This window comes from Pseudomonas sp. NY15354, from assembly GCF_048068075.1.
In the GTDB taxonomy this organism is placed as follows: Bacteria; Pseudomonadota; Gammaproteobacteria; order Pseudomonadales; family Pseudomonadaceae; genus Aquipseudomonas; species Aquipseudomonas guariconensis_C.
On record NZ_JBLUPV010000009.1, the window covers coordinates 115,344 to 173,014 of the forward strand.

The window sequence follows — 57,671 nt, forward strand, 5'->3', positions numbered from 1 at the left end:
CCAGGCGCTGGTCGATCATCGGCGCCAACGGCGCAATGAGGGCGAAGACCTGGGCGTCATCGAGCAAACGTTCCAGAGCCTGTTCGGCGCTGGTGGGGGTCTGCCCTGGGTCGAGCACCACCAGCTCCAGGCGCCGGCCATGCAACCCGCCTTGCTGGTTGAGTTGCGCCAGGCCGTCCTCCAGCACCGCGCGCACCACCCTGCCCGCCTCGGCCAGTGGCCCGCTGGCCGGCAGCAAGGTCCCCAGGCGCAGCACGTGTTCTTCCACGCCCGGGTCGCGCTCCTGGCCCAGGCGCTTGAGGTAAGCGGTGAGGTTGCGCTGGTCGGCCAGGGTCAGTTCGAAACGGGGCATGGCGGGGTCCAGCCGGTTGCCTGCCGGGTCGACGCCCTGTCCGATGGCGCGGGCCAGGCTGGCCTCGGCATAGGCCGGGTAGCGCCGGCCATTGGCCTCACGCTCGCCCTGTCCCAGGGCCAGGCGCTGCCAATCCAGGCTCGGCGGGCGCACGCCACCTTCGGCGCGGCCACGGCCGTCGTTGCCATGACAGCTGGCGCACGGCAGCACACTGGCCGGCACGCTCATGTCACTGGCACCCACCCGGGCCATCAACTGCGCGTCGCTGCTCGACACCCCCTCGCGGTACAGGCGCTTGCCGGCCTGCTCCTGCGCAGTCAGGTCCAGCGCCTGCACCGCGTGGCACGCGCACAGCCCCAGCCACAACGCCAGCCACCTCCCTGTGGGAGCGGCCCCCGGATTGAAGAGGCGCATGGCACTCACCGTCCCGCCAGGGGCTGGGCCAGCAGTTGCATGCGCTGGGCAATGGCAACGGGCGGAGCGTCGGGGCGAATCTTGCTCCAGCGTTTGCCGGCGACGTCGCCGGCGATCAACTGGGTGGAATGCTGCTCGGGGCTGGGCAGGAACTGCCCGAGACGGCCCAGCACCAGATCGACATTGGCCTTGTCCCCGGTCAAGAACAGCCAGTTCGGCCCGTCCACGCCCTGCTTCTGGGCAAAGGTTTTGAGCGCCTCGGGGGTGTCGTTGAGCGGGTCGCTGCTGATGGACACGAAGGTGACCTGCCCGGCCAGCTCAGGGCCCATGGCGTCGCGCACCTCGCGCAGCTTGCGGGTGATCAGCGGGCAGGCGTCATTGCAATGGGTGAAGATGACGTTGAGCATCACCACCTTGTCCTTGAGCACATCGCTGTAGAAGCGCAGCTCGCGGCCGTTCTGGTCCTTGAGCACGGTGTCGGTGAACCAGGTCTGCGCATCGCGGGTGCCACCACCGCTGTTCATGGCCTGGGGCGCAGGCTGCGGCTGCGGCGCGCTCGGCCCATGACCGTCATGGGCCAGGGCCACCGAGGCGAGGATCCACAGACAGCCGACCAGGGTCAGCCAATCCAGGCCGCGCATGCCGGCGCGGCGAATCGTCGAGCTGCTCATGGCTGCACCTCCTGGCTGTCCGGGCCGCCGGCGATGGCGGTGCTCTTGGCGTGCACCCGACGGGCGCTGAGGCGGTTGATTTCGCTGATCAGCACGGCCGGATCGGTAAAGCCGTAGTACCGGGTCCAATGCCCGCTGCGCCCGTCACCGACCAGGATCAACGGCGGGTGCTGGCTGAGGTCGGCGCTGAAGCTGCCCAGGCCTTTGAGCGTCTCGGTGATGGCGTAGGGCGAGCCGGTCAACCAGCTCCAGCCCGGGCCATGCTGGAACGCCTTGGCATAGCCGAGCAGGCGCTTGGAGTCGTCGCGCTGGGGGTCGACGCTGATCGACACCAACTGGATCTCTTCGCCCACCCGCCCGCCCAGTTGCTGCTGGACCTTGGACATGATCGACGAGACCACCGGGCAAACCGTGGTGCAACTGGTATAGATGAAGCCCATGACCACCAGGCGGTCGCCCACCAGGTCCTTCTCAAGGCGCACCGGCATGCCGTTCTGGTCGAGCAACGACACATCGGCAAACTGCACGCTGGCCTTTTCCTGACGGGCTGCCGGCGGTTGCTCGGCATGGCCGCTGTGATCATGTCCGGCGTGGGCCAGGACGTGCTCGCCACCGAGCAGCAGGCTCAGGGCAAGCAGGTTGCAAGCGAGCTTGGCGTTCATCTGACACTCCTGGGTTCCCCTTGGGAAGCGGTAGGTGCGGCGGCCGGCAGGACGCGCAGGCTGGTGTAGTTCTCTTCGGCGAACTTGCGGCCCAGGGTCGGCGACTGCACATGCAGGTACCAGGCGCCCGCCTCGGCCAGGTGCAGCGCCCCCTGGTACACCCCGTCCCCCATCTCCTGCAGCGGCAGGTTGCGCGGCATCGAAGAAGGCGCCAGGAAGTAGCGCAGGCTCAGGTCGCGCAGGCCCAGGCGGGGCTCGCCGTCGTCACCGAGGATGCGCACGCGGGCGATGTAGGGGCTGTTCTGCAGCGCTGGTTGCTCGTCACCCAGGAACTCGGCATGCACCCCCTTGCGCTTGGCCGCGTCCGGCGCCGCCGAGATCTGGGTGCTGAAGCAGTGGATGATCTGCGGCTGGTTGAGCAGGAACGCCACGTCGAAGGTGCCTGCCGCCGGCAGTTTCACCGTCGAGCCGTACACCCCCGGGGCGATTTCGCGCAGGCTGCGGTCGACCACGATCGCCGCACGGGCCTGGTGCCCACGGTTGTTGTAGCCCGACATGGGGGCGTTCATGCCTTCGGCGTAGAAGTACGTGGTGTTGTCCACCGGGTTGACCACGAATACCGAATTGTCATCGCGGGCCACCGTAAGCCCCTGGGCCAACGGCAGGTCCCCGGCCTGACGCGGCGCGGCGGGACCGGCCTCGAAGCCCTGGACGATCGGCTCACGCCCCGCCCCCAGGCTGGCCAGGTTGATCATGCTAACCTTCGGCGAGGCCAGGCCGCGCACGTAGGCATAGCCCTTGGTAAAGGTCAGTTGGTACGGCTCGGCCGCGACCGGGATGCGATGGATCAGTTGATCGTTGCTGGCGTCGATCACCAGCGCCTGGTTTTCCAGGGTATTGAGCACGATGCCGTAGCGCCCGTCTTCGCTGAACCGCATCGGCCCCAGGCCCTGCTCGGCCTTGACCGTGTTGCGCACCTGGTGGCTGCGGGCATCGATCACCCGCACCGTGCCTTCCTTGCCATCGGCCACGTACACCGCCTGGGACAGCGCCGAATAGGCCACCGACAGCGGATGCGGGCCCACCTGCAGGGTCTTGGCCAGGCGCATGTCGGCGATGTCGATGATGCTCAGGGTGCCGGCGTCGCGGTTACTGATGAAGGCGTAGCGTGAATCGCTGCTGAAGGCGATCTCGTGATGCCCGGAGCCGGTGACGAAGGTCTTGAGCGTGGTACGGCTAGGCACATCGATCACCGTCACCCCACCTTTGGCCGGATCGTCACTGTTGTTGCCGACCCACAGCCGGCGCTGGTCCGGCTGCAGGGCCACCCGCAGCGGCTGCTCGCCCGCCTCCAGGTTGGCCACGCGGGTGAAGGTCTCGGTGTCGATCACCGCCACCTGGTTGCGCTCGGGCATGGACACGAACACTTGCCGGTCATCGCCGGTGGCCACCCAGTCCATTGGCCGGCCCGGCAGGTCGATGCGCGCCAGGGTGCTGGTGACCCCGCCGACCGAGACAGTGGGGTCGATCACCGTGAGGCTGGCGTCCTTGTTCAGCACCAACAGGAAGTAGCTGTTGAGGTCCAGCAACGGGCGCGCGCCAATGCTGCTCTTGAGAAACAGCGCCACCCGCGCCTTGCAGCTGCTCTCGCGATCGCCGGGTGGCGCCGACTGGGCCGGATCCAGCCAGGCGCCGGGTGCCATCCCCGAAAGCGGCTGGCCGCTGGTCTGGTCGCTGACCTTGAAGCGGATGTTGGCGAAGTTGCCCTCACGCAGCTCTCCACCATCGAGGGGCCGAGCCTCGAACTCCACGGTCACGCCGTCGCGGCTGAGCCGGTGCAGGCCCAAGGGGTCGGCCTGCTCCTGCAGCAGTTCGCGCGGGTCGCACCAGAGCTTGTCGTAGGCAAGGCCCAGGCCGATCAGCGTCACTCCCAGCATGACCCCCAGGTAGGCGGGGCGAGTCTTCTTGTTCATGCGCGCTCCCTCTTTTCTTATTGTGCCGGGGCGGTGGCCGGCGGGGTTTCATTGGTGACCCGCAGAATCCCCCACAGCCCTGAAAGGTTGCCGTAGGCCCCGTAGTCGCGGAACAGGTAGTCGCCTGGCACACCGTTGGCACCCCCTGCGCTGGGCAGCATGAAGCTGAAGTGCGCGGCTGGCAGCACGCTCTCCTGGGCGCCGATGTACATCGCCATCGGGTTGTAGCCGAAGCGCACCGAGCCGATGCCAGGCAGGCCCATGGGGTAGCCATCGACATCGTTTTTTTCCGCCTGGTAGGCGTGCAATGGCCACAGGTGCCCGTCGAGCTGGTAGATCATGCCGCGGCTGCCACCGCTGGGCATGAGGATGTGGTTGCGCAGCGGCTGACCGGGCTTGGCCCAGAGCACCGGGGTCTGCGGATCACCGCCGACCAGCGCATTGGCGTAGGCCATGTGGGCGTTGGGCACGTCCGCAAAGCCCAGGCCGGCGGCATGGCCGAATGGCGAATCAGGCGCCATGCCAAAGCGCAGCCACAGCGGCTCGGTCTTGTAGTTGACGGCCATGTTGCCGTTGTCCTGCGGATCGCCCGCAGCGCCGTTGCCCTCGGTGTTGATGCCCTCCACCGGCCGACCATCGGCCCAGCGCATGTTCAAGGCGCGCTGCCAGACCGTGACGAAGTCGCGGTAGTCCGGCTGGCCGGTGACCTTGACGGTGGCCTGGGCACGGCTGGCGGTGTCTTCGGTCCAGGTCGCGCCCTGAGGCAGGATGCTCATGGCACCGACCAGGCCCTTCTGCGGCTGCTTGATGACATCCGCCGGGGTCAGGTTGAGGCCGCCGAACTCGATGGCCGTGGTGTTGATGTTGTCCACCGTGCGGCCCAGTTGCAGCACCGGTTTGCCTTCACGCTCCAGGTGCCCGGCATAGAACTGGTACACCTTGCTTGGGTAGGCGCCGCTGGTGCCCGCCCGCGGCGGTACGGTCTGCACCGGGTTCAGGCCCACGTTGGTGCCATCGGACTTGGTGATGTCGTAGGCCAGCAGTTGCGCGTGCAGCCCCACATGGCTCGAAGGCCGCATCTGGTTGTTGTTGAACACGGTGGCGCCTTCGCTGTCATTGCGGTCGCGCTTGACCACGCCATGCATCACCGCGGTGCTGGCCAGGTCAGGCATGACCATCGGCAGGCGGTTTTCCAGGGTGATGCTGATGCAGTCGCCGGAGTTGGCCCGCAGCACCAATGGCTCCACCGGGACGCCAGCCTTGAGCTTGCCGGTGGTCGGATCCAGGTCGGCCTTGCGCACGTACAGGATCGCGGTCGGGTCATGCAGCGGTGCGGCATGGCCACCGATGGTGAAGGTCTCGCCATCTTCCGGATCGACCCCGGACACCAGTGGGATGCTGGTCCGGCGGCTGTTGAACACCAAGGTGCCGCCGTTGGCCTTGAGCGGGCCGCCGACATGCTGACCGAGGCCAGCCGGGTCGGCGATGCTGACCCCGTTGCGGTTCTCCAGGATGTCGTTGGCCAGGGCCGCGACCACTTCATAGTTGCGCTTGACCGTCGGCCGGCTGCCGATGCCATTGACGTTGGCCGTGGTTTTCGGGCAGATGCCGTCGAACGCCACGGTGTTGCGCATGGCCACCGGTTGCGGGTTGTTCGGCAGCGGGAACAGGTCCGCACGCTGGGCCGTGTAGTTGCGCATGATGCCCCAGATGCCGTTCCAGTAGCCCTCCAGCGCCGCATCGAGGGAGTACAGGTAGTCACCGTTGGTGGCCGCGGAGCTGGAGATCATCGACACCGGGGCCATGAAGCCCAGTTGCTCGGAGATCCCGATCATCTGCGACGACTTCCAGCCCGAGTTGGAGCTGTTGCCGAAGCCGGAGCCGTTCTGCAGCCACTTCACGCCGTGCAGGGTGATGTTGTGCTCTTCTTCGTGGCCACCGGCGTGCATGCGCAGCCGCACGTTGTCGCCCGAGTAGGTGCGCAGCATCGGGGTGAACGGGTCACCCGGCTCGGAACCTTGGTTGATGTGCGGCGGGAACAGCGTGGTGCCGCCGGTCGGGCCGACCGCCGAGGTGATCGCCGAGGGCGCCTGGTTCATCGCCGGGATGGCGCGGTCGGTGCGGCTTTGCATGGCATAGGCCAGGTCGCCGGCCATGCCGTCGGCCTGCATGCCGCGCTTGCCGTCCGGGCCGACCTTGTTCGGGTCGAACACGCGCAGGGCCAGCGGTTCGTTGCGGTAATTGACGACGAACATGCCAGGGTCATCCACCGAGATCGCCTGTGGACATGGACGGCTTGGGCAGCCTGGGGCCAGCCCGCCGCGCGACTCGACGATCGCTTCGAGCAGGTTGGAGGCCTTCTGCCGCACAGGCGGGTTGATCGCGTAGCGGAAGCTGTCGGCGGTGGCCGGATAGGCCTGGCCGTCAGGCTTGCCGTCCGGGCCTGCGCCCACGTACACGCCCGCTTCATAGGCATGCTGGAAGTCGCTGTACTCCAGGAAGAACTCACGGTAGCTGTCGTTCTTGCCGTCGCCGTCGTGATCGCCGGTCTGGATCACCGCCTGCCACGAGGTCGGCCCGCCATCCTGGCGTGTGGCCGGGTTGTAGAGTTTTTCGCCGGTTTCCGCGTGGTACCAGGTCGAGCCAGCCGGCTCGGCCAGTACCGTCGCATACAGGCCCAGTTGCTGGTGGGTCGATGGGCCAAGGTGGTCGTGAGTGAAGATGGTGCCCAGGCCCCGGTCGACGTTGTGCACGTTGACCAGCGGGTCTGCGAACCAGCGCTGCATGGCGGTACGCGCGCCCAGCCAGTCGGCCCGACCAAAGCGCCCGAAGTACGGGTGTTGCTTGGCTTTCGGGCAGGCGTCGGTGCCATCGCGTGGGTCGCCCTCGGTGCAGCCGTTGAAGCTGCGAATGGCCTGTATACGCTCGACCACACTGCCGGGCGAGAGGATGCCGTCTTCGTAGTTCCAGCCGTTGGCCGAGCCGTCGGCGGCGGTCAGGTCCCACTTGGGCAGGTGGATGTGCTGGCCGATCACGTCGGTCGGGGTGCGCACCTGGTAGTCGTCCATTTCATAGAACGACGGGATCAGGTTGGTGTGCTGGTACATGGTGCAGTCGAAAGTGTTCATGCGCATCACCAGCGGCTCCGGTGGGCGCTGCTTGGTGATCACCGGCCAGGCGTCCTCCCACAGGGCGATGATGCGCGCCTGCGGGAAGTGGTAGCCGACCTTGTTGTACACCGCGTCGAACTGGATGTTGGCGCCCTTGTAGATGCGCGGGCGGTCGGCGGTGAAGGTCGAACTGCCCCGGAAGTTCATGCCGCCCAGGCTTTCGCCGCTGGCGAACTCGCCCACGCCCGAGGACTGGGTCAGGCGCTTGCCGCGATCGTCCATGCACGGCTCGTAGTACGGCGCACCGGCCGTGGGCAAGGCACCGTTGGTGCGGAAGTTGCGCGGCACCGGCGAGCTGTTGAGCATCAGGGCATAGCTGGGATGCTCGGCCTTGGCATGGAACTGCATGGCGGCCTGCTCGACATCGGTGCCCTCTTCCGGCAGGTAGATCGGCTTGGCCTTTTGCACCGATTTGGAGAAGTCCAGCTTGGTCGTGGTGATCTCGGCTTCGCCGCCGGCGGAGACGCCATCCAGCGCGTGACGGCCCAGGCCTCCGTTCCAGCCGTCGACCTGGTTGGGGTCGAGGTTGGCCCACAGAGCCTTGCCACTGTCCTTGAGCTGCCGGGCCAGGGCCGGGTCGAGCATGTCCAGCGGCGGGGTCGGCGGACGTTGGCCGACACTGCTCTCGATGCCACCGATCCAGAACGGGTAGCCGGGGTTCTTCAGGGTGCCATCGGCGTTGCGGTTGCTCTCGCTGCGATCGACCAGGGCCAGGGAGCCCACGGCGCGAGGCGCGGTGGTTTCCTGCGGATGATCGTCATCGCCTTCTTCGTGTTCGTCATCGTCGTCCTGCTCGGCCACCAGGGTCTCGGCCAGTTTCGGCACCACGGTGACCTTGCCGGGCATCGGTGCCATGGCCTTGCCAGGCAGCGGCACGATTGCCGGAATGGGCGTGCCGGCGATGATCTCGCCGTCCGGAAGCGCCCGCGCACCCACCGCTGGCTTGCCGCTGCGCAGGCCGAAGGGCGCTGTGTGGAAGCCGTTTTCGCCTTCACCGCTCACGGCCAGGCGAGTGCCCTCCTCGAACACGTCGTGCACCCGCCACATGGCCCACATGCCCTGGGCGAAGTGCGGGTAGAAGTGGCAGTGATAGATGGCATCGCCCGCCACCCGGTTACGGTTGCCGGAGCCCCCGTTGGCGATCTCGTAGGTATAGCCGCCACCGGCACCGATGCCTTGGGCATCGATATAGTCGGAGTTGTCGTCATTGGGGTTGAACAGCCATTGGTGGCCGTGCAGGTGGAATATGTGCTGCTCGTGGCCATTGTGGGTGTTGCGGAACTTGGTGAAGTCCCCGATGTAGCTGTGGTGTACGTTGGCCGGCTCCGAGGGGTACAGGGCCATGGTGGCCTTGACCCCGACCGCATTGGCCGGCGGCGTCTCGCCTGGGCGGATGTGCTCAAGGCCAACGTTGGCCGGGACGTCTACCAGGGTGCCGACGTCGCCCACAGTGTGCGCACTGAGGAAGAACTCCTCATAGGCGCAGGACAGGCAGTCATGCATCGGCCCCACGCCCAGACGGTTGGCCACCACTTCGGCACCCATGCCGCCCGAGCCGTAGTTGATCATGAACGAATCGCGGGTCGGCTCCAGCACATGCCCCATCACCGGATCGGCCCAGTAACCGGGGAAGGCCTGGGTGCCGGCCACTTCATCGGCGAACTGCGAGGCGAAGTCGCGGAAGGCTTCCAGGCGGTTGGGCAGTGCCGGGTTGCGCTTGCCGATGGACTCCAGCGGGTAGGTCGACGGCGGGAAGCTACCGTCCTGGTTGGGGCCCATGACGATGGCGTCGGTTTCGCTGCTGAGGATCTCGTTGCCATCGACCATGGCGATGATCGGCTTGCCCGCCTTGCCTTCGGCGATCCACGGTTCGACCTGCGGGTAGCGGGCGTTGTAGTCGATCACCGGCTGGCCGGTGGCGGTACGGCCGGTGGTGGCCAGGCGCATTTCCTCTTCGGTCAGGGTATTGCGGTAGGTCCGCCCATTCTTGGGGACCACCACCACCTGGCCGAACAGCCCATTGGAGACGTTGCCCGCCGTGCCTTCACCGCCAAAGGTCGCGCCCTTGCTGGTGGCCGCGAAGGCGCCTTCGCGCTCGGCGTAGAGGGTGTAGCTGCGGGTATTGCCCGGGGCCACCAGGAAGTTGCCGTTGCGGCCAGTGTTGGCGGCGATGTCGCTGATGCCGTTGACCGCCTGCATGCCGTTCACCTGGAACCCCACGAAGCGGTCGGTGACCTGCTCGTCGGCGACAAAGCCTTCGTTCTGGGCTTCGACTTCCAGTTCCGGCCCTTCCTCGCCCTCGACTTCATTCTCCTCGGGGTCGAAGCCATGCTTGTTGGGGTTGGCCTGGTAGGCCAGCAGGTTGGTGAGGTTGACCGTCAGGCAGTCACCGGCTGCGACCCGCAGCACGATCGGCCGTGGGCGCTTGTCCGGGCGCAGGGTGACCTTGCCGGGGACTGCCGCCCCGCCATTGCTCAGGGGCACCAGGTGCTCGTCCACCACGTCCTGGCGCAGGGCGAAGATCATGCCATTGGCATTCTGTGCCCCCAGGCGGTTGAACATCAGCGGCTGATCCAGTGCCACTACGTTGGCGACCAGCGTGCGCTGGCACTGCACCGCGGCCTCGCTCATCACTCCCCATCCCAGCAGGGTCAGGGCCAGTGAGGTCAGGACGGAGCCTTTCAACGGGGTCATCATGCTGCACCTCCGGGGAACACAGACGTTCTGCGCAAAGCCGGAGCAAGTGGCATGCCATAAATTTTCTAGTTGTTTTTCAATGCGTTAGGTTGGCATTCAAAACAGATTGGGGAGGATTCCCCAGCGGATTCCCCGATTCGGGGGTAATGCGTCGAGATCGCATTGGCGTTGTTCGAGATCGCTGTGGGCGTGGCGGTTGGCCAGCGCGTTCTATTCCCTGACTGCAGCGGCGCTCACACCGACGCTTTCGCGGGTAAACCCGCCCACAACGCCCGTGTCGATCCGCAAGGCATCGCTTAACTTCATCACTGCTGGAATGCGCTGCACTCAAGGGCAGCGCCGAATCCTGTGGGAGATTCTATGGTGCTGGACAATCTCGAATCGCCTTCGGTTGGTATTTCTTGACACGGCTCAGCCGTGCAAATACCCGCCCAGGCTTCGTCGGCTTCCACCGGAATTGCACTGCTCTCAAGACTTGCGCAATCCCTGTGGGAGCGGGTTTACCCGCGAAGAAGGCACCACAGAACAAGGCCAAGCGTCGACCTGACAATCGGCGCAAACACGTGTAGGCGCTGGCAAAGCCTGCGATGGGCTGCAACGCAGCCCCATGCCGCCACATCCTGGGGCCGTTGCACGGCCCTTTCGCGGCACAAGGCCGCTCCTACAGATACTGCGCAATCCGTGTAGGACATGGGTTGAGCTGTACGGGTGTAGGAGCGGCCTTGTGCCGCGATGGGCTGCGCAGCAGTCCCGTGGGATTTCAGGTCGGCAGCACGCCTCGGGCGCGGGAGAGGGTCAGGGCGAGGTCTTCGATCATGTCTTCCTGGCCGCCTACGGTGCCTCGGCGGCCTAGCTCGACCAACAGCTCGCGGGCAGAGATGCCGTACTTGAGCTCCGCACGTTTGGCGAACAACAGGAACGGCTTGCGCAGCGGGGGTGAGTTGGGCTTGGGCTTTCAGGTTGTGTGAATATCCGGTTTGGTGGTGGCGCCACTGGCGCTTTTCGCCTTTACGGCGACCTACTTTTGCTCTTGGGCAAAAGTAGGCAAAGCCGCTGGCTCCCACATCAGCCCCGCCCGTGGCGGGGTTCCCTCTTCATTGCCTTGCGGGGCTTCGCGGCCTCCGGCTGGCTGCGCCAGCCTCCATCTCGCGACTTCGGCTCTCGCCGAAGGGCGCTATGCGCCTGCCCCTCCAGACACCTCCACTCGGCCTCCTGAGGTCGCGATTGGTGGTGCCTGTTCCATCGCGCATCAACGGCAACGGCAAATAAGCTAATTATTTGTTGACAGTTCCGGCCTATTCGCGGGTAAACCCGCAGGTCAGCGCCGGGGCTCAGCCGTGCAAATACCAGCCCTGGCGCAGTTCCCACAGACACAGCGGTGTTGTTGAGAACACCGGAGAACCTGTGTGCGGGTTTACCCGCGAATGGGGCCGCGCAGGTGAACAGGCTAGCCTTTCATCCTCGGCATCTCGATGTGGTGCTCATGCACTCGCCGGTACAGGGTCGCTCGGGAGATGCCCAGCGCCTTGGCCGCGTCCGCCGGCTTCCAGCGATGCCGGATCAACGCGTCGAGCAGCAACTGGCGCGCTGGGTCGCAGACACTGTCGGCAGCTGTCGTCCCCTCGCCGCGCACCGCTTCGGGCAGGTCCTCGCACCTCACCTGCCCGCCATCGCACACCGCGCAGGCATAGCGCAGCACCTGGCGCAGCTGACGCAGGTTGCCCGGCCAGCGATAGGTCAGCAGCGCTTCGAGCGCCGCGTCCGTCAGCCTCACATCGACGCCACAGGCCTCGGCTTCCTCGGCCAGCAGTTGGTGGATCAACCCCAAGCGGTCGTGGCGCTCGCGCAGCGGTGGCAACTCGAAGCGGGCATTGGCCAGGCGAAAATACAGGTCCTCGCGAAAACGCCCTTCGGCCACCATCGCCGCCAGATCCCGGTGGGTGGCGCAGATCACCTGCATGTCCACACGCTGGCGGCGTGCCGCGCCCAACGGCGCCACCTCACCCTCGGCCAGCACGCGCAACAGGCGGGTCTGCAGGTTCAATGGCATGTCACCGATCTCATCGAGGAACAGCGTACCGCCATCAGCCTGCTGCAACAGGCCCTGCATGCCCTTGCCCGAAGCGCCGGTGAAGGCCCCGGCCACATAACCGAACAGTTCGCTCTCGATGAGGTTTTCCGGGATCGCCGCGCAGTTGAGGGTGATGAACGGGCCTTCGCGACGCAGGCTTTGCTGGTGCACCTGGCGGGCGAAGACTTCTTTGCCCACTCCGGTCTCGCCCTGCACCAACACCGCCAGGTTGCAGTCCTTCACCCGCGTGGCCAGACGCAGGTGCTGTTCGATGCGCGCATCCTGGGCCTGCCGGGGCGCCGCTGGCCGAGCCCGGCGCTGGGGCGCGCTGACACGGCCATAGAGCCCACCCCAGCCCGGCAGGCGCTGGGCGCTCGCGTCGCTGGCATGGCGCAGTTGGTCGAGGTCGAACAGCTCGCCAATGTGCATCGGCAGCCGCCCAAGCCCCGCCAACAGGCGCTGGCGGGCCAGGCTGTTGATCGCCTGCAGACGACCGTCGGCATCCCAAGCCAATAGGTAGTCCGGTTGGCTTTCCACGTAGCCGGGGGTGCCATGGGCGCGCATCACCCAGTGACCCTGGGCGCTGTGCATGAAGAACGCGTTCTCGATCTCGCGCGCGGTCTGCTCGACCAACTGACGGATCAGGTGCTGGCTGCGACGGTCGTCCGGTGACTGCAAGGCGGACACGTCCACCACGCCCAGCAATTCCCCCTGAGGATCGAACACCGGCGCAGCCGTGCAGGTCAGGCCAATGAAGGCGGCGCGAAAGTGGTCGCGCTTGTGCACCGTGATGGGCGCCTTGCTGGTCAACACCGCCGCCACCCCGCAGGTGCCCTCTTCGCCTTCCGACCAGCACGTGCCCAGGTACAGCCCGGCCTTGCGGCAGTCGTTGCGGATGGCCGACTCGACCCGATAGTCGATGGTTCGCCCCTGGGCGTCGGTGAGCAGCACGCAGTAGTCGGCGCCGCGCACCTGTGCGTGCAACCGGGCCACGGCGTCGCTGGCAATGCGCAGGAACAGCTCGGCGCGCTCGCGGCACTCGTTGAGCACCGCCTGGGACAGGATGCGCGGCCCCTGCAAGGAGCCGGGGTCCAGGCGGTACAGGTCCATGGAGCGGCGCCACGAGTCGAGGATCAGCGTCGGCACCGGGGCCTGGGGCAGGCGCTCGGCGTTTTTCAGCACCCGGCTGACGCAGTCGACATGGGCTCGGGAGTTCGCGGCAAGCATTGGGCCTCCGGTCTCGTGTTCTTGTCGTTGTGCGGCCATTAAGCGCCTCAAGGCACTGTCCGACAAGCGTCGCGTGATCATCGGCCGGCCTGAGACGCTGCGTCTCAGCGTCTCGCCTGCGCCCCGGCCTGGTTGGCACCCGGCGTCTCGCTCGGCAGTGCACAGACAGCGGCCCCTGGGAGTCAGAAACGCTCTGCCACGGGCGTTGCCGGTGGACCCGGCAAACCTGGCACCGCGCTTGCTCTAGCCCTGGCAAACAAGAAACCGAGGTGCGCCATGACGCAACCTGCCCCGACCATCGGCATCATCGCCAACCCGGCCTCCGGTCGCGACCTGCGCCGCCTGACCGCCAACGCCGGGCTGTACTCGAGCACCGACAAGGCCTCGACCATCCAGCGCCTGCTTGCCGCCTTCGGCGCCACCGGCATCGCCAAGGTGCTGCTGCCGACCGACATGACCGGCATCGCCGCCGCCGTGCTCAAGGCCAGTGTCGGCCCGGTCGCCCGCAGCCAACACTGGCCCGCGCTGCACCTGCTCGACCTGCCGCTCACCCAGACCGTGGCCGATACGCGCCTGGCCACCCGGCGCATGGTCGAGTGCGGCGTGACCATGATCGCCGTGCTCGGTGGCGATGGCACCCATAAGGCGGTCGCCGCCGAGGCCGGTGATGTGCCGCTGCTGACCTTGTCCACCGGCACCAACAATGCCTTCCCCGAGCTGCGCGAGGCCACCAGCGCCGGGCTGGCTGGTGGCTTGCAGGCCAGTGGTCGGGTCCCGGCCGGCATCGGCCTGCGTCGCAACAAGCGCCTGCTGGTGCGCGTGCCCGAGCAGAGCCTGTGCGAATGGGCATTGGTGGAAGTCGCGGTATCGCCCCAGCGCTTCATCGGCGCCCGCGCGCTGAGCCGCAGCGAGGACCTGGCCGAGGTGTTCGCCTGTTTCGCCGAACCCCACGCCATCGGCCTTTCCGCCCTGTGCGGGCTGTGGTGCCCGGTATCGCGCCAGGATCGGCATGGCGCCTGGGTGCACCTGGACGCGGACAGCCAGCAAGCCCTGCTCGCGCCTGTGGCCCCTGGCCTGCTGCAGGCCTGCGGCATCAGCGCATCCGGCCCGCTGGAACCCGACGTCGCCTACCCCCTGACCCTCGCCAGCGGCACCTTGGCCCTGGATGGGGAACGGGAGATCGAGTTCGCCGAGCACGACACCCCCACCGTCACCCTCGACGCCAATGGCCCGCTTACCGTGGACGTGGAGGCCGTGCTGGCCTACGCCGCCCGCCATCACTTGCTGGCGATCCCTCGCGATCATCGGCACTTCGCTGCAAACCTGTGTTGAGACAACCCTGGAGAACAACAAGATGTCCACTCACCTCAGTTCCGAACAATTGCTGCATGCCTATGAAGTGATGCGCACCATCCGCGCCTTCGAAGAACGCCTGCACGTGGAATTCGCCACCGGCGAAATCCCAGGTTTCGTGCACCTCTATGCCGGCGAGGAGGCCTCCGCCGCTGGGGTCATGGCCCACCTGCGCGACAGCGACTGCATCGCCTCGACCCACCGTGGCCATGGCCACTGCATCGCCAAGGGCGTGGACGTATACGGGATGATGGCCGAGATCTACGGCAAGAAGACCGGCGTCTGTGGCGGCAAGGGCGGCTCGATGCACATCGCCGACCTGGAAAAAGGCATGCTCGGGGCCAATGGCATCGTCGGTGCCGGTGCTCCCTTGGTGGCCGGCGCTGCGCTGGCTGCCAAGATCAAGGGGCGCGATGACGTGTCGGTGGCCTTCTTCGGCGATGGCGCCTCCAACGAAGGTGCGGTGTTCGAGGCGATGAACCTGGCCTCGATCATGAACCTGCCGTGTATCTTCGTCGCCGAAAACAACGGCTACGCCGAAGCCACCGCCTCGACCTGGTCGGTGGCCTGCGATCACATCGCCGACCGCGCCGCAGGCTTCGGCATGCCTGGGGTGACCATCGACGGCTTTGACTTCTTCGCCGTGCACGAGGCTGCGGGCGCCGCCATCGAACGCGCCCGCGCAGGGCAAGGCCCCTCGCTGATCGAGGTCAAGCTCAGCCGCTACTACGGCCACTTCGAGGGCGATGCCCAGACCTACCGCGCCCCGGACGAGGTGAAAAACCTGCGCGAGCAGCGCGATTGCCTGCTGCAGTTTCGCAACAAGACCACCCGCGCCGGCCTGCTCAGCCATGCGCAGCTCGATGCCATCGATGCCCGCGTCGAGGACCTGATCGAAGACGCCGTACGCCGCGCCAAGTCCGATCCCAAGCCGCAGCCCGCCGACCTGCTCACCGACGTCTACGTCGCCTACCCGTGAGCTGCGAATTACAAGAACAACAGGAGAACCACCATGGCAAGAAAGATCAGCTACCAGCAGGCCATCAACGAAGCCCTGGCCCAGGAAATGCGCCGCGACAGCACCGTGTTCATCATTGGCGAAGACGTGGCCGGCGGCGCGGGTGCGCCCGGTGAAGACGATGCCTGGGGCGGTGTGCTCGGCGTCACCAAGGGCCTTTACCACCAGTTCCCTGGCCGCGTGCTGGATGCGCCCTTGTCGGAAATCGGTTACGTGGGCGCCGCGGTGGGCGCCGCGACCCAAGGCCTGCGCCCAGTGTGCGAACTGATGTTCGTCGACTTCGCCGGTTGCTGCCTGGACCAGATCCTCAACCAGGCGGCGAAATTTCGCTACATGTTCGGCGGCAAAGCAGTCACCCCGTTGGTGATGCGCACCATGTACGGCGCTGGCCTGCGCGCTGCCGCACAGCATTCGCAGATGCTCACTTCGCTGTGGACGCACATCCCGGGCCTGAAGGTGGTCTGCCCCTCCTCGCCTTACGACGCCAAGGGTTTGTTGATCCAGGCGATCCGCGACAACGACCCGGTGATCTTCTGCGAGCACAAATTGCTCTATGGCATGCAGGGCGAGGTGCCCGAGGAGGTCTATAGCATCCCCTTCGGTGAAGCCAATTTCCTGCGTGACGGCGATGACGTGACCCTGGTGACCTATGGCCGCATGGTCCACGTGGCCATGGAGGCGGCCGCCCACCTGGCGCGCCAGGGCATTGACTGCGAAGTGCTGGACCTGCGCACCACCAGCCCGCTGGATGAGGACAGCATCCTAGAAAGCGTCGAGAAGACCGGACGCCTTGTGGTGATCGACGAAGCCAACCCGCGCTGCTCCATGGCCACCGACATCAGTGCGCTGGTCGCGCAGAAGGCCTTCGGCGCCCTCAAGGGCCCGATCGAGATGGTGACCGCACCGCACACGCCGGTGCCCTTCTCGGACGCGCTCGAAGACTTGTACATACCTGACGCGGCGAAGATCGAAACCGCCGTGCGCAAGGTGATCGAAGCCACGAGGAGCGCCGCATGAGCCAGATCCATACCCTGACCATGCCCAAATGGGGCCTGTCGATGACCGAAGGCCGGGTCGACACCTGGCTCAAGCAGGAAGGCGACCTCATCAACAAAGGCGATGAAGTGCTGGACGTGGAGACCGACAAGATCAGCAGCAGTGTCGAGGCGCCGTTCAGCGGCGTGCTGCGCCGGGTCGTGGCGCAGCCCGACGAAACCCTGCCGGTGGGCGCCCTGCTCGCGGTGGTGGTGGAGGGTGAAGCCGACGAGGCGCAGATCGACGCCGTGGTGCAGCGCTTTCAAGCCGAGTTCGTCGCCGAAGGTGGCGGTGAACAGGCCCAGGGGCCGGCACCGCAGAAGGCCGAAGTGGGCGGTCGTCTGCTGCGCTGGTTCGAGCTCGGCGAAGGCGGCACGCCGCTGGTGCTGGTGCATGGCTTTGGTGGCGACCTCAATAACTGGCTGTTCAATCACCCCGCCTTGGCCTGCGAGCGCCGTGTCATCGCCCTGGACCTGCCCGGCCACGGCGAATCGACCAAGGCCCTGCAAAGGGGTGATCTGGATGAGCTGAGCGAAGCGGTTTTGGCGTTGCTCGACCATCTGGACATCCCCCGCGCCCATTTCGTCGGCCATTCCATGGGCGGCGCAGTGAGCCTTAACCTGACCCGCCTGTCCCCGCAACGGGTGGCGAGCCTGGGGCTGATCGCCAGCGCCGGCCTGGGCGAGGCGATCAATGGCGGCTACCTGCGCGCCTTCGTCGAGGCAGGCAGCCGCAACGCCCTCAAGCCCGCGATGAGCCAGCTGTTCGCCGACCCGGGCCTGGTGACCCGGCAGATGCTCGAGGACATGCTCAAGTTCAAGCGCCTGGAAGGGGTCGACAGCGCCTTGCGCCAACTGGCCGCGGCCCTTGCCGAGAGTGACCGGCAGCGGCACGACCTGCGCGGCGTCCTGGGCCAGCATCCGGTGCTGGTGATCTGGGGCAGCGAGGACGCGATCATTCCGGCCAGCCATGCCCAAGGGCTGGAGGCCGAGGCAGTGGTGATCGCGGGCATGGGACACATGGTGCAGATGGAGGCGGCCGAGCAGGTCAACCAGCAGTTGCTGGCGTTTCTGCGTCAACATTGATCACAGGGGCCGCTTCGCGGCCCTTTCAACATGCGGGCGAGATGACGTTGGGAGCGGCGGTTCCGAGCTCCAGCTCGCCCGCGAATATGAAGGTGGATTCACCGGCGCATTCGCGGGTAAACCCGCTCCCACAGGTTTCTGTGTTGCTCTCAAACCTGGCGCCGTGCCTGCAGCGGCGGCGGGTGCGCATTCGCGGGCACGCCGCCGCCCTTGTGGGAGCGGGTTTACCCGCGAATGCAATAGTGGACTCACCCATATAGGGAGTGGTGAACGGGTCCAGAGCGTCTTTACTTGCAGGTAACTGCCCGCAGATCGGACGCACGCCTATGAAGATCGTGATCACCAGCATCCTGGTCGATGACCAGGCCAAGGCCCTTGCCTTCTACCACTATGTGCTGGGTTTCGAGCCCAAGCATGACATTCCCATGGGGCAACATCGCTGGCTGACTCTCACCTCGCCCAATGACCCCAACGGTGTGGAGCTGCTGCTCGAACCCGATGCCCATCCCGCCGCCAAGACCTACAAAACCGCCCTCAAGCAGGATGGCATCCCCGCGACGTCCTTCGGGGTGCGCGATATCCAGGCCGAATACACCCGCCTGTGCGCAGCCGGGGTGCGCTTCACCCAACCGCCGACCGCCATGGGCCCGGTGACCGTGGCTGTGTTCGACGACACCTGCGGCAACCTGATCCAGATCGCCCAACGTCACTGAGGCGTGCCGGCCTCCAAGCGCAAGGTCGCCCGCAACCCGTGCGGGGCGACGTTGCACAGCTGCACGCTGCCACCCAGGCGCTTGGCGATCATGCTGACGATCGACAGCCCCAGCCCCGCGCCATTGCTCGAATCCTTGCTGTAGAAGCGCTCGAACACCCGCTCGAGGTCTGCTTCGTCGATACCGGGCCCTTCATCCTCCACGCAGAGCAACACCTGTTCACCCACCCGCGCCAGCGATACGCGGACCCGCCCGCCAGGTGGTGAGTGATTCACTGCGTTGGTCACCAGGTTCTGCAGGGCAATGGTCAGGGCACCGGCGTCAGTCGCCAGGTGATAGTCGCCGGGGGCGATATCCAGCGAAGGTTCCTGGCCCTGTTCGAGTATCCAGGGCGCCAGTTGGGCGAGATGTTCGGTCACCAAGGCTTCCAGGTCGACCCGCTCCCGGGTGCGCTGCGCCAGGCGCGGTTCCAGGCGGGCCAAGGTCAGCAGTTGGTTGACCACCCGGCCAAGGCGGTCCACGCCTGCGATCAGAAAGCCCAGCGCCTTTTGCCGCTCCTCTTCGGTAGTGGCGCCCTGGGCGTTCTGCGCATGCAGGCGCAGAATCGCCAAGGGCGTGCGCATCTCGTGGGCGGCGTCGGCGATGAAGCGGTGCTCGCGGCGCAGCAACTGCTCGATCTGCGTCAACAAGCGGTTGATGGCGGCCTGCATCGGCTCGAGCTCCCGGGGCAACGGGACCAGTTGCAGCGGCGCCAGGGATTCGGCGTGCCGCGCGCGAATGACCTGGGCCATGTTCTGCAGCGGCATCAGGGCGCGACCGATGGCCAGCCAGACCAACAGCGCCAGGGCCAGGCTGCCCAACAGAAACGGCAAGAGGGTATGGCGCACGATGCGCCCGACCAGGTCGTCGCGCACATCGCTACGCTCGCCCACCCAGATCACCCAATGCTGCTCGGGAACGGGCAGGACAAAACTGCGCCACTTGCGCCCATCGACCACCAGATCGGAAAACCCCGGCGTGCTCGGGCGCGTGACGAATGTCGGCGCGCTCGGGGTATTGACCATCACCACGCCGTCATCGCTCCACACCTGGAACGCCAGCTTGCTCTCATACGGATGCCCGACACGACGTCGCCCCGCCTTGCCCAAGGCTGCATCGAAGGCCTGGTAAAGGTCCTCGCGGCGCTGCCCGTGCAGCGGCAGGCTCAGGACCCCTTGCAACAAACGGGCATTCTGCGCCAAGTGAGCGTCATAGACCTCGGCGATCTCGTGTCGGCTGTCATGGTAGTTGTACAAGGCCAGCAAGGCGCTGCCGAGCACCAGCACCAGCATCACCCGCCACAGGGTGCGTCGGCGCAGCGAGCTCATGGCTTGCCTTCCACCAGGTAGCCGATGCCACGCACGGTGCGGATCAGCCCGTTGAACAGTTTTTTGCGCAGGTGATAGATGTGCACTTCCAGGGTATTGCTCTCCGGCTCTTCGCCCCAGCCATACAGCAGTTGGGTCAGGCGCTCGCGGGTGAATACCTTGCCCGGCTGGGCCAGCAGCTCGTGCAGCAGCCGGTACTCATTGGGCGTGAGCACCACCGCCTGGCCGTTGTAGCTGACTTGCTGGGTGGCCGGGTCCAGCGCCACGCCGGCATGCTCGATCACCAGCCGGGCCCGGCCGGCACTGCGGCGCAGCAAGGCGCGCAGGCGGGCCTTGAGTTCGTTGAGATCGAACGGTTTGATCAGGTAGTCGTCGGCCCCGGCGTCCAGCCCTGCGATCCGGTCCTCGGTGGCGTCACGCGCCGTGAGGATCAGCACTGGCACCGCATTGCCATCGACGCGCACGCGCCGCAGCAGTTCGACGCCATCCAGGCGGGGCAGCCCCAAATCCAACACCACCAGGTCAAACGGCTCATGGCGAAGGGCATGCAGCGCATTGATGCCATCCTGCAACCAATCGAGGGTATAGCCCTCCTGGCGCAGTCCGTCGCAAATCCCCTCCCCCAGTGCCCTGTCATCCTCCACCAGCAGCAGCCGCATACTCAGTCCTGTTTGTCCTGGATGCTTTTGAGTAAAGCATCGATTTCCTGGCGTCGGCCTTTATCAGCCAGTTCCCGGCCGGGCCGCGCAGGTGCCTGCAATGCCTTGTGCAGGGCCTCGCGCGCTTGGGCATAGTGCCCTTCGCGCACCAGATGATCGGCCCAGAAGTAATTGCTGTCGATCCCCTCGGGGTTGAGCGTCAGGGCCTTGCGCAGCATCGCCTCGGCCTTGTCGCTGTCGCCAAAGCCGATGGGCCAGCCCGGTACCTGGTCGTACAACGCCCCCAGGCTGGTATAGGCCGAACCTTGCAGGGCAGTAGGGTCCATGGCGATCGCCTTCTCCAGGCTGGCGCGGGCAGCCTTGACCTTGCCCAGCGCCCCCAGCCCACCCGTGGCTCCGGCCCAACTGCTGTTGACGATGCCGTCCCAGATCAGCGCCTCGGGCGAGCTTGGGTACTGACGCACGAATGCACCGCTGTCGACGGCCAGTTTTTCCAGCGCATCGGCGCGCTGGGCCTTGGGCAGGGTGTACTGGATCTGTGCCCAGCGCTGCTGGACATCCGTCAGGCGCTGGGTGCCTGCCGGATCCAGTGCCCACGTGAACGGAGCGGCGACCAGCAGGCCGGCGAGGATCAGGTATCTCATTTGTTCGACTCCTTGCTGTTGGCATCGCTGTAGCGGCGGATCAGCGGCAATTGCTTGCGTAAAGCCCGGTCGACCAGGCCGGGCAGCATGCCGTTCAAGCGCACGAAGAGTTTTTCCGGCCAGCCCAGGTACAGCTCGCTGCGCTCGGCCTGCACCGCGTCGAGCACGGCCTTGGCGACATCGCCTGGATCATCCATCCCGACCTTCAGGGCTTGGTTCAGGGCGGTGGCGGCGCTGCTGTTCATGCTGGTACGGGTCGCCCGGGGCGCGGCGTACAGCACGTTCACCGAGGTGTCGGCAAGCTCCCGGCGCAGGGCTTCGGAGAACCCGCGCAAGGCAAACTTGCTGGCGCTGTACGTGGCATAGCCGGGATAGCCGATCGAGCCGTAGATGGAGCCAACGTTCACCACCAACGCCCGGGGCTGCTCGCGCAACAGCGGCAGCAGCCCGCAGGTCAGCTGCAGGGTGGCCTTGATGTTGAGGTCGATCAGGTCATCCAGCGCCGCTTCGTCGAGCTGCTCGAACAGCGCGAAGCGATTGACCCCAGCGGCGTTGATCAGCAGATTGGCCCCGCCGTAGGCCCGCGCCGCAGCGATCACGGCCTGGCGACCGGCAGGGCTGCGCAAGTCGGCTGATTGCCAGCGCAATTGCTGGGGGTAGCGGTTCATCAGGGCAGCCAGCGGCCCCATGTGTCGGCTGACCGCCAGCACCCGGGCACCGGCGGCGCACAACTGGCTCGCCAGCTCCAGGCCGATGCCTCCGCTGGCCCCGGTCAATACCGCCGTGCATTCAGGCAGACGCATGGCGCACCTCTTGCCCGGTGGCACGCGGCAGTCCCTGGAACATCTCGGTGTACAGGCGGTACACCACCTGGGCGGCATGGATCACCGCCTCCTGGTCCTCGGGTTGGTCCAGCCGATCCATCAGCCCGCGGTAGGTGGCCATGTGGTCCTGATCCAAGGCGCCATGGGAGCTTAGGTAGCTGAAGGCTTTGTCCGGCAAGGCCAGGCTGCTCTGGAGGGTCCCGGCGGCCTGGGTGGCCAAGGCGATGCTGGTGCCTTCGAGCACGTTGACCATGCCGAACAACCCCACCGGGTTGCCCCGGGCGATGGTGTCGTAGAGAAACGCCACCATCAGTTCGATCGGCAGCGCAGGGCGGCTGTCACGCACCCGGTCAGGGTCGCCACCGCAGGCCTCGATGTCATTGAGGATCCAGCGTTCGTGGCCGTACTCCTCGTCGATGTACTCGCACACCGCACCGCGCAGCCATTCCAGGCGCGCGGGCAGTCGTGCACCGCAGGCCATCATCAGCGGCACGGTATGGCGCACGTGGTGGTAGGCCTGGGTGAGGAAGGCCACATAGCCCTCCAGGCTGACGGCACCGGCGAGCGCCTCGCGAATGACCGGTACACCGAACAGGGCGTCGCGTTGCGGGGCGGTACGTGCTTGCAAGGTTTCGAAGAAAGACATGACAGACCTCATGGGACATCGATAGCGGATAACAGGCCGTGATAGCGCCGCAGGATCTCGTCCCGGCGCGGTCGGCCATTGGCGGTCAGGGTTGCATTGGCAACGCTCAAGGGTTCGGGCAGGCGTCGCCAGGTGTGGACACGGGCATAGTCCGGCAGGCCCGCGTTGCACTGCGCCACCGCCTGTTCGATCAGCGCGTCGTCGCAGCTTGGGTCCAGCGGCCAGAGCAGCGCCAGGTTGTGCGCCAAACCCTCGCCATGCACGAAGGCCTGGAGAATCACGCCACCCTGGGTCAGCTCGGCCTCGACCCACTCAGGGTTGACGTTGCGTCCGAAGCTGGTAATGAACTGGTTCTTCTTGCGTCCTGCCAGGTACAGGAAGCCATCGTCGTCGAAATGGCCGATATCACCCGTTGGCCACCATTGCCCGGTGAACGGCGGCTCGCCCAGGTAGCCCAGCAGGGTCGAGCCGGCCACCAGCACTTCGCCGTCCTCGCCAATGCGCACCTGCACGTGGGGCAAGGGTCGCCCGACACTGCCGGGGCGTCGGGCGCCGGGTCGGTTGAGGCACACCACCGAGGCGCACTCGGACAATCCATACCCTTCGAAGACCGGCAAGCCGACCGCTTCGGCCCGGGCCAACAGGCTCTGCGCCACGCGTGCGCCGCCCACGGCCACGAAGCGCAAAGGCCCGACCCGGGTCAGGCCGCGCTCGATGGCACTCACCAGGCCCAGCAGCAACTGCGGCACCAGGATCAGGCTTTCAGTGCCGCTCAAGGCGATGCTGCCCAGCAAACGCTTCCAGTCGACCTGCCCTGCGCCCTGCAAGCCCAGTTGCGCCTGCGGGTAGATCATCACGCAGGCGCCAGCCAGCAAGGCAGCGTAGACGCCGAGGTTCTCCAGCAGCACGCCCAGGGGCAGCACTGCCAGGTACTTCCCCGGTGCTGTCGGGCGGCTGGCCGCTTCCAACTCGCGGGCCACACGCAGCAGCGCATCGCTTCCCAGGCAGACGCCCTTGGGGGCGCCGGTGCTGCCGGAGGTGTAAGTGATCTTGGCGGTGCCTGCCGGCAAGGCATGGCCCCCGCCCACCTGGCGGGACCAGAAGCCCTCGGCTTCGCTGAAGCCCGCCGCCTGCAGCGCCGGCACAAACCCCGGCTCGGCCAGGACCAGGGTCACGCCGCTGTCGTCCAGGCAATGACGGACCTGCGCCGGGCTGAAGAACGGCGGCACGATCACGCAGGGCCGCTCGGCCAACAGCGCCGCCAGGTCCCAGAACAGCGCCTGGGGGCCGTTGTCCAGGGCCAGGGCGAACGTACCGGGCGCCTGGCTGCGCAACCACGCTGCACGCTGCTCGACCTCGCTCAACAGCTGGCCATAATCGAAGCGGCCCGTGGCACCCTGCACCGCGATTTGCCCACCGCGATCGCGGGCGTGCTGTTGCAGTATTTCGGCGAACGCCTGCGCCTCATGCTGCATGGCCGGCCTCCTGGAACGCGGCGGGCAACCCCAGACGCTGGAACACACCGGCCTGGGTCAGCGCCGCATGCCCCAGGCCGATGCTGCCGGCGAACACGTGCGGATGCTGGCTGTAATAGCTGCCCCAGTGGTCGCGCTCGCCATTGAGCCGGCCCGGATCGGCGTCAGCCAGCAAGGTGGGCACCAGCCCCAGGCGGTGAAAGCTGTTGACCAGCGTTGCAGCGCCGGTGAAGGCGACCCAGTCCAGCCCTCGGGCGGCCAGCAACCAGGTCACGGCGATGATCATGATGCGCGCACTGCCGGCGCTGAGCGCTGCCAGGTTGCCCACTTCCACCACCTGTTCCCGGCTCACCGGGCCACCGGCCAGGCGCGAGGCCGCGCGTTCCACCGGCTCGTCCAGATAGCGCTCCAGAAACAGCGCGCCCTCTCCCGCCAGGCGCATACCAGCAGCGGCGATCAAACGCCCGTGGCTGTCGGCCAGGCCCAGGAGTTCCGGCAGGTAGTGGTGGACATCGGCGTGGTGGACCGAGGCAAAACGCTGGTGGATGAAGTGTTCTAGTTGGCTACGGCCGGGCTCGTTGGCAAGGCTCAAGGTCAGATGCGCCAAGCCGCGGTCGGCATGGGTGCCGATCGCCAGGGGAAACAAGGCGCGCCAATGTTCGTCGATCATGGGGTTCCCCCAGGGGAAGATTCGATGGGGGGAGTATCGGCAGCGAACCTGAAGGCAGTCTGAAGACAGCCGCGAGGGCCTTGCGCTACAGTCAGCTGTCCCTCACAGCGCAGCCATAACAAGGAAAATCCGATGCGCTACGAATTCAGCGAAGTCCAGAACGACCTGATCGACTACTTCATCCTTGGCGATATCCAGTTGCTTCATCGCTTCAAGGAAGAACACGCCCTGCCCGACGACCTGGCCCGCGCCTTCACCCGTGGCGACAGCGGCGACCAGGCGGTGCTCGAGGGCGTTGTGCTGCCCCTGGCCGGGGTGGAGAACCTGCCCTACCGGATCATCTTCAGCCTGGGTGACGACACGCCTGCCCTGCTCGCCCCCGGTAGCCGCCTCAAGCACCGCCGACCGGGTTATGTGCTGCGGGTGGAGCACCGTTCATTGATGCTGTTCACCTGGCGCATCCTGCAGCACTTCACCCCCAAGACCCTGGGCGATCTGCTGGCGCGCTACCAGCAACCCGGGCGGCCGATCATCGAACTGGACAACGGCTGGTACCGGGTGGAGGTGCTGGCCGGCGCCGTACTGCGCGACGGGCTGTACGAACCGGCCTTCGAGTTCGTGCTGAAACAGACCCACGCCCGAGGCGATAGCTCAGGCGTGGACATCGGCTATCGCTACGCCTTGCGCGGGTGTTTCGATTGAGGCGTGGACAATCTACCTACGAAGGGGCGCTCTACGCCCCTTCGACTGCGCGCCCTTCAGGCGTGATGGATATCCCGGTCCTTGGTCTCCGGCAGGAAGAATGTGCCCAATACCGCCGTCATCACCGCAATGACGATCGGATACCACAGCCCGTAGTAGATGTCCCCGGTCGCAGCCACCATGGCGAACGCCACGGTCGGCAGGAACCCGCCGAACCAGCCATTGCCGATGTGGTACGGCAATGACATCGAGGTGTAGCGGATCCTCGCTGGGAACAGCTCCACCAGCCAGGCGGCGATCGGGCCATAGACCATGGTCACGTAGATCACCAGAAGGGTCAGCAGCAACAGCACCATCGGGTAATGGGTCTTGGCCGGGTCGGCTTTTTCAGGGTAGCCCGCCTCCTTAAGCGCGCTGCCCAGGGTGGCCGTGAAGCCCTCGCTCTGGGCCTTGAAGTCCGCCGCGGCCATCGCACCGCCCTCGAAACTTGGAATCACCCGCTCGCCGATGCGGATCTGCGCCACGCTGCCAGGCTCGGCGCGCTCGTTCTGGTAAGGGATGGCGCGCTTGGCCAGCAAGCTCTTGGCGATGTCGCAAGAACTGGTGAATTTGGCCTTGCCCACCGGGTCGAACTGGAACGCGCACTGGTCCGGGTCAGCGATCACCACCACCGGGTTCTGCTCCTGGGCGACGAACACGTCCGGGTTGCCGTACTCGGTCAAGGCTTTGAAGATCGGGAAGTACGTCAGCGCGGCGATGATGCAGCCGGCCATGACGATCTTCTTGCGGCCGATGCGGTCGGACAGGCTGCCGAACAGGATGAAGAACGGTGTGCCGATCAACAGCGAGCCTGCGATCAGCAGGTTGGCGGTCTGCGGGTCGATCTTGAGCATCTGCAGCAGGAAGAACAGCGCGTAGAACTGCCCGGTGTACCACACCACCGCCTGGCCGGCCGTGCCGCCGAGCAGTGACATGATCACCACCTTGAGGTTGTCCCAGCGGGCGAAGGACTCGGTCAGCGGCGCCTTGGAGGCCTTGCCTTCGGATTTCATCTTCATGAACACCGGCGACTCGTTGAGCTGCATGCGGATGTACACCGAGATCGCCAGCAACAGGATCGACAGCACGAACGGGATGCGCCAGCCCCAAGCCTCGAAGGCCTCCGAACCCAACAACGTGCGGCAAGCCAGGATCACCAGCAGCGAGAGAAACAGCCCCAGGGTCGCGGTGGTCTGGATCCATGAGGTGAAGAATCCACGCTTGCCCTTGGGCGCATGCTCGGCCACATAGGTAGCCGCACCGCCATATTCGCCACCCAGCGCCAGGCCCTGCAGCAGGCGCAGGGTGATGAGGATGATCGGCGCCGCCACGCCGATGCTGGCGTAGCCGGGCAGTACGCCCACCACTGCAGTGGACAGGCCCATGATGACGATGGTGATCAGGAAGGTGTACTTGCGCCCGATCATGTCGCCCAGGCGGCCGAACACGATGGCGCCGAACGGCCGCACGGCAAACCCGGCGGCAAAGGCCAGCAAGGCGAAGATGAAGGAGGTGGTCTCGTTGACCCCAGCGAAGAAGTGCTTGGCGATGATCGCCGCCAGGGAGCCGTAGAGGTAGAAGTCGTACCATTCGAACACGGTGCCGAGGGACGAGGCGAAGATGACCTTGCGCTCCTCCCGAGTGATGCCGCGTTGGGGCGCGCTACTGCCCGTGGATGTGCTGTCGATGACCGCCATGGGTTGCCTCCGTCTCGAGGTTGCAGGCCGCAGGTGCCTCCCATGCAATTCACCCGTACACCCAGGCCCTAGGACTTGCAGATTGTGCGAAGCACGACAGGCGAAGCGCCCAGGATCGCAGCAGGGTCAGTTGAAGCATAATCGCCTTTGCCAACATGGCCATGGAGCCCCGACCACAGGGCACCGGGCCGGGTCGTGCTTGCCGATGTTCCGGGGTTCGCTGCGCGCCCCTTTCGCGGCACAAGGCCGCTCCTACGCGGGTACAGCGCGATTTATGCAGGAGCTGGCCAAGCCTGCGGTGAGCTGCGCAGTAGCCCCAGCCTCTCGAAGCGATTTCAATGTCGCAGCCGGCCCGACAGGCAACTGACCAAGGCCCCGAGCAGCGCCAGGGCCATGTCCTTCTGTGCATCCCACGGGTCGCGCTGGGTAGCGACGAACGCCTGGGCAGTGTCCTTGCCCAAGTACTGGCCGCCCACCCATTCGATCAGCTCGTACAGCGCCGAGCTGGCCAACACCAGGTTCAGCGCCAGCACGGCCAGCCAGGCGCCGCGCAAGGGGGTCAGGCGCCACAGCGTTTCACGCAGGGGCCTGTAGAACAGCAGGCCGTAGCTCAGGTGCACCAAGCGGTCGTACTGGTTGCGCTGCCAACCCAGGGCCGCATCCAAAGACTGACCGCACAGCGCCTTCGCCCAACGGTCATAGGGCACCTCGGCGTAGGTGTAGTGCGCGCCGAGCTCATGGACCGCCAGCAAGAGCAGGATGGCGATAGAGGATGCGCTCGACAGTTGCAGCCAGCGCCAGCCCAGGGTCAGGGCCAACAGCAGCGCCAACGGGACGATGTTTTCCGTCCACCAGTCGGCGCGATGACTCGGCGCAAGGCCTGAGGCCACCACCAAGCCCACGGCCAATAGCAGCAGTGCCAAGGCCTGGGCTGGCGTAGCGGGTGGGGAAATCGGCGCTCGAACCACGGGCGATGCTCTTCGTTGGCCAGTTCCCTCTTAGAGCAGTGCGGCGCGGGAAAGATCGTTTGGTCGTCAGGCCAGGAACTGACCGATCGTCTCCAGCACGACCGCCGGCTGTTCACGGTGCGGAACATGCCCGCAACCTTGCAGCAGACGCAGGATGCTCGGCCCGGCGACAAGGTCGGTGATGCGCTGCGGATGCGCGGGCGAACCGAACTCATCCAGCTCGCCGTGCAGGCTCAGCACCGGGCAGCGCACGTTGGGCAGTTGCGCATCGAGGCTCCATGCGGCAAACGCCTCGGACAACCAATTGTCGACCCAGGCGCGTAACACCCAGTGGGCTTTGTCACCGTGATAGCGCGCCAGACGCTGCATCTGCCCAGGATCACGGAACTGCTGGTCCGCCGCGCGAATGCCCTCCAGGGTGAGCGCCTCGACGAATGCCTGGGCCGACTCGGTGATCAGCCCCTGGCACTGCGCAGCGTACGCCGCCGCGCAGTTCACGGCCATGCCGCCACCCACGCTGTGACCAAAGACCACGAAGTCCTCGACCCCAAGCTGGGCACATACAGCGGCGAAGCCTTCATGGGCCTCGGCCTGGACGAAGTCCGCGGTCAGTTGACCAGGGTGAGCGTCGGAGCGGCCGAAACCCAGGCGGTCATAGGCGATGACCCGACGCCCTGTCGCCTGTGCCAGTCGCTCGGGAAACTCCCGCCACAACGCCACGCAACCGAGGGAGTCGTGCAACAGAATGAACGGCGCGCCGTGGGCGGCCAGCGGTGTCCAATCCTCGGCGTACAGCTTGCCTTGCGGCGTCTGCACCCAATGCTGGCGCACCTGGGCCACGGTCACGACAGCGGTCCCTTGAGCTCCACCTGGTTGCCGTCCGGGTCGAAGCAGTACAGCGAGGGGCCTTCGCCCTCGGCGCCATAGCGCTTCTCGGCAGGCTCGACGGTCACGCCCGCCGCTTGCAGGTAGGTGGTCAGGGCCTGTTCGTCGAACGGCTCGATGCGCAGGCAGAAGTGATGAAGGTTGTTGCCCTGCCCGTTCGAGGCCGGCCCGCCTGGGCGTCCCAGAGGGCCGTCGAGGTTCACCAGGTCGATCATCGCGGTGCCCGCCGCCAGGTGGACCATTCCGAGGTCCTCACGCGTTCGGCTCAACTGACAGCCAAGCAGGTCACGGTAGAAGGCGATGCTGCGCTCCAGATCCTGGACGCGCAGGACGATGTGATCGATGTGCCGGATGACGAAAGGTGGCATGCCGCTGCTCCTTGTGGCGGACCAAAAATAGGTACGCAGGCAACATAGCCGATCCCAACGCCCGCCGACAGCCCCTCGTCTGCGGCCTACTCGTTGACCAGGCGCTGCAACTGGCCGGTATCGTGGCTGGCCAACACCCGCAGGATCTGGTCGACCAGCGCCCGGTCAGGCGCCTCCAGATGGAAATGATGGCCGCCCGGGTGCCAGCTGACCCGGGCATGCTCGGGCAAGGCGCCCTGGCGCTGCTCGAAGCCGTCACCGGCGAACGCGCCCTGGCGCCCCAGCATCAGGTACAGCGGGCAAGCGATCTGACGCAACAAATCACAGGCTTCACGCTCGGTCAGCGGCATCGGCTCGGGCAAGACCAGGCGCGGGTCGTGGCGCCAGCAGTAGCCATCGCCCACCTGCAGCAGGTCGCGCAGGGCCAGCAGGCGCGCAGCGTCCGAAGACAACGTACTGTCGAGGCGGTTGCGCCGCTGCAGCAGCGCCGACTCCAGGTCATCGAACTGACTACCTCCCGGCTCGGCGAAGCCCTGCAACCGGCTGCGACGAACCATGCGCTTGAGCCGGTAGGCCCGGGCCAAATGCTGAACACGGTCATCCGCGGCCACGGTAAAGGGCGCGCCCATGCCATCGAGAAAGACCATGCTGGCGATGCTGCTGGTGAGCGCCGCCAGCAACGAGGCGATGCCGGTGCCCATGCCATGGGCCACCACATGAAAATGCCCAAGGCCCAAGCTGTCGACAACGGCCAGCATGTCCTCGGCGTGTTCCCACAAGTAGTAGCCACTGTCATCGCGACGATGGTCCGAGCGGCCATGGCCGGCCAGGTCCGGCGCCACCACGAAGCACCCATCGAGCAGCGGCGCCAAGCGCTCGAACGAAGCGGCATTGTCCAACCAGCCGTGCAACGCCAACACAGGGATGCCGTCTTCCGGCCCCCAGCAACGCACGGCAATCTCGACGCCATCGAGGTCTAGCAGGTGATCCTTGGGACTGCACTGCGAACGCATGAACTCTCTCCCTTGGCTATGGCCTGGTACCCCCGCATCAGGCCGGTAGCCTACCTTGGCGCAGGCAGCCTACGCTCGCTGGCCCGCGACCGACGGTAACGTGTTCGACACCGACCCCTTGGGTGTTATCTCGTTATCACCCGCGCCAGGCACCGAAGCCGCTCAATGGCCGCTCTTTGCAATGGAGTTGACCATGACCACCGAGCCTTCCTTTCATCACGCGCAGATCGTTCGTTCCTTGCCGACCTGGTGCAAGGCCCTACCCGCCCGGCGCCTACCCGACGTGCTGAGCCGGCTGCGCAAGGACTACCTTCAAGCCGATGGCACAGTCCATGCTTGGTACGCCAAAGCCAGCGCCGAGGACCAACAGGCCCTGAACGCAGCTATCGATCTTCGCGACTCGAGCCGCAAGGCCCTGCAGGATGCGCTGAAGCCGCTCAAGGGCATCACTGAATTCTGCAAGCCACTGCTCGAACAACGCCTGGGCATCGATGATCCCGTCGATCAGGCGCAGTACCATTTCCAGCCGTTCAAGCAGGTCCTCGAGGTCCTGACCGAACCGACCGCCACCGTCGCCGCGCAGACAGGCCAGGCGCGCTATGAACGCGACCCCAATGGCAAGCCACGCACACTCAGCCTACTGGAGGCGGCGCTGCACAACTTCGAAAGCGCCGATGAAGCCGGCCCTTTCAGTACCTTGCAGCGCAGCAAGACCGATACAAGCCCTGTCACAGGGTCCGTGGCGGGGCTCACCGCCGCTGGGTTCGTCAAGATCTGCCGCGACCTGGACCTTGGCCAGCAGTACCAGACGCACGTTGAATCCCTCTACAAGGGGCCTGCCTCGGCCTGGATCCAGCGCCTGTCCATCCAGGCCAGTCGGGATGAATTATGCGTCCAGGCGTGGATCGCCCGCCTGCGTGATCGCGTGACCGTCGCAGGGCACGCTGCGCTGCTGCAGTTATGTGAGAGCGCCGCCAGCCCACGCTATGGAAGCCAGGCACTAAAATGCTGGCGGATCAGCCTGTTCACGACGCCACTGAACGAGGTGTTGCTGATCGGCCCGGACCAGGACGATGCGACCAATCCATGCATGGTCTACATCCCCGGCGCACCCGATGGCTCCTTGCATGAATATGCCTCGGCAAGCCAAGCCGCCAGCGACCTTGCCAAGCGCATGCAAGACACTGACCTGCTGCGCGTGATGATCGATTTGGCCCCCCACACCCTGCAGGCGGACCTGACCACCAAACTGCGTCAGGCGTTGTTCGTCGAAAAGCGTCTGTTCGGTCGCAAGGTCCGGCTGAACAAAAAGGTCCCCAGGCTCCTCTACGAGCGCGTGGCGCTGCCTGACAACCCCTGGATCACCCTGCACCACAACCACGTGCGCCGGCTCAAAAGCGATGCCGCCAGCATTGCCGTGCCCACCGCCGACGCTGAGGCCAAGTCGCGCCTGGAGCGTCTGGAACACTGGCTATCGGTGGGGCTGGACGTACTGAACGTCGCGGCGATGTTCGTTCCGCTGCTCAACCCGATCATGATGACCATCGGTGCGGCGCAAATCATGGGCAGCGTGTTCCATGGCATCGAAGCCTGGGAGGATGACGATACCGCCGAGGCCCTGGCCCAGGTGGAGTCCATCGTGGTCAACATCGCCAGCGCAGCGGCCATTGGTGCGGGGCTCAAGGCACTGAAGGCATCGGGCTTCGTCGATGCCCTGCAATCGATCCACCACGAAGGGGGCGAACGCCTGTGGCGCCCTGATCTGGCGGCCTACCAGAACCCTGTCGAGCTGCCTGGCGATTTGTCTGCAGATGCGCAAGGCCTGTATACGCTGGATGGCCAGCATTACGTCCGCATCGAAGGCCAGACCTACGCACTCGAGCAGGACGAGCACGGCGATTGGCAATTGCTGCACCCCAGCACCACCGGCGCCTATCGCCCGCGTCTGACCCATAACGGCCACGGCGCCTGGCGCCTGGCCCTGGAGCAACCACTGGACTGGAGCGACCTTCAACTGATGCGCCGCCTCGGGCATGTGACCGACGGGCTGGAAGACGCCGACCTGATCATGGCCATGGCTGCCACCGGCACCGATGCCAATGTGCTGCGCCGGGTGCACATCGATGGACAGCGGCCGCCGGCGTTGCTCATCGATGCGCTCAAGCGCCTGCGCATCGACCAGGAGACCGACGATGTGATCGCCCGCGTGCGCCATGCTCAGCCGCTTGAAGCCTACAAGCACTACGCACTGCCAGCCCTGCCCACACTGCCTGGCTGGCCCCAGGATCACGTCATCCTGGCGTTCGAAGGGCCGGAGCCGGTGGGCAAGGTCAACCGCTACGGTGCAGCGCAAGCGCCTGGAGAAGTGCAAATCAAGATCACGCGCACCGAACTGGAACAGGGTCAACTGAGCCAAACCGTCTTCTCGCAGATGACCCCGCAAGCGATCACCACGCTGCTGTCGGCCAATGGCGCCGCCACACAAGACGCCACGGCCCTCAACGATATCCTGGCCGATCATTTGGCGAACCAGCGCGCGTCGGTGTTCGACAGTCTCTACAAGGGCCGTCCAGCAGACTTGAGCCCTGCGGCCAAGGCTTTGCAAAGGCAGTTTGGCGGATTGCCCGTCGATGCTCTGGAGGCCATCCTCGACAACGCCAGCGCTGCCGAAGGAAAGCGCCTGGCAGCGGGCCATGTGCCGTTACGCATCGCCGAGGAAGCGCGGCGCCTACAGGCCCGTGCCCGGCTGGATCAGGCATTGCTGGGTCTGAATCGGACAAACCTGGCCAATGCCGATAGCCAGAAGCTGGCCAATGCCCTAGCGGTGGAACAGCCGAAAGCCAGCCCGACGCAGCGTCTTGCAGCAGCGCAAGCAGACCGGGACCTGGCGGCCCGATTGATCGGCCAGCAACCGATCAAACCCCGTTGGCGCTCTCCGATGCGCCTGAGTGATGGGCGGATGGGCTATCCGCTCAGTGGCAGGTTCCGTTTTTCTGACCTGCTCAGAAGCCGTCAAGACGCTACCCACACTCATCTGCAAAGCTTGTATCCGGGGCTCAACCGTGAGCAGATCCGCGCACTGGCCCGAGACATGGCCCGTCATGGCGATGTCGCGGGGCAGATCAGAGCGCTTCGCGTGCAACGCACGACCCTGGTTGAATCGCTGCAAAACTGGACCGATACCGGCACGGAGGATGAATACGACAACCGCCGAAGGCTCAGCCGCCTGCTCATTCATACGTGGGGCCGCGACGGTGGCAATCGCCTGCACCTGGATTACCTCGTGCTCGATACCCTGCCCTCGTTGCCCGCCACGTTCCCTCACATCACAGAGCTTTCAATGGATAGCCTGCATTTGCAGACGATTCCCGAAGACTTCCTGCAGAGTTTCCCCAACTTGCAGCGATTGGAACTGGCCAACAATCCGCAATTGGACATGCGTGCGCTGTTCCAGGCACTGCGCAGCGCGCCTGGGCTACGAGCGCTGGCGATTACCCGCACACCCATTGCCCAGCTCGACGCCGCCGCCCGTGAGGCACTGGGCGCGATGCAACGCCTGCACACGTTGCACATCTCGCATGCAGGATTGACCCTGAGCGCCGCCGACATGCAGTTGCTGGCACAGCTGCCGCTACAGATCTTGCAGCTCGATGCCAATACCATCGACCTGACGCCGAACCTGGCGGCACATTTCAGCCAGATGAGAGCGCTACGTGAACTGAGCCTTTCGAACAACCCGCTGGGGAACGCCCCACAGCTGGGAGAGCTGCACAACCTTGAAGGCCTCTACCTGGACGGTTGCCTGCTCACCCAATGGCCCACCGGGCTCACCGAGTTGATGGAGCGACAAGACTGCCGCTTGCGCGTTCTGCAACTGAGCACCAACCACATCACCGAATTCCCGACGCTCGAGCGAATCCTGCAAAGCCCCTTCGTCAACGAGCTTCGCACTGGTCGGCGCTTGATCATCTGGACATTCTTTGACAATGGCATCCCCGAGCAGACGGCTGAACGCTTGCGTGGTGCAGGCGTCAGGATCCTGGAAACCCGCGAGCTGCAACCTCAGGTACCGCAGGCAGGCTTGCCGGACGTGCCCCCTGAAGTCGCGCCGGTGCGGTGGCTGGCTACCGCCACCGACACGCAACGCCAGCTGTGGAACGATCTGTTCGAAAACGGCGCCTACCCGGACCTGCGCCAAGTCTTGGAGCGCGCCGGGCTCTCGGCACAGGCGCGAAACAACCCACAAGCCATGGCCCGGCAAATTTGGGCCCTGTTGGATACCGCGAGCCGCGATGAATACCTGCGTGATCATCTGGAGCAGATCGCCGGTCAATTCCCGCCCACCTGCGGCGATGCGGGTACTGATGGTCTCAGCACCCTCGAGGTCGAGGTCCTGGCCTACAACGAAAGTGCCGATGGCAATATTACGGGGCCACATTTGTTTGGTTTTTACAGTCGCCTGTACCGCCGTGAGCAGGTTAACGAACTGGCAATGCGTATCTATGCAAGCCGGCTTCGACGTCAGGCGGGTTACCGGGCGTGGATCAACTTGCCTGCTGCCGAGAGGGGGGCTCTTCCCGATCTTCCCCCGCTCGACCCGCTGGATGACATCAGCCTGGAGCAGTTGGGGCGAGGCCTTGTCGATGACATCGAGATACGCTTGGCCTTGCGCCAGGCAACGGCCGCTCGGCTCGAGTTTCCGGAACCCAGCTACGAGATGCTCTACCGCGCGACCGCGATGATTTCCGAGCGCACCGTGGACGACGTCGTGCATGCCGTTGAGCGGCTCGATGAAGACGCTAGCAACGACCTGCTGCGACAAGCCTGGATCGCCCGGCAACCGGGCTGGCGGCTGTTTCTCGAAAGGCGCTTCGCTGCGGACTTCGCCGCCCTGAGAGAACGCTGGCAATCGGGCCTGGACTACTTGGAGTACTGCATGGACGCCGAGTCTGAGCCGGTCGAAGCCTTGGACGAAGTCGTGATCAACGTGCTCACCTCCGTGCTACCCAAGCCGCCGCAGGATGCAGCAGGCCAGCTGCGCCGGGTCGAGTTCAACGAAGGGGTGCACCTCAATGCAATCAGCGCGCTGCTCAAAGCTCGCCAGAACGAGGTGGAAACCCTGCTGCTCGACCTGACCAAGCAACAGGACCCAAACGCTCACTGACCGCGTAGGTCTTCGAAGAACGCGTGCCGGCCAGCCACCTGGCCGGACGCGCGAGGCGCACCCGCCGACTCGCCGTTGGCGGCCTCCACGTGCCAATAGCAGTGCCTGACCGCGCGGGTCACCGCGACATAGGCCAGGCGCTGCACCTCTTCCTTCTGCGACGTGTCGAACGGCTGGGCGTCACCGGCACGCCCCAGGCCCGCCATGCGGTATGCCTGGTTCTTGTACGGCGAGCTGGTCAGATACTGGCAATCGCCGAGCATGAACACCGCATCGGCCTGCAGCCCCTTGGCGCTGTGATAGGTCAGTTGACGCAGCCGGCGCTGGTCGGGCGGCAAACTCGAATCAGCCTCATATACTGGCGATAAATGCTGCTCTATCAATGACTTATCAGAGCTTTTTCGAAACAGCATCATCACCGTTTCGCCGCGCTGGTAATGCTCCATCAAGGTCTCGGCCAGGGCCGCCTCATCGCGATCGAAGACCTTGACCGGTGACAACGGCAGCTCAGCCGCCAGGCCACTGGCCTTGGCCTTCTTGCCGGTGATCGCCGGTGCGCCTTTGACCAGGTGCTCGGCGGCATCGATGATGTGCTGCTGGCTGCGGTAGTTCTCCACCAGCATCACCCGGGTGTTGGCCGGCGAAGGAAACGCCTTGGTGAACTCCATGAAGTACTTCGGCGAGCTGCCCCGCCAACCGTAGATCGACTGCCAGTCGTCGCCCACGCACATCAGCGAGCTGTGGGCGGCGTTGCGCCCGACGTGCATGGCCGGGCCGCGTCGGCGGATCTCGGCCAGGCTCGCCCGCAGCCAACTGACGATCTGCGGCGAGACATCCTGGAACTCATCGATCATCAGGTGCGCCAGCGGGCGCAGCAGCGAGTCGGGCAGCAGGCGCAGGTTCTCCGGGTTGTTCTCGCCGAACAGGGCGAACATCCGGTTGTAGGTCATCACCGGTGGCGACTGGGCCAGCAGGTGCGCCTCCAGGGCCTTCCAGAACAACGCCAGCGCCTCGAAGAACGCCGCGTCGCTGTCATCAGGCGGGAAGCTCATGCCGGCCACCGCCGTGTTCACCTCCAGCCCCAGGTTCTCGATGAAGCTCGCGGCGGCGACGAACGCATCCAGAAGCGGCGCCGGCGCCAGCTCGCCCTTGACCTTGTACTCAAAGCCCGGACCTGCCACCGCATCACCGGCCAAGGAGGCTGCCAGGCGCCTTGCTGAAGAGTAATTATCTAGCCATATCAATGGCTTATCACAGAAAGCTTGAAACAACGTGCGCTTTACCGCCCACTCCGCCCGTACGCCGAGCTTGGCGCCGGGGCGTTGGTATTGGGCACTTTCGGACGGGTCGAAACCGAGCACCACCCAGGCATCGAGCCCTTCCAGGCGGCCATGGACATGGAAACGACTGCCGCGGATCTGCACGGTGTCGCGGCACGGTTCGATGCCCTTGATCGGCCAGGCACCTGCGGCGAACCACAGGTCCTCGATCACGTCGCACAGTTCTTCGTCACGCTGAGCAGCTAGTTGGGTCACCTGCACGCGCTTTTGCACGTCGGGATGATCGGGGTCCAGGGGCTTGAGCTGCAACGCCTCGCGGCGCAGGGCACCGATCAACTCGACGAAACGGGGGCTGGCTTGCAGCAGGTCGCGGTAGCAAAGGTTGAGCTGCTGGCGCTGAGCATCGTTCAGGCGCAGGTCGAAGGGGTTGCCCTCGGCATTGGCCTCACCACCTGCGGGCAGCTCCTGGCCCAGGGTTTCGAACGCCCTGAGCTGGCCGAAACCGGGCAGGCTGCGCACCAACGGCAGGATGCGGGAGTGGAAGGTGCGCACCAGCTCTCGGGCTTGGGTTGGCTGCAGGTCGAGTTGCCACAGGGCGAAGACCTGTACCAGGCGCTTGATGAAGTCCTTGCGTGACTCGCGGGTGAAGGTCACCACGGTCATGGCGTCCAGCTCATAGCCCAAATAGTGGCGCAGCAGCAGGATCCGCAACACCAGGGAGGTGGACTTGCCGGCTCCGGCACCGGCTACCACACAGGTAGAGGGGGTGTCACTGAAGATCAACTTCCACTGGGCGGCGCTGGGCTGGGCCGAGGCCGGCAGGCGCTGGGCCACGTCAGCCTTGAAGCGCTTTTTCAGCTCGGCGGTCAAGGGCAGACGCCAGTCATCGAACAGGTTGGCATCCTGACCCGGGGTGGCCGCCGCATCGAGGCGCAGGTCACGGATCACCAATACCTGGCGCCCTGCCTCGTAGCCTTCCACCCGACCGCGTTCATAGCCTTCACGCAGGCCATCGGCGTGGCCGCTGCGCTGGCCAGTGGCATGGCCCAGGAACCAGGAGTCGCGGTGCTGTGCCTGCAAGCGGGTCAGGCCGCGCCCCAACAGGCGGGCGACCAGGCGGCGAAACCAAGGCAGTTGGGCGGGTGGCGTCAGCTCGGCCGGAGCCGGGGGATGCTCGTGGGACACAGTCACTCCGTTGAAGATCGAATCAGCGGGCCATGTTCACCCCATCTGTTAAAAATCGCCAGCGAATGCTTTCAGATCAGGGGATTAGGCGATGAATCGCATGTAGTTGCGCACTCAAACACATCGATTAATCAGATAACAACAAGCCGATATTTACGCTTATTTTCGATCTTTGTTTGGCGCATCATGGCCCCATTCCACCCCTTCAAGGAGCACGACCATGCTGCAACTGCGACCGTTCGAAAGCCTCGGCCACGCCAACCACGGCTGGCTCGATGCCCATCATCACTTCTCGTTCGCCGAGTACTACGACCCGGCACGCATGAGCTGGGGCAATCTGCGCGTGTGGAACGACGACCTGATCGCGGCGGGCAGTGGTTTCCCACCCCACCCGCACCGCGACATGGAAATCATCACCTATGTCCGCGAAGGTGCCATCACCCACCAAGACAGCCTGGGCAACAAAGGCCGTACCGAGGCTGGGGACGTACAGGTGATGAGCGCAGGCACCGGGATCGTGCACAGTGAGTACAACCTGGAGAAGGTCGATACCCGGATCTTCCAGATCTGGATCATGCCGGAGCGGGTTGGCGAAGCCCCCGCCTGGGGCACTCGGCCCTTCCCCAAAGGCGAGCGCGGCGAAGGTTTCGTGACCCTGGCCAGTGGCCGGGACGGCGATGAGGACAGCCTGCGCATTCGCACCGACGCACGCCTGGTGGCCGCGACCTTGCGTGCCGGCGAGACCGCCGAATACCGCTTCGACGCCGGACGCAGGGGCTACCTGGTGCCGGCCAAAGGGCTGGTCGAGGTCAATGGGCTCAAGGCCAAGGCGCGTGATGGCGTGGCCATCGAGCAGGAAGAGGTGCTGCGAGTCACTGCAATCGAGGACAGCGAAATCGTCCTGGTGGATGTCGCCTGACTACCCGCCCTCGCGCCCAAAATAGGCGGACGGTGAAACCCCAAGCGTTCGGCGGAACATCGCGCTGAACGCGCTGGGGCTTTCATAACCCAGGTCCAGCGCGACCTCCAGCACCGACTGCCCCGCCGCCAGCGCATCGAGACTGGCCAACAGGCGCATGCGCCGCAGCCACTGAATCACGCTCAACCCCGTTTCCCGCTGAAAACTGCGCGTCAAGGTGCGCGGGTTGAGCCCGCAGTAGCGCGCTGCCCGGGACAGGCTCCAGTCTTGCGCCGGGGCCTCGCGCAGGGCCTCGCACAACGCCTGCAGCCCCGGATCGCGGGGGCTGGGAACATGCAAGGCCATTACTGGCAACACGCGGATCTCATCCAGGATCAACTGCATGATGCGCTCGTCACGCCCGCCCTTTGGGTGGTCCGGCGGGATGTCCATCGCGCGGATGATCAACTCGCGCAGCAACGGCGAGATCTCGATCACCTGGCAGGACTTGGGCAGATCGGGGCGTGCGCCGGGGGCGACGAACAGGGTCCGCATGCGCACGACGCCTGCGATCTTCAAATCATGCTCCACCGCCGCCGGCACCCAGACGCCGCGCCCCGGCGGCACCACCCAACTCCCCTCGCGCGAATTGACCGTGACGACGCCGCTCAAGGCGTGGATCAACTGCGCGCGGTCGTGGCAGTGCGCAGCGATGCGTTCCCCGTGGCGATAGTTTTCGGCGAGCGGGAGGATGACAGGTCGATTCATGAGCAGTTCTGGCAGTGGACACAGGCAGATAGTGGCAGCCCACGGAAAGTGGGTCGAGCGGCAAGCGCACAGCCACCCACTATCGCCCGCGCAGCAGCAATGACGCCACCGCGCACCCGAGCAGGGCCACGCACGACAGGTAGAAGGCATCCGAATACGCCATCAGGTAGGCCTGCTCACGCACGCTGTGGTCGATCAATGCCAAGGTCTGCATCACCTGCGGCGACTGCGGGTCCACCAGCGCGTCGGGCAGCCGTTGCTGCAACGCCCCGTCGAAGAGGGTCAAGTGTTCGCCGAAGCGCACGGAATGAAAGCGCTCGCGCTGCGACACCAATTGCGTCAGCAAGGCCGTGCCCAGCGCGCCGCCGAGGTTGCGCAACATGGAAATCAGCGCCGAGGCAGAGCCCGCCTGGGCCTTATCCAGCCCTTTCACCGCCAGCACCGACAAGGCCACCATGATCAAGGGCTGGCCAATGCCGCGCACCACAGTGGAGGGGATGATCACATTGCTGCCCGCTTCCACCGTCAGGTGCGCGCCCAGCCAGCATCCCAGGGCCATGATGGCAAACCCGCTGGCCACCAGCAGCTTGGCATTGAGCCAACGCATCAGCCGCGGCAGTAACGGAGCCAGTAGCAACTGCACCAGGCCATAGGCGATCAGGCTCTTGCCGATCTCGCTGGCACTGTAGCCCTGCACCAGCGACAAATAATTGGGCACCAGAAACACCAAGCCAAAGGTCGCCGCGCCGAAGACCGCCATGGCCAGGCTGGACACGCCAAAGTTGTAGCTGCCCAGCAGTCGCAGGTTGATGAACGGCCTGGCCCCCCACAGCTGGCGCTGGATGAACAACGTCAGGGCGACAACAGCCAGCACGCTGAAACCGAGGATGAATCGCGAGTCGAACCAGTCCTTGCGCCCACCCTCCTCCAGCACGATCTGCAGGGCGCCCAGCCCCACGATCATGGCGGCGATGCCCAGCCAGTCGGCCTGGCGCAAAGCGCTGCGATCCCCCGGCTGGCCTTTGATCGACCAGGCCACTGCTGCCAGCAGGGCCGCCCCTGGTGGCAGTTGCAGCAGAAAGATCCAGCGCCAGGAGTACATGTCGGTCAGCCAACCGCCGATCGAAGGGCCAGCAGCCTGCGCCACGCTGTTGGCCAGGCTGAACAGCGCCATGCCCAAGGGAATGCGGCTGGCGGGCAGCTCGGTGATGATCAGTTGCATCGACAGCGGAATGAGCACCGCGCCGGACGCCCCTTGTATCACCCGCAAGGTGATCATCATCGACAGGCTCGGGGCCAGTGCACAGCTCACCGAACTGACCAGAAACACGAACGCGCCCACCAGCATCACCCGGCGCAATGAAAACACCTGCACCAGCCAGGCGGTGAGCGGGATCATGCTGATTTCCGCCACCAGGTAGGCGGTAGAAATCCATGAGCCTTCCTCGAAGCTCGCCCCGAGCGCGCCTTCGATCTCGGGCAAGGCGGCGCTGGTGACGTGTACGTTCATGCCGGCCATGAAGCAACCGAACAGGCCACCGATCACCGCCACCCAGGCCCGTGGCGAGACGTGCGGCTCAGCGCTCACGGCTCACCTCCCGGGTATCCACCGTGGCGATCACCGACATGCCCGGCAGCAGCCTGGGGACGCCTTGAGGCTCGGGGGCCAGGTGGATACGGACGGGGAAGCGCTGGACGATCTTGGTGAAGTTGCCGGTGGCGTTGTCCGGCGGCAACAAGGCGAACACCGCACCGGAGCCCGGCGAAACGCTGTCCACCGTGCCCTGCCAGTGCTGACCGAAGGTATCGACCTCCAGCCGCACCGGTTGCCCGGGGCGCAGGTGCGCCAGTTGGGTTTCCTTGAAATTGGCCACCACGTAGGCCTGCGCGATCGGCACCACGGCCAGCAGCGGCAGGCCGGGGGTCACGTATTGCTGCTGGCGGACCTTGCGCTGACCGACCACGCCATCGAATGGCGCGCGGATCTGCGTATCGGCCAAAGCACTGCGGGCCAGGGCCAACTCAGCACGGGCCTGGTCGCGGTCGGCCTGTCGCTGCAGCAGTTCGGCCTGCAGTTGGCGCCCCTGCTGCTGCAGCACCCGCTGCCGGGCCTGCTGGCGGGCGAGTTCGGCATCGGCGGCGCGTTGCCCGGCCTGGGCCTGGACGCGCGTGGCCCGCGCCCGCTCCATGCGCTGCACACTGGTCGCCTGCCATTGAGCCAGGCGTTGGTAACGTTGCCAATCCGCCTCGGCCCGCTGTACCTCGGCCTGGCTGGCGCTGCGCTCGGCGTCGGCCCGGGCAATGACCTGGACCTGCTCTTGCTGCTCGGCGGCGAAAGCCTGCAGACGTATCGACTGCACCTGCACCGCCGCCTCGCTCACGGCTAGGCGCGCCTGGGCCTTGTGGACATGCTCTTCAAAATCTCGGGTATCCAGGCGTACCAGCAAATCACCGGCCTTGACCTGGGCATTGTCCGCGACCACCACATCGGCGACGTAGCCACTGACCCGCGCACTGATCGGGGCCCAGTCGGCACGCACGTAGGCATCGTCGGTCTGCTCCAGGAAGCGTCCATCCAGCCACCAGTAGGCGCCATAGCCGGCCAGCGCCAGGCTTGCGCAGCCGACAAGACCCAGGCGTAGCCAACGTTGACGGCGCTGGGCCTGGGTAGCGTCGAGGGCATGCTGTGGGTCTGGGGTTACCGCCTGGTTCATGCTGGGGCTCCATCGCGTAGAAGGCGCCTCAGGGTATGCAAATACGGACTGTCTTTCGCACGCGATTAGGCAGAGGATCATCGCGAAATGGACAGACGCTCGCGCGTCGCGTCGAAGCGGATGTGCCCGCGAAGCGCTCAGCGCGCCTGCAGGAACCCCACTACCTGCTCGGCCGCCGCTGCGGGGTCCTCCTGCATGAAGCAATGACCACCCGGCACCTGCTGGGCAGTCACTTGGCGGTTCAATGCCGCCAGACGCTGCACCGAGTGAGGCACGAAGGGATAGGTATGTTCGCCATAAAGAATGCGGGTGGGGGTCTGGATGCGCGCCATTTGAGTCCACATCCGCTCAGGGAACGAACTGAAGATCTCCACCTCGCGGCTGGGCCGGCATTTGAGCACCACCCCCTCGCCGCACTCACCGATGGCATGTTCCACATAGGCGTGCAGCGAGGCATCGGCCCAGCCCTTGAAAATGCCCCGTCCTTTGAGCGAGGCCAGCGCCGCTTCCCGATCCGGCCAGTGGCTGCGGCGGGTCGCGGCCTTGCGTGCCAGAGCATGACGACGGTGCAGCCCGACCAGCGCGGCGGCGCCCATCACGCCGATCATGCGCCGACTGAACAGCACCGGATCGAGCAGCACGGCGCGCTGGAACAGGTGCGGCTCGCGGGCCAGGACCAGCCCGGTCAGCACCCCGCCAAAGCTGTGTCCCACCGCAAAGCGGGGCACGTCGCCGTACTCGCCACGGCCCGCTTCGAAGGCTTCCACCGCCAGCGCGGCGCTGCGATTCCATCCACGAAAGACCCCGCCATGGTCACTGTCGCCATGCCCCTGGACATCGCTCAGCCACAGGTCGAAGTGTTCGCCCAGGTGCATCAGCAAGGGCTGGTAGGCCAGGCTGCAGAAACCGTTGCCGTGCAAAAAATGCAGCACGGGCCGCCCGCTGGCGGGCGAGCGCCAGCCACGCAAGGTGAAACCTTCGGAGCTTTCGTGGGACCAGGGAATCAACTGCATCTGCTTTTTGTACTCATCGGTTCAGGAAAACGCCGATTCTACAAACAGCAGCGGGTACAGCGAAATCACCAGCAACAAGGCCATCAGGACATTGAACAGCATCAGCCAGCGCGGGTTCTGCAGGAAGTTGCGCAAGGCACTGCCGAACATCACCCAAATCCCGACGCTGGGCAGGTTGACCAACGCAAACAAGGCGGCGATGACGATCACGTTGAGCACATAGCCTTGGGCGGGCGTATAGGTGGTGATCGCCCCCACTGCCATCACCCAGGCCTTGGGATTGACCCATTGGAACGCTGCCGCCCCCCAGAAGCCCAAGGGCTTGCGCGTGTGGTCGGCATCGCCAGCGATCGGCCCGGAGGTGGCGATCTTCCAAGCCAGGTACAACAGATAGGCGGCGCCTGTATAACGCAAGATGCTGTACAGCGGCGGCCAGGCCTTGAACAACTGGCCCAGGCCAAAGCCCACGGCCAGTACCATAACCATGAAGCCGATGCTGATGCCCAGGGCGTGAGGGATCGAGCGGCGCACACCGAAGTTCACCCCCGACGCCAGCAACATGGTGTTGTTCGGCCCCGGCGTGATCGATGAAACGAAGGCAAAGAGCACGAAGGCGGTAAGCAGATCGACAGATCCGAGCATGGCAAGGCTTCCACATGGGGTTGTTGTGTTGTCACACTAGCCGAGCACTTTTCCAAGCAACCCATACAGTTAAGATAAATTGCACCGATACACATGACTGTATCGTTTCATTCGCCTACCCTGCCCCTCAAGGATGTCCCGCCCATGAGTCTGATCATTCGCCCCGCCGTGCGCGCTGATGCTGCGCAGATCCTGGCCTTCATCACCGAGCTTGCCGATTACGAACGCGCCCGACACGAAGTCGTGGCCAGCGTCGCCGACATCGAACACAGCCTGTTCGATGAAGGCAGCACCGTCCACAGCCTGATCTGCGAGCGCGACGGTGTGGCCATTGGCTTTGCGGTGTACTTCTACAGTTACTCCACCTGGCTTGGGCGCAATGGCATCTACCTGGAAGATCTGTACATCACCCCCGAACAACGCGGCGACGGCGCCGGGCGCCAGCTGCTGCGGCACATTGCCCGGGAAGCGGTCGCCAACGGCTGCGGGCGCCTGGAATGGAGCGTACTGGACTGGAACGAGCCGGCCATTGGTTTCTATAACTCTCTCGGTGCCGAGCCGCAGGATGAATGGATCCGCTACCGGCTCGATGGCGAGCGGTTGACGCAATTTGCTGCGCAGGCCTGAAGGCCCCGGGGCCGCAATGCGGCCCCTGTCCACACCGCCTGGCTTTCATGTGTCCTGATCGATGATGCCCGGCGACATATCATTCCGCTTGATAATAACCTTCGCGTCGTTCGATTCGTTCCCCGCGCGCAAGACTCGCAGAATCCGCCCACTATCCAATCATTGGCGGAGTTCTCCATGGAACAATCACTCAAACCCTTGCGCTTTCCCCTCGCTGCCCTGGCAGTGCTGGTGATCGCCGCGTGCGGTCGTACTCCGGAGGCTGTACAGGCTCCCGCCGCGCCCAAGGTGAGCGTGGCCAAGGTGATCGAACAGCCGATCAACGAATGGGACGAGTTCACCGGTCGCCTGGAAGCGCCGGAAACCGTCGAGGTGCGCCCACGGGTCTCCGGCCAGATCGACCTGGTGGCCTTCACCGAAGGCGCCCAGGTGCAAAAGGGCGACCTGTTGTTCCAGATCGACCCGCGCCCGTTCCAGGCCGAGGTGCGCCGTCTGGAGGCACAACTGCAACAGGCCCGCGCCACGGCCCTGCGCAGCGAGAACGAAGCCCGTCGTGGTGAACGCCTGCGTGACAGCAATGCGATCTCCGCAGAACTGGCCGAGTCGCGCAGCAGCGCCGCCGCCGAGGCCCGCGCCGGGGTCGCGGCGATCCAGGCGCAACTGGACCTGGCCCGCCTGAACCTGAGCTTCACCCGGGTGACCGCACCGATCAGCGGCCGCGTCAGCCGCGCCCAGTTCACTGCCGGCAACATCGTCACCGCCGACGTCACACCGCTCACCTCGGTGGTCTCCACCGACAAGGTGTACGCCTACTTCGACGCCGACGAGCGGGTCTACCTCAAGTACACCCAACTGGCCCGTGACGGCCAGCGCGGCCAGAGCACCCCGGTGTACCTGGGCCTGACCAACGAAACCGGCAACCCGCACCTGGGCCAGATGAACTTCGTCGACAACCAGGTCAACCCCCGCACCGGCACCATCCGTGGCCGCGCCGTGTTCGACAACCGCGACGGCCAGTTCACCCCCGGCCTGTATGCCCGCCTGAAGCTGGTCGGCAGCGCCAAGTATGACGCCGTGCTGATCAACGACGAAGCCGTTGGCACCGACCTGGGCAAGAAGTTCGTGCTGGTCATGGACAAGGACAACAAGGCCGCCTACCGCGCCGTGGAACTGGGGCCCAAGCTCGAAGGCCTGCGCATCGTGCGCAGTGGTCTGAGCAAGGAAGACCGCATCGTGGTCAGGGGCCTGCAGCGCGTGCGCCCTGGCTCGCCGGTCACGCCGGAGGAAACGCCGATGGCCAGCGAAGAGACCCTCGCCACCCTGGCCCGCCAGCGCCAGGCCTTGGAAGCCAGCAACAAGGCAGCACCGGCGGTGGTCGGTGCCCGTGAGAACGTCGCCAGTGCCCAGGCACCGCGCGGTTAAGGGACCCCTCCGATGAACTTCTCGAAATTCTTCATCACTCGCCCGATCTTTGCCGCCGTGCTCTCGCTGGTGCTGCTGATCGCAGGCTCCATCGCGCTGTTCAAGCTGCCGATCAGCGAATACCCGGAAGTGGTACCGCCCACCGTGGTGGTGCGCGCCAACTTCCCCGGCGCCAACCCCAAGGTGATCGGCGAAACCGTCGCTGCGCCGCTGGAACAGGCGATCACGGGGGTCGAGAACATGCTGTACATGTCCTCGCAGTCCACTGCCGATGGCAAGCTGACCCTGACCATCACCTTCGCCCTGGGCACCGACCTGGACAACGCCCAGGTGCAGGTGCAGAACCGCGTCACCCGGACCCAGCCGAAGCTGCCGGAAGAAGTGACGCGCATCGGTATCACCGTCGACAAGGCCTCGCCCGACCTGACCATGGTCGTGCACTTGACCTCGCCGGATAACCGCTACGACATGCTGTACCTGTCCAACTACGCCATTCTCAACATCAAGGATGAACTGGCGCGCCTGGGCGGCGTGGGCGATGTGCAATTGTTCGGCATGGGCGACTACTCCCTGCGGGTCTGGCTCGATCCGAACAAGACCGCCTCGCGCAACCTGACCGCCAGCGACGTGGTAGCCGCCATCCGCGAACAGAACCGCCAGGTCGCTGCCGGCCAGCTGGGCGCCCCGCCCGCGCCGGGCTCGACCAGCTTCCAGTTGTCGATCAACACCCAAGGCCGCCTGGTCAACGAGGAAGAGTTCGAGAACATCATCATCCGCGCCGGCGAGAACGGCGAGATCACGCGCCTGAAGGACATCGCCCGGGTCGAGCTGGGCTCCAGCCAGTACGCCCTGCGCTCGCTGCTGAACAACCAGCCGGCGGTGGCGATCCCGATCTTCCAGCGTCCAGGCTCCAATGCCATCGAAATCTCGGACGAAGTCCGCGCGAAAATGGCCGAGTTGAAGAAAGACTTCCCCGAAGGCATGGACTACAGCATCGTCTATGACCCGACCGTGTTCGTCCGCGGCTCCATCGAGGCCGTGGTGCATACCCTGTTCGAGGCGCTGGTGCTGGTGGTGCTGGTGGTGATCCTGTTCCTGCAGACCTGGCGCGCCTCGATCATTCCGCTGATGGCCGTTCCGGTCTCGCTGATCGGTACCTTCGCGGTGATGCACCTGTTCGGCTTCTCGCTCAACGCGCTGTCGCTGTTCGGCCTGGTGCTGGCCATCGGGATCGTGGTGGATGATGCCATCGTCGTGGTGGAGAACGTCGAGCGCAACATCGGCCTGGGCCTCAAGCCCATGGAAGCGACGCAAAAGGCCATGAGCGAAGTGACCGGGCCGATCATCGCCACTGCCCTGGTACTGTGCGCGGTGTTCGTGCCGGCGGCGTTCATCTCCGGCCTCACCGGGCAGTTCTACAAACAGTTCGCCCTGACCATCGCCATCTCGACCGTGATCTCGGCGTTCAACTCGCTGACCCTGTCGCCGGCCCTGGCCGCGGTGCTGCTCAAAGACCACCATGCGCCCAAGGACCGCTTCTCGCGCTTTCTGGAAAAACTGCTGGGCAGCTGGCTGTTCGCCCCGTTCAACCGCTTCTTCGACCGCGCCAGCCATCGCTATGTCGGCGGCGTGCGCCGGGTCATCCGCTCCAGCGGTATCGCCCTGTTCGTCTATGCCGGCTTGATGGGCCTGACCTACCTGGGCTTCTCGTCCACCCCGACCGGTTTCGTCCCGGCCCAGGACAAGCAGTACCTGGTGGCCTTCGCCCAACTGCCGGACGCGGCCAGCCTCGACCGCACCGAGGCGGTCATCAAGAAGATGAGCGAGATCGCCTTGGAACAGCCTGGCGTGGCCGATTCGGTGGCCTTCCCTGGCCTGTCGATCAACGGCTTCACCAACAGCCCCAACAGCGGCATCGTGTTCACCCCGCTCAAGCCATTCGACGAGCGCAAGGACCCGAGCCAGTCGGCGGCGGCGATTGCAGCGGCGCTGAACGCCAAGTTCGCTGACATCCAGGACGCCTACATCGCGATCTTCCCACCGCCCCCCGTGCAGGGCTTGGGCACCATCGGCGGCTTCCGCCTGCAGATCGAGGACCGGGGCAACCTGGGCTACGAGGCGCTGTACAAGGAAACCCAGAACATCATCGCCAAGAGCCACAACGTACCGGAGCTGGCTGGCCTGTTCACCAGCTACCAGGTCAACGTGCCTCAGGTCGATGCCGCCATCGACCGGGAAAAAGCCAAGACCCATGGCGTTGCCATCAACGACATCTTCGAGACGCTGCAGATCTACCTGGGCTCGCTGTACACCAACGACTTCAACCGCTTTGGCCGTACCTACCAGGTCAACGTCCAGGCTGAACAGCAGTTCCGCCTCGACGCCGAGCAGATCGGCCAGTTGAAGGTGCGCAACAACCTGGGCGAGATGATCCCGCTGGCGACCTTCCTCAAGGTCAGCGACACCTCCGGACCGGATCGGGTGATGCACTACAACGGCTTCATCACCGCCGAGATCAACGGCGGTGCAGCGCCCGGCTACAGCTCAGGCCAAGCCGAGGCCGCCATGGACAAGCTGCTCAAGGAAGAACTGCCCAACGGCATGACCTACGAATGGACCGACCTGACCTACCAGCAGATCCTGGCGGGCAACACCGCGCTGTTCGTCTTCCCGCTGTGCGTGCTGTTGGCCTTCCTGGTGCTGGCGGCCCAGTATGAGAGCTGGAGCCTGCCACTGGCAGTGATCCTGATCGTGCCCATGACCCTGCTGTCGGCCATCACCGGTGTGATCATCTCCGGCGGTGACAACAACATCTTCACCCAGATCGGCCTGATCGTGCTGGTGGGCCTGGCGTGCAAGAACGCCATCCTCATCGTCGAGTTCGCCAAGGACAAGCAGGCCGAGGGCCTGGACCCACTGGCTGCGGTGCTGGAGGCCTGCCGCCTGCGTCTGCGCCCCATCCTGATGACCTCGATCGCCTTCATCATGGGCGTGGTGCCGCTGGTGTTCTCCTCCGGTGCCGGTGCCGAAATGCGCCATGCCATGGGTGTGGCGGTGTTCTCGGGGATGATTGGCGTGACCGTGTTCGGCCTGTTCCTGACGCCGGTGTTCTTCTTCCTGATCCGCCGTTTCGTCGAACGTCGCCAGGCCCGCAAGGCCGAGCGCGTCCACTCGCTGGAGAGCCATGCATGAACCTGCTCAAACCCCTGACCCCGAGCCTGCTGGCATTGGCCCTGGCGGCCTGCGCGGTGGGCCCGGACTACCAGGCGCCGGCAACCGAGCCTGCGCACCTGGACACCGCACTGCAGGCCAAGGCGTTGGACCGCAGCCGCTTCGAAAGCATCTGGTGGAAGCAGTTCGACGACCCGGTGCTCAATCAATTGGTGCAGGCATCGCTGGAAGGCAACCGCGACCTGCGCGTGGCCTTCGCCCGGCTCAAGTCAGCCCGTGCGATTCGTGAGGACGCCGAAAACGACCAACTGCCGGTGGTGACCAGCCGCGTCAGCAGCGACATCGGCAAGGGCCAGATTCCCGGCCAGACCGAGCACCGGGTCAACAGCGAACGCTATGACCTGGGCCTGGACATGGCCTGGGAGCTGGACCTGTTCGGCCGGATCCAACGGCAAATCGAGGCCAGCGAAGCGCAGGAGGCCGCCGCCGCGGCGGACCTTCAGCAACTTCAGGTCAGCCTGATCGCAGAATTGGTGGACGCCTACGGTCAACTGCGCGGCGCACAGCTGCGCGAAAAGATCGCATTGGCCAACCTCAAGACCCAGCAGGAATCGCGCAGCATCACCGAGACCCTGCGCGATGCCGGGGTCGGCAATGACCTGGACGTGGTCCGCGCCGATGCCCGCCTGGCCGCAGTGGAAGCAACCGTGCCACAGCTGCAGGCCGAACAGGTGCGCGCACGCAACCGCATCGCCACCCTGCTTGGCCAGCGCCCGGATGCCCTGAGCGTGGACCTGTCGCCCAAAGCCTTGCCGGCGATTGCCAAGGCCTTGCCGGTGGGTGACCCCGGCGAACTGCTGCGCCGCCGTCCGGATATCCGCAGTGCCGAGCGCCAGCTGGCGGCGGCCACGGCCAATGTCGGCGTGGCCACGGCAGATCTGTTTCCACGGGTGAGCCTGAGTGGGTTCCTGGGCTTTACCGCGGCGCGTGGGTCGCAGATCGGCTCATCGGCGGCCAATGCCTGGGCCTTGGGGCCGAGCATTACCTGGGCCGCGTTCGACCTGGGCAGCGTGCGGGCTCGCCTGCGCGGGGCCAAAGCTGATGCCGAAGGGGCTTTGGCGAACTACGAACAGCAGGTGCTGCTGGCTTTGGAAGAATCGGCCAATGCCTTCAGTGATTACGGCAAGCGCCAGCAGCGGCTGCTGGCGTTGATTCGCCAGAGCGATGCCAGTCGCAAGGCGGCTGAGTTGGCGTCGGTGCGATATCGGGAAGGGACGGTCGATTACCTGGTGCTGCTCGATGCGGAGCGGGAGCGGCTGAGTGCGGAGGATGCGCAGGCGCAGGGTGAGGTTGAGCTTTATCAGGGCATTGTGGCGATCTACAAGGCTCTGGGGGGCGGGTGGCAGCCTGAGGGACAGGCGGTGGCCAGCGTTCGCTGAGGTTTTTTCAAAGACTCCTTTGGTTGGTTCCTCCCCCAACCGTTTGCCCCGCTGGCCCTTGGTTTGCGGGGCTTTTTTTTGGGCTTGGGCTTGGGCTTGGGCTTGGGCTTGGGCTTTCAGATTGGGTGAATATCCGGTGTTGGCGGTGGCGCCACCGGCGCTTTTCGCCTTTACGGCGACCTACTTTTGCTCTTGGGCAAAAGTAGGCAAAAACCGCTGGCTCCCACATCCGGCCCGGCGCTTCGCACCGGGTCCCCTCGCTGCGGTGTCTTGCGGGGCTTCGCGGCCTCCGGCTGGCTACGCCAGCCTCCATCTCGCGACTTCGGCTACCGCCGAAGGGCGCTACGCGCCCGCCCCTACAGACACCTCCACTCGGCCTCCTGAGGTCGCGATTGGTGGCGCCTGGACTATCGCGCATCAAAAGCAACAGCAACGGCAAACAAGCTGATTAATTTGTTGTTTGTGCCGGTCTTTTCGCGGGTTTACCCGCGAATGGGCGGAACATACCCCACAAAAACCACTGAATAAAACAACGCCAGTCCAGGCGCCGCCCGTAACTTGCGCCCCATCAGCAGGCCGAGTGGAGGTGTCTGTAGGGGCAGGTGCGCAGCGCCCTTCGGCGTAGCCGAAGTCGCGAGATGGAGGCTGGCGCAGCCAGCCGGAGGCCGCGAAGCCCCGCAAGACACCGCAGCGAGGGAACCCGGTGCGAAGCGCCGGGCCGTATGCGGGGGCGCAGCGGCTTTGGTTACTTTGGCCAAGACCAAAGTGACCCGCCGTAAAGGCGGAAAGGTGACTAACCGTCGACAAATCAAACGGATAAGCCCACAAACCTCAAAACCACCAAACACCAAACACCAAACACCCACCCAACCATCAGGACACCGCCGAAACCCCCTCAACCTCCCGCGCAGCATACTTCTGAGCCAGCACCGCACACACCATCAACTGAATCTGATGAAACAACATCAAAGGTAAAATCATCGCCCCAATCCCACCGCCCACGAACAACACCTGAGCCATGGGCACCCCCGTCGCCAAGCTCTTCTTCGATCCGGCAAAAAGAATGGTAATGCGATCTTCCACACTGAACCCCAGCACCCGCCCCAACAACCGAGTACCGAACAACACTACGGCCAGCAAAATCCCACAGACGACGAACAACCCCGCCAAATGCTGCGCCGAGACGGTATGCCAAAGCCCGGTCACCACCGCATCACTGAACGCCGTATAGACCACCAGCAAGATCGAACCCTGATCGACGATCTTCAGCCACCGAGCATTGCGTTTGACCCACTCCCCGATCCAGCGGCGCGCAACCTGCCCTGCCACGAACGGCACCAGCAATTGCAGCGTGATCTTCAGCACCGCATCCAACCCCGACCCAGTATCACCCTCGGCACCCAGCAACAACATCACCAGCAGCGGCGTCAGGAAGATCCCCAGCAAGCTCGACGCCGCCGCACTGCAAATCGCCGCAGGAATGTTGCCGCGCGCCAGCGAGGTGAAGGCAATCGCCGACTGCACCGTGGCCGGCAAGGCGCACAGATAAAGCACGCCCAGGTACAGCTCGTTGCCCACCAATGGCACGAACAGTGGCTTGAAGGCCATGCCCAGCAACGGAAACATCACGAACGTGCAGGCAAACACCAGCAGGTGCAGCCGCCAATGACTGGCACCGGCGATGATCGCCTCGCGCGACAGCTTGGCGCCGTGCAGGAAGAACAGCAGGCCGATCGCCAGGTTGGTCAGCCAGCCAAAGAACACCGCGCCGTCTCCTGAACACGGCAGGAACGTGGCAATCAGCACGACCCCAAGCAAGGCCAAGGTGAAGTTATCGAAGATTTTTCTGACGTACTTCATGGATTTTTCCGAGTTGTATTTGTGCAGAGGCAAACGATAAGGTCTCGCCTTCCCTACCGCTAACGCCGGAACCCCCGCCAGTGTCGCTGAACGGACATCCCGAGGCCCGCCTCGACCAACTCGAATGCCTACCACGACCTGTCTATGGCCAGGCCGAAAGCCTCCCCAACATTGCCCTGGGCTATCGCCACCGGCATCCCTGGGGGCAGCTCTCCCACGCGCGCAACGGCATCCTGCGCGTGCACACGCCGCAAGGCCTGTACCTGGTACCGCCACAACGAGCCGTGTGGATCGCCGCGCAGGTTCCTCATCGTGTGGTCTGCGAGCCCAGCACCTGTATCCGCAGCCTGTACATCGACCCCGCCGCCCTCCCCTGGCCGGCCACCGCCTGCCGGGTCGTGGTGGTGGAGCCCCTGCTGGGCGAACTGATCCAAGCGTTTTCGCAGCTGCCCGTGCGCTACGACGCGTCAGGGGCCGATGGGCGCCTGGTGCAGGTGCTGCTCGACCGCCTGGCCAGCGCCCACGAAGAACAACTACTCCTGCCACTCCCCCAAGATCGCCAGCTACGCCAGATCTGCCGTCGCCTGCAAACCGCGCCGGACGATACCCGCAGCCTGGGCGACTGGGCACTGCGTCTGGGCGTCTCGGAAAAAACCCTCAGCCGGCGCTTCCTGCGAGAGACGGGGCTGACCTTCCGCCTATGGCGCCAACGGGTGCGCCTGCTCAGTGCCTTGCCTGCCCTGGAGCGCGCAGAACGGGTGACCGATGTGGCGTTGGCCTGCGGCTACGCCTCCCTTTCCGCATTCATCGCCGCTTTTGGCGAACAGTTCGGCCAATCGCCAGGCGAATTCCTGCGACGCCATACACCTTCCAGAACCTGAACAAGGACCTTTTGCATGAAGCCGCCCCCTTACGTGCGCTTTGCCCTCGCCCTGAGCCTCGTCGCCGCGACCGGGCAAAGCCTGGCCGACACGTTGCACACACAGGTAGATGAGATTATTCAGCCCTTGATGCGCGAGCACGACATCGCCGGCATGGCCGTGGCAGTGATCGCCGATGGCAAGGAGCACTACTTCACCTACGGTGTGGCCGACAAGGCCAAGGCACAGCCAGTGAAGCGCGACACGTTGTTCGAGGTCGGCTCGCTCAGCAAGACCTACACCGCCACCCTCGTCGCGCTTGCCAACGCCCAAGGCAAACTGGCGCTGGATGCCCCCGCCAAACGCTACCACCCCGCACTTAAAGGCACGCCCCTGGGCGAGGCCAGTGTGCTGGAGCTGGGTGCCTACAGCGCCGATTGCCTGCCGCTGCAATTCCCCGACGAGGTGCAGACCGAGGCGCAGGTCCTGGCCTTCTATCAACACTGGAAACCCCGTGCTGCACGCGCCACCCAACGCTGCTATTCCAACCCCAGCCTGGGCCTGTTCGGTGATCTGGCGGCGCGTGCGCAGAAAAAGCCATTCGCCCAGATCATGACTGAACAGCTCCTGCCTGAACTGGGCCTGACCAATACATACCTTGCCGTGCCAGACACTGCACAACAGCGTTACGCCCAGGGCTACAACGCCAGCAACCAGCCGGTGCGGGTCAACCCAGGGCCACTGGCGGACGAGGCCTATGGGATCAAGACCACAGTGGGCGATGCCGCGCGTTATGTGCGCCTGCAGTTGAATGCCGACGCGCTGGCACCATCACTACAAAAGGCGATCGCCCTCACCCAGGCAGGCTACTTCAAGGTAGGACAGATGACCCAGGGCCTAGGCTGGGAGCGTTACCCGTACCCGGTCGTCCTGGACACCCTGCTCAAGGGCAACAGTTCTGAGGTGGCCCTGAAACCCCAAGCCACCCTGCGCCTGGAACCTGCCCTGCCACCCGAACCAGCAGCCTGGTACAACAAGACCGGTGCCACCGCGGGCTTCGGTGCCTACTACGCCTTCATCCCGAGCAAAGGGCTGGGCATTGTCCTGCTCGCCAACCGCAACTACCCCAATGAAGCCCGCGTGCGTGCGGCCTACCAGATCCTGTCGGCCTTGAATCATTGATGTCGGGGTGCGATTCGACAGCCCCCAGGGCATGCATGATCGCTCGCGGGTGATGGATTGTCGGACAACATGTAGTGCCAAAAAATATTCACTACAAACCTGTTGACGCCGTTCATCCGCCTTGGGCATGATGAAGCCGTCTCCCTGATCGGGAGCGGTGGCAAGGGTGTTCCAGACGGTCTGCGCGGTAACGCAGGCCGTCCGTGGAGAGGGAAACTGTCCAAAAGGCAGCGTGAGAAGGCCCCTGTTGCAATGCTGCTGTAGCAGCCGTGTTAGTGCGCTACATGTCGTGGCGCCGAGTGAAAAATCACTAACTGATGGGTAATGGGGGCTTTATGATGAACTTGAACAACAATCCAACGATCGACCAATTGGCCCAGCTGTTCGCCGCGCGCAAGGACAGCCTCGATGACCACCTGCTGTGGGTCAGCCAGACTGGCGAGGTACGCCTCGACCGTCTGCCACCCAACACGGTCGAAGATGAATTTGAATCGCACATGCCCAGCATGCGCGCCCGTTTCAAGGTCTACCGCCGTGGCCAAGGCTACGTCGGCAAGAAGGCCGCCGCCGACACCGAATTCGTCGGTCGCGTCCTGCAGACCCTGCAACAAGAATGGCCTACCGCCCGTGAGCGGGAGGCAGTCAAGGTGATAGACCCGTTGAACTGAGTCGTACCACCCTTATTGAGCCCGGCCCGCAAGGCCGGGCTTTTTCATGCCTGTTACACTGTGCGCTCCTGTTTCCTTGGAGCCTGCGATGAACACCCCAGCCTACGGCACCGGCGACGCGTCCTACCAAGCCGCTGGCGGCATCGACGGCCTGCGCCGTCTGGTGGATGACTTCTATCGGCTGATGGACCAGTGTCCTGAAGCGTCCAGCGTGCGCCGCATGCATCCTGACGACCTGGAAGGCTCGCGGGACAAGCTGGCGTGCTTTCTCAGCGGCTGGCTCGGTGGACCACGCCTGTACAGCGAGCGCTATGGCTCGATCGCCATTCCCTCATTCCACGCGCAATGGCCGATCGATGAAGCGCACGCCAACCTCTGGCTGAGCTGCATGGCTCAAGCCATTGCCCTGCAACCTTGGGCCGCGGATTTTGCCGAGTACCTGCTGTGCCAGTTGCGGGTACCGGCCGAGCGTATCGTCCAGGCCAGCCGCAACCGCCGCGCTCAGGCCTGAAGTCGCCGAGCGCTGACCGCGGGCAACGGCAAGGCACCGGTGGCCAAGGCCCGAGCGCGCTCCACGCCCCAGACCAGGGCGCGGGTCATGGTCTCACCGGGGCGCGCGGGATAGTACTCCTCCAGCAAGGCTCTGCCGCTTCCGGCATACAGCCCAAGAAACAATTGCGTGGCACCCAGCCGCGACAAGCGCACCTGGATATCGAGCACCGTGCCGTCGCTCAGGACTTCCTCATGGCAGCGGCTGTGCAGGTGGGCATCGGCCCATTCCCAGTAAGTCTGTTCCCTGACACGCATGCATTCACCTCCTTGTGCTGAAAATCGGCGCAAGAAAAGCACAGCCATGACCGCCCGGCGAGTGCCACCCACCGATGCCATGAGCAGGATCAAGAAACAGGATAAAAAGCTGCCAACGATCGTGATGCAGTTCTCCGATCGGTCAGCCAAGCGTACGCGCAGGAACGATACGGCCCTCGCCTGACTCGTGCATTGCTGGCCAGGCGAGAACCTTGGGCGGGGTTACTTCCGGGTCCGGAACCGGGGCGTGAAACGGCCCTTCTTGACGCGCTGCAGATGTGCAGGCTTAAGTTGCTCCGATTCATCCAGGGTCATGTTGGCGAACCCCAGGCGCAAGAACGCCTGGCCGCACCAAACCTGGCTGTTGATCGGGAACGCATCGTTCATGTCTTCGAAAAAGGATTCGCTCATGCCCTGCTCCCTCCAATGATGGCTACGCCAGCAAGCACTCTGCTTGCCCAGAAGCGACAGCCCGTTGAAATGGAGACTAGCCGGTCATTTACAGACCTTCCGGACAAACCCGCACCAGCCGACCAGTGGCAAAGTGCCCTACTTCAGGCGGACTGCCGTGCCAGTTGCGAACACCACGACCATGCCGCCCTGAACCGATGGCATGCTGATCTCGAAGTCCACGCCTAGCACTGCATCGGCCTGCAATTGACGTGCCCGCGCCTTGAGTTCCTCGGTGGCCTGCTCACGCGCCTCGCGCAGGGCGCTTTCCAGGGTCTGTGAGCGGCCACCGAAAAAATCACGAAAGCGAGCAAAGAAATCGCGCACGAAGTTGATGCCTTGCACCGATTCGGCGCTGATCACACCCAGGTATTCGGCGACAGGACGGCCTTCGAGCTGGCTGGTGGTGGTGATGATCATGAAACGGCTCCTTGGCCACGATTGGGAAAAGGGCGAATCTTAACAGACCTTTCCACCCGACCAGGCCTGACCAGCTGCCGCGCGGGCGTTGCAATTAGTGCCCGGCTGTCCCAAGCTCTGCCATTCCCGCCGCCACGGACCACCCGATGCCCAACCGCCGCCGTTACCTGATCGCCCTGCTCTTGCTGGTCCTGGTATCGGGCGTCGTCGGCTACCTGAGGCGTGACCCGCAAACCACTGCGCCGGCCGTACCCGCCCAAAGCTATGCCAAAGCCTTGCGCCAGGCCCATGACGGCGAGCCCGGTGCGGCGCGGGTGCTCTATCAGCAACTGCAACGCAACGACCTGACGCCAATCCGTCGGGCTGCACTTCATGCTGAACTGCCCAACTACCCCTCGCCCCAGGCGCTGAAACTCGCTCGCCAGGACCTGGAGCACGATGACCCGATGGTTCGCCGCGCCGCTATCACCAGCATCCGCCGGCTGTTGCCTGCCGCTCAGCGTAGTCTGGTCCTGGGCCCGCTGCTGGAGGACGAGGAACAAAGCGTGCGCTTTGCCGCGGTGGACGCCCTGCTGGGCCTTGACCCGGATGCCATTGGTTTGTACTTCGGCCCCTTGCAGGACACCCTGGAGCAGTACCAGCAGGCACTGGAGGCCCAACCCGATGATGCCGCGGCACAGGTACACCTGGCGCGTCTGTACCT

45 protein-coding genes and 1 pseudogene (2 of these 46 cut by a window edge) are annotated in these 57,671 nt (G+C 65.1%); 17 read left to right on the plus strand and 29 right to left on the minus strand.

Features of this window, described 5'->3' with window-relative positions; translation table 11 throughout:
- From ACNFCH_RS11795 to ACNFCH_RS11825, 7 genes and pseudogenes are all read right to left on the minus strand, one after another.
- Positions 1–766: the 5' end (the start) of an ABC transporter substrate-binding protein gene (locus ACNFCH_RS11795; RefSeq protein ID WP_416742842.1), read on the minus strand. It extends 785 nt beyond the left edge of the window; 766 of the gene's 1,551 nt are visible here — the first part of the coding sequence; its start codon is at positions 764–766; its stop codon lies off the left edge, out of view.
- Between the two features lie 5 nt (positions 767–771).
- Entirely contained in the window at positions 772–1,437 is a 666-nt protein-coding gene (locus ACNFCH_RS11800; RefSeq protein WP_416742843.1) for an SCO family protein, read from the minus strand.
- Positions 1,434–2,099 (minus strand): SCO family protein, encoded by a 666-nt coding sequence (locus tag ACNFCH_RS11805; protein ID WP_196165434.1) that lies wholly within the window; start codon positions 2,097–2,099, stop codon positions 1,434–1,436. Before ACNFCH_RS11805 ends, ACNFCH_RS11800 begins: the two co-directional genes overlap by 4 nt.
- Positions 2,096–4,072, minus strand: coding sequence for a cytochrome D1 domain-containing protein (locus tag ACNFCH_RS11810; protein WP_337157345.1), 1,977 nt, complete (start codon positions 4,070–4,072; stop codon positions 2,096–2,098). Before ACNFCH_RS11810 ends, ACNFCH_RS11805 begins: the two co-directional genes overlap by 4 nt.
- Before the next feature lie 17 nt (positions 4,073–4,089).
- Positions 4,090–9,939: a manganese-oxidizing multicopper oxidase MnxG gene (mnxG, locus tag ACNFCH_RS11815; protein ID WP_416742844.1), complete on the minus strand. Its 5,850-nt coding sequence runs from the start codon at positions 9,937–9,939 to the stop codon at positions 4,090–4,092.
- Positions 9,940–10,699: 760 nt separating this feature from the next.
- Positions 10,700–10,858, minus strand: a pseudogene (locus ACNFCH_RS11820) (4-hydroxy-2-oxovalerate aldolase); the annotation flags it as partial.
- 528 nt (positions 10,859–11,386) lie between these two features.
- Positions 11,387–13,237, minus strand: a complete 1,851-nt coding sequence (locus tag ACNFCH_RS11825; RefSeq protein ID WP_416742845.1) for a sigma-54-dependent Fis family transcriptional regulator — start codon at positions 13,235–13,237, stop codon at positions 11,387–11,389.
- A 276-nt stretch (positions 13,238–13,513) separates the two neighbouring features.
- Between ACNFCH_RS11825 and ACNFCH_RS11830 the strand changes: the two genes are divergently transcribed.
- The 5 genes from ACNFCH_RS11830 to ACNFCH_RS11850 all read left to right on the plus strand — a co-directional run bounded on the left by ACNFCH_RS11830 (position 13,514) and on the right by ACNFCH_RS11850 (position 18,441).
- On the plus strand, positions 13,514–14,569 hold the full coding sequence (locus ACNFCH_RS11830) for an ATP-NAD kinase family protein (RefSeq protein WP_337160048.1): 1,056 nt from the start codon (positions 13,514–13,516) through the stop codon (positions 14,567–14,569).
- A 22-nt stretch (positions 14,570–14,591) separates the two neighbouring features.
- Positions 14,592–15,569 (plus strand): thiamine pyrophosphate-dependent dehydrogenase E1 component subunit alpha, encoded by a 978-nt coding sequence (locus ACNFCH_RS11835; RefSeq protein WP_337160047.1) that lies wholly within the window; start codon positions 14,592–14,594, stop codon positions 15,567–15,569.
- A 33-nt stretch (positions 15,570–15,602) separates the two neighbouring features.
- Complete coding sequence (locus ACNFCH_RS11840; protein ID WP_337160046.1) at positions 15,603–16,625, plus strand: alpha-ketoacid dehydrogenase subunit beta; 1,023 nt, start codon at positions 15,603–15,605, stop codon at positions 16,623–16,625.
- Positions 16,622–17,728: an acetoin dehydrogenase dihydrolipoyllysine-residue acetyltransferase subunit gene (locus ACNFCH_RS11845; RefSeq protein ID WP_416742846.1), complete on the plus strand. Its 1,107-nt coding sequence runs from the start codon at positions 16,622–16,624 to the stop codon at positions 17,726–17,728. The genes ACNFCH_RS11840 and ACNFCH_RS11845 overlap by 4 nt, the downstream gene beginning before the upstream one ends.
- A gap of 326 nt (positions 17,729–18,054) precedes the next feature.
- Positions 18,055–18,441 carry a VOC family protein gene (locus ACNFCH_RS11850; protein WP_043215929.1) on the plus strand — a complete coding sequence of 129 codons (387 nt, stop codon included), beginning with the start codon at positions 18,055–18,057 and terminating at the stop codon, positions 18,439–18,441.
- Here the strand turns inward: ACNFCH_RS11850 and ACNFCH_RS11855 are convergent.
- From ACNFCH_RS11855 to ACNFCH_RS11885, 7 genes are read right to left on the minus strand one after another with little or no spacing between them, the layout of a single operon-like run.
- On the minus strand, positions 18,435–19,808 hold the full coding sequence (locus tag ACNFCH_RS11855) for a sensor histidine kinase (RefSeq protein ID WP_416742848.1): 1,374 nt from the start codon (positions 19,806–19,808) through the stop codon (positions 18,435–18,437). The genes ACNFCH_RS11850 and ACNFCH_RS11855 overlap by 7 nt on opposite strands.
- Positions 19,805–20,467 (minus strand): response regulator transcription factor, encoded by a 663-nt coding sequence (locus ACNFCH_RS11860; protein WP_196165443.1) that lies wholly within the window; start codon positions 20,465–20,467, stop codon positions 19,805–19,807. The genes ACNFCH_RS11855 and ACNFCH_RS11860 overlap by 4 nt, the downstream gene beginning before the upstream one ends.
- 2 nt (positions 20,468–20,469) lie before the next feature.
- Entirely contained in the window at positions 20,470–21,111 is a 642-nt protein-coding gene (locus tag ACNFCH_RS11865; RefSeq protein WP_337160043.1) for a tetratricopeptide repeat protein, read from the minus strand.
- Positions 21,108–21,914, minus strand: coding sequence for an SDR family oxidoreductase (locus tag ACNFCH_RS11870; RefSeq protein ID WP_337160042.1), 807 nt, complete (start codon positions 21,912–21,914; stop codon positions 21,108–21,110). The genes ACNFCH_RS11865 and ACNFCH_RS11870 overlap by 4 nt, the downstream gene beginning before the upstream one ends.
- Complete coding sequence (locus ACNFCH_RS11875) at positions 21,901–22,581, minus strand: iron-containing redox enzyme family protein (RefSeq protein ID WP_337160041.1); 681 nt, start codon at positions 22,579–22,581, stop codon at positions 21,901–21,903. Before ACNFCH_RS11875 ends, ACNFCH_RS11870 begins: the two co-directional genes overlap by 14 nt.
- An 8-nt stretch (positions 22,582–22,589) precedes the next feature.
- Positions 22,590–24,056: an AMP-binding protein gene (locus ACNFCH_RS11880; RefSeq protein ID WP_416742849.1), complete on the minus strand. Its 1,467-nt coding sequence runs from the start codon at positions 24,054–24,056 to the stop codon at positions 22,590–22,592.
- A complete protein-coding gene (locus tag ACNFCH_RS11885; protein WP_416742850.1) occupies positions 24,046–24,726 on the minus strand; it encodes a thermostable hemolysin in 681 nt (226 codons plus the stop codon). Before ACNFCH_RS11885 ends, ACNFCH_RS11880 begins: the two co-directional genes overlap by 11 nt.
- Positions 24,727–24,858: 132 nt before the next feature.
- Between ACNFCH_RS11885 and ACNFCH_RS11890 the strand changes: the two genes are divergently transcribed.
- On the plus strand, positions 24,859–25,428 hold the full coding sequence (locus ACNFCH_RS11890; RefSeq protein ID WP_337160038.1) for a hypothetical protein: 570 nt from the start codon (positions 24,859–24,861) through the stop codon (positions 25,426–25,428).
- Positions 25,429–25,484: 56 nt separating this feature from the next.
- Here ACNFCH_RS11890 and ACNFCH_RS11895 read toward each other — a convergent pair whose 3' ends face one another.
- The 5 genes from ACNFCH_RS11895 to ACNFCH_RS11915 all read right to left on the minus strand — a co-directional run bounded on the left by ACNFCH_RS11895 (position 25,485) and on the right by ACNFCH_RS11915 (position 30,398).
- A complete protein-coding gene (locus tag ACNFCH_RS11895; RefSeq protein WP_416742851.1) occupies positions 25,485–27,164 on the minus strand; it encodes an MFS transporter in 1,680 nt (559 codons plus the stop codon).
- A 335-nt stretch (positions 27,165–27,499) separates the two neighbouring features.
- Positions 27,500–28,132, minus strand: a complete 633-nt coding sequence (locus tag ACNFCH_RS11900) for a DUF2238 domain-containing protein (RefSeq protein ID WP_337160036.1) — start codon at positions 28,130–28,132, stop codon at positions 27,500–27,502.
- Between the two features lie 66 nt (positions 28,133–28,198).
- Positions 28,199–28,978: an alpha/beta hydrolase gene (locus tag ACNFCH_RS11905; RefSeq protein ID WP_337160035.1), complete on the minus strand. Its 780-nt coding sequence runs from the start codon at positions 28,976–28,978 to the stop codon at positions 28,199–28,201.
- On the minus strand, positions 28,975–29,385 hold the full coding sequence (locus ACNFCH_RS11910; protein WP_196165453.1) for a VOC family protein: 411 nt from the start codon (positions 29,383–29,385) through the stop codon (positions 28,975–28,977). The genes ACNFCH_RS11905 and ACNFCH_RS11910 overlap by 4 nt, the downstream gene beginning before the upstream one ends.
- Before the next feature lie 86 nt (positions 29,386–29,471).
- Positions 29,472–30,398, minus strand: a complete 927-nt coding sequence (locus ACNFCH_RS11915) for an alpha/beta hydrolase (protein WP_337160033.1) — start codon at positions 30,396–30,398, stop codon at positions 29,472–29,474.
- A 193-nt stretch (positions 30,399–30,591) separates the two neighbouring features.
- Between ACNFCH_RS11915 and ACNFCH_RS11920 the strand changes: the two genes are divergently transcribed.
- Entirely contained in the window at positions 30,592–35,562 is a 4,971-nt protein-coding gene (locus ACNFCH_RS11920; RefSeq protein WP_416742852.1) for a dermonecrotic toxin domain-containing protein, read from the plus strand.
- Here ACNFCH_RS11920 and ACNFCH_RS11925 read toward each other — a convergent pair.
- Entirely contained in the window at positions 35,556–38,027 is a 2,472-nt protein-coding gene (locus ACNFCH_RS11925; RefSeq protein WP_416742853.1) for a UvrD-helicase domain-containing protein, read from the minus strand. The genes ACNFCH_RS11920 and ACNFCH_RS11925 overlap by 7 nt on opposite strands.
- Positions 38,028–38,247: 220 nt before the next feature.
- Here ACNFCH_RS11925 and ACNFCH_RS11930 point away from each other — a divergent pair, with 220 nt between their 5' ends.
- The gene (locus ACNFCH_RS11930; protein WP_196165457.1) at positions 38,248–38,946 is read left to right on the plus strand and encodes a pirin family protein; all 699 of its coding nucleotides are present in this window, start codon (positions 38,248–38,250) and stop codon (positions 38,944–38,946) included.
- Here ACNFCH_RS11930 and ACNFCH_RS11935 read toward each other — a convergent pair whose 3' ends face one another.
- The 5 genes from ACNFCH_RS11935 to ACNFCH_RS11955 form a co-directional block, all read right to left on the minus strand.
- Positions 38,947–39,693: a helix-turn-helix domain-containing protein gene (locus tag ACNFCH_RS11935; RefSeq protein WP_416742854.1), complete on the minus strand. Its 747-nt coding sequence runs from the start codon at positions 39,691–39,693 to the stop codon at positions 38,947–38,949.
- Between the two features lie 79 nt (positions 39,694–39,772).
- On the minus strand, positions 39,773–41,281 hold the full coding sequence (locus tag ACNFCH_RS11940) for an MDR family MFS transporter (protein ID WP_416742855.1): 1,509 nt from the start codon (positions 41,279–41,281) through the stop codon (positions 39,773–39,775).
- On the minus strand, positions 41,271–42,407 hold the full coding sequence (locus ACNFCH_RS11945; RefSeq protein WP_416742856.1) for an efflux RND transporter periplasmic adaptor subunit: 1,137 nt from the start codon (positions 42,405–42,407) through the stop codon (positions 41,271–41,273). Before ACNFCH_RS11945 ends, ACNFCH_RS11940 begins: the two co-directional genes overlap by 11 nt.
- A gap of 137 nt (positions 42,408–42,544) precedes the next feature.
- Positions 42,545–43,420: an alpha/beta hydrolase gene (locus ACNFCH_RS11950; protein WP_337160027.1), complete on the minus strand. Its 876-nt coding sequence runs from the start codon at positions 43,418–43,420 to the stop codon at positions 42,545–42,547.
- 21 nt (positions 43,421–43,441) lie between these two features.
- On the minus strand, positions 43,442–44,062 hold the full coding sequence (locus ACNFCH_RS11955) for a LysE family translocator (protein ID WP_337160026.1): 621 nt from the start codon (positions 44,060–44,062) through the stop codon (positions 43,442–43,444).
- A 144-nt stretch (positions 44,063–44,206) separates the two neighbouring features.
- Between ACNFCH_RS11955 and ACNFCH_RS11960 the strand changes: the two genes are divergently transcribed.
- The 4 genes from ACNFCH_RS11960 (at position 44,207) to ACNFCH_RS11975 (ending at position 50,721) form a co-directional block, all read left to right on the plus strand.
- Positions 44,207–44,689 (plus strand): GNAT family N-acetyltransferase, encoded by a 483-nt coding sequence (locus ACNFCH_RS11960; protein ID WP_337160025.1) that lies wholly within the window; start codon positions 44,207–44,209, stop codon positions 44,687–44,689.
- A 177-nt stretch (positions 44,690–44,866) separates the two neighbouring features.
- The gene (gene mexE, locus ACNFCH_RS11965; RefSeq protein WP_337160024.1) at positions 44,867–46,111 is read left to right on the plus strand and encodes a multidrug efflux RND transporter periplasmic adaptor subunit MexE; all 1,245 of its coding nucleotides are present in this window, start codon (positions 44,867–44,869) and stop codon (positions 46,109–46,111) included.
- 12 nt (positions 46,112–46,123) lie between these two features.
- Complete coding sequence (locus ACNFCH_RS11970; RefSeq protein WP_337160023.1) at positions 46,124–49,303, plus strand: efflux RND transporter permease subunit; 3,180 nt, start codon at positions 46,124–46,126, stop codon at positions 49,301–49,303.
- On the plus strand, positions 49,300–50,721 hold the full coding sequence (locus tag ACNFCH_RS11975) for a TolC family protein (RefSeq protein WP_337160022.1): 1,422 nt from the start codon (positions 49,300–49,302) through the stop codon (positions 50,719–50,721). The genes ACNFCH_RS11970 and ACNFCH_RS11975 overlap by 4 nt, the downstream gene beginning before the upstream one ends.
- Positions 50,722–51,594: 873 nt before the next feature.
- Here ACNFCH_RS11975 and ACNFCH_RS11980 read toward each other — a convergent pair.
- Complete coding sequence (locus ACNFCH_RS11980; protein ID WP_416742857.1) at positions 51,595–52,581, minus strand: bile acid:sodium symporter family protein; 987 nt, start codon at positions 52,579–52,581, stop codon at positions 51,595–51,597.
- Positions 52,582–52,661: 80 nt separating this feature from the next.
- Between ACNFCH_RS11980 and ACNFCH_RS11985 the strand changes: the two genes are divergently transcribed.
- The 4 genes from ACNFCH_RS11985 to ACNFCH_RS12000 all read left to right on the plus strand — a co-directional run bounded on the left by ACNFCH_RS11985 (position 52,662) and on the right by ACNFCH_RS12000 (position 55,802).
- Positions 52,662–53,462 (plus strand): helix-turn-helix transcriptional regulator, encoded by an 801-nt coding sequence (locus ACNFCH_RS11985; RefSeq protein WP_337160021.1) that lies wholly within the window; start codon positions 52,662–52,664, stop codon positions 53,460–53,462.
- Between the two features lie 15 nt (positions 53,463–53,477).
- Positions 53,478–54,623, plus strand: coding sequence for a class C beta-lactamase (gene ampC, locus ACNFCH_RS11990; protein WP_337160020.1), 1,146 nt, complete (start codon positions 53,478–53,480; stop codon positions 54,621–54,623).
- A 335-nt stretch (positions 54,624–54,958) separates the two neighbouring features.
- Positions 54,959–55,291: a hypothetical protein gene (locus tag ACNFCH_RS11995; RefSeq protein ID WP_070091139.1), complete on the plus strand. Its 333-nt coding sequence runs from the start codon at positions 54,959–54,961 to the stop codon at positions 55,289–55,291.
- A gap of 88 nt (positions 55,292–55,379) precedes the next feature.
- Complete coding sequence (locus ACNFCH_RS12000) at positions 55,380–55,802, plus strand: group II truncated hemoglobin (RefSeq protein ID WP_337160019.1); 423 nt, start codon at positions 55,380–55,382, stop codon at positions 55,800–55,802.
- On the opposite strand, the gene ACNFCH_RS12005 is transcribed toward ACNFCH_RS12000, so the two are convergent.
- The 3 genes from ACNFCH_RS12005 to ACNFCH_RS12015 form a co-directional block, all read right to left on the minus strand.
- On the minus strand, positions 55,793–56,098 hold the full coding sequence (locus ACNFCH_RS12005; protein ID WP_337160018.1) for a hypothetical protein: 306 nt from the start codon (positions 56,096–56,098) through the stop codon (positions 55,793–55,795). The genes ACNFCH_RS12000 and ACNFCH_RS12005 overlap by 10 nt on opposite strands.
- A gap of 222 nt (positions 56,099–56,320) precedes the next feature.
- Complete coding sequence (locus ACNFCH_RS12010) at positions 56,321–56,509, minus strand: hypothetical protein (RefSeq protein WP_070091142.1); 189 nt, start codon at positions 56,507–56,509, stop codon at positions 56,321–56,323.
- Positions 56,510–56,647: 138 nt separating this feature from the next.
- Positions 56,648–56,968 carry a YbjQ family protein gene (locus ACNFCH_RS12015; protein ID WP_337160017.1) on the minus strand — a complete coding sequence of 107 codons (321 nt, stop codon included), beginning with the start codon at positions 56,966–56,968 and terminating at the stop codon, positions 56,648–56,650.
- A 146-nt stretch (positions 56,969–57,114) separates the two neighbouring features.
- Between ACNFCH_RS12015 and ACNFCH_RS12020 the strand changes: the two genes are divergently transcribed.
- Positions 57,115–57,671 carry the 5' portion of a tetratricopeptide repeat protein gene (locus tag ACNFCH_RS12020; RefSeq protein WP_416742858.1) on the plus strand. It continues 499 nt past the right edge of the window, so the window shows 557 of its 1,056 coding nt (coding positions 1–557); the start codon lies at positions 57,115–57,117; its stop codon lies off the right edge, out of view.

Coding starts and splice junctions, on each gene's coding strand:
- ACNFCH_RS12010 (WP_070091142.1), bottom strand. CDS start 56,509: ATGAGCGAATCCTTTTTCGAAGACATGAACGATGCGTTCCCGATCAAC.
- ACNFCH_RS11890 (WP_337160038.1), top strand. CDS start 24,859: ATGCGCTACGAATTCAGCGAAGTCCAGAACGACCTGATCGACTACTTC.
- ACNFCH_RS11845 (WP_416742846.1), top strand. CDS start 16,622: ATGAGCCAGATCCATACCCTGACCATGCCCAAATGGGGCCTGTCGATG.
- mnxG (WP_416742844.1), bottom strand. CDS start 9,939: ATGATGACCCCGTTGAAAGGCTCCGTCCTGACCTCACTGGCCCTGACC.
- ACNFCH_RS11875 (WP_337160041.1), bottom strand. CDS start 22,581: ATGTCTTTCTTCGAAACCTTGCAAGCACGTACCGCCCCGCAACGCGAC.
- ACNFCH_RS11895 (WP_416742851.1), bottom strand. CDS start 27,164: ATGGCGGTCATCGACAGCACATCCACGGGCAGTAGCGCGCCCCAACGC.
- ACNFCH_RS11825 (WP_416742845.1), bottom strand. CDS start 13,237: ATGCTTGCCGCGAACTCCCGAGCCCATGTCGACTGCGTCAGCCGGGTG.
- ACNFCH_RS11920 (WP_416742852.1), top strand. CDS start 30,592: ATGACCACCGAGCCTTCCTTTCATCACGCGCAGATCGTTCGTTCCTTG.
- ACNFCH_RS11885 (WP_416742850.1), bottom strand. CDS start 24,726: ATGATCGACGAACATTGGCGCGCCTTGTTTCCCCTGGCGATCGGCACC.
- ACNFCH_RS11915 (WP_337160033.1), bottom strand. CDS start 30,398: ATGCGTTCGCAGTGCAGTCCCAAGGATCACCTGCTAGACCTCGATGGC.
- ACNFCH_RS12000 (WP_337160019.1), top strand. CDS start 55,380: ATGAACACCCCAGCCTACGGCACCGGCGACGCGTCCTACCAAGCCGCT.
- ACNFCH_RS11930 (WP_196165457.1), top strand. CDS start 38,248: ATGCTGCAACTGCGACCGTTCGAAAGCCTCGGCCACGCCAACCACGGC.
- ACNFCH_RS11850 (WP_043215929.1), top strand. CDS start 18,055: ATGAAGATCGTGATCACCAGCATCCTGGTCGATGACCAGGCCAAGGCC.
- ACNFCH_RS11960 (WP_337160025.1), top strand. CDS start 44,207: ATGAGTCTGATCATTCGCCCCGCCGTGCGCGCTGATGCTGCGCAGATC.
- ACNFCH_RS11865 (WP_337160043.1), bottom strand. CDS start 21,111: ATGAGATACCTGATCCTCGCCGGCCTGCTGGTCGCCGCTCCGTTCACG.
- ACNFCH_RS11880 (WP_416742849.1), bottom strand. CDS start 24,056: ATGCAGCATGAGGCGCAGGCGTTCGCCGAAATACTGCAACAGCACGCC.
- ampC (WP_337160020.1), top strand. CDS start 53,478: ATGAAGCCGCCCCCTTACGTGCGCTTTGCCCTCGCCCTGAGCCTCGTC.
- ACNFCH_RS11910 (WP_196165453.1), bottom strand. CDS start 29,385: ATGCCACCTTTCGTCATCCGGCACATCGATCACATCGTCCTGCGCGTC.
- ACNFCH_RS11970 (WP_337160023.1), top strand. CDS start 46,124: ATGAACTTCTCGAAATTCTTCATCACTCGCCCGATCTTTGCCGCCGTG.
- ACNFCH_RS12015 (WP_337160017.1), bottom strand. CDS start 56,968: ATGATCATCACCACCACCAGCCAGCTCGAAGGCCGTCCTGTCGCCGAA.
- ACNFCH_RS11995 (WP_070091139.1), top strand. CDS start 54,959: ATGATGAACTTGAACAACAATCCAACGATCGACCAATTGGCCCAGCTG.
- ACNFCH_RS11975 (WP_337160022.1), top strand. CDS start 49,300: ATGAACCTGCTCAAACCCCTGACCCCGAGCCTGCTGGCATTGGCCCTG.
- ACNFCH_RS11835 (WP_337160047.1), top strand. CDS start 14,592: ATGTCCACTCACCTCAGTTCCGAACAATTGCTGCATGCCTATGAAGTG.
- ACNFCH_RS11805 (WP_196165434.1), bottom strand. CDS start 2,099: ATGAACGCCAAGCTCGCTTGCAACCTGCTTGCCCTGAGCCTGCTGCTC.
- ACNFCH_RS12005 (WP_337160018.1), bottom strand. CDS start 56,098: ATGCGTGTCAGGGAACAGACTTACTGGGAATGGGCCGATGCCCACCTG.
- mexE (WP_337160024.1), top strand. CDS start 44,867: ATGGAACAATCACTCAAACCCTTGCGCTTTCCCCTCGCTGCCCTGGCA.
- ACNFCH_RS11980 (WP_416742857.1), bottom strand. CDS start 52,581: ATGAAGTACGTCAGAAAAATCTTCGATAACTTCACCTTGGCCTTGCTT.
- ACNFCH_RS11800 (WP_416742843.1), bottom strand. CDS start 1,437: ATGAGCAGCTCGACGATTCGCCGCGCCGGCATGCGCGGCCTGGATTGG.
- ACNFCH_RS11945 (WP_416742856.1), bottom strand. CDS start 42,407: ATGAACCAGGCGGTAACCCCAGACCCACAGCATGCCCTCGACGCTACC.
- ACNFCH_RS11935 (WP_416742854.1), bottom strand. CDS start 39,693: ATGAATCGACCTGTCATCCTCCCGCTCGCCGAAAACTATCGCCACGGG.
- ACNFCH_RS11950 (WP_337160027.1), bottom strand. CDS start 43,420: ATGCAGTTGATTCCCTGGTCCCACGAAAGCTCCGAAGGTTTCACCTTG.
- ACNFCH_RS11955 (WP_337160026.1), bottom strand. CDS start 44,062: ATGCTCGGATCTGTCGATCTGCTTACCGCCTTCGTGCTCTTTGCCTTC.
- ACNFCH_RS11870 (WP_337160042.1), bottom strand. CDS start 21,914: ATGCGTCTGCCTGAATGCACGGCGGTATTGACCGGGGCCAGCGGAGGC.
- ACNFCH_RS11840 (WP_337160046.1), top strand. CDS start 15,603: ATGGCAAGAAAGATCAGCTACCAGCAGGCCATCAACGAAGCCCTGGCC.
- ACNFCH_RS11855 (WP_416742848.1), bottom strand. CDS start 19,808: ATGAGCTCGCTGCGCCGACGCACCCTGTGGCGGGTGATGCTGGTGCTG.
- ACNFCH_RS11810 (WP_337157345.1), bottom strand. CDS start 4,072: ATGAACAAGAAGACTCGCCCCGCCTACCTGGGGGTCATGCTGGGAGTG.
- ACNFCH_RS11830 (WP_337160048.1), top strand. CDS start 13,514: ATGACGCAACCTGCCCCGACCATCGGCATCATCGCCAACCCGGCCTCC.
- ACNFCH_RS11860 (WP_196165443.1), bottom strand. CDS start 20,467: ATGCGGCTGCTGCTGGTGGAGGATGACAGGGCACTGGGGGAGGGGATT.